General features: G+C 29.3%; 48 protein-coding genes, 1 tRNA gene and 1 rRNA gene. 14 read left to right on the plus strand and 36 right to left on the minus strand.

All coding sequences use genetic code 11. From position 1 onward, the window contains the following. Window positions 1-5: 5 nt before the first annotated feature. The 3 genes from BUA92_RS16030 to BUA92_RS16035 form a co-directional block, all read right to left on the minus strand. A tRNA-Glu gene (locus BUA92_RS16030) sits at window positions 6-80 on the minus strand. Between the two features lie 191 nt (window positions 81-271). Continuing rightward, on the minus strand, window positions 272-418 hold the full coding sequence (locus tag BUA92_RS23370; protein WP_175550917.1) for a hypothetical protein: 147 nt from the start codon (window positions 416-418) through the stop codon (window positions 272-274). A 17-nt stretch (window positions 419-435) separates the two neighbouring features. Further along, window positions 436-798, minus strand: coding sequence for a CoA-binding protein (locus tag BUA92_RS16035; protein ID WP_073021227.1), 363 nt, complete (start codon window positions 796-798; stop codon window positions 436-438). Between the two features lie 174 nt (window positions 799-972). Between BUA92_RS16035 and BUA92_RS16040 the strand changes: the two genes are divergently transcribed. Then, window positions 973-2,214: a BaiN/RdsA family NAD(P)/FAD-dependent oxidoreductase gene (locus BUA92_RS16040; RefSeq protein WP_073021229.1), complete on the plus strand. Its 1,242-nt coding sequence runs from the start codon at window positions 973-975 to the stop codon at window positions 2,212-2,214. Between the two features lie 20 nt (window positions 2,215-2,234). On the opposite strand, the gene BUA92_RS16045 is transcribed toward BUA92_RS16040, so the two are convergent. Next, the gene (locus BUA92_RS16045) at window positions 2,235-2,984 is read right to left on the minus strand and encodes an acyl-[acyl-carrier-protein] thioesterase (RefSeq protein ID WP_073021231.1); all 750 of its coding nucleotides are present in this window, start codon (window positions 2,982-2,984) and stop codon (window positions 2,235-2,237) included. Between the two features lie 73 nt (window positions 2,985-3,057). Then, on the minus strand, window positions 3,058-3,240 hold the full coding sequence (locus tag BUA92_RS16050) for a DUF1858 domain-containing protein (RefSeq protein ID WP_021804033.1): 183 nt from the start codon (window positions 3,238-3,240) through the stop codon (window positions 3,058-3,060). 161 nt (window positions 3,241-3,401) lie between these two features. Between BUA92_RS16050 and BUA92_RS16055 the strand changes: the two genes are divergently transcribed. Next, window positions 3,402-4,457, plus strand: a complete 1,056-nt coding sequence (locus BUA92_RS16055; protein WP_073021233.1) for an AI-2E family transporter — start codon at window positions 3,402-3,404, stop codon at window positions 4,455-4,457. A gap of 52 nt (window positions 4,458-4,509) precedes the next feature. Here the strand turns inward: BUA92_RS16055 and BUA92_RS16060 are convergent, their stop codons facing one another. Continuing rightward, window positions 4,510-5,796 (minus strand): adenylosuccinate synthase, encoded by a 1,287-nt coding sequence (locus BUA92_RS16060; protein WP_073021235.1) that lies wholly within the window; start codon window positions 5,794-5,796, stop codon window positions 4,510-4,512. A gap of 366 nt (window positions 5,797-6,162) precedes the next feature. Here BUA92_RS16060 and BUA92_RS16065 point away from each other — a divergent pair, with 366 nt between their 5' ends. After that, complete coding sequence (locus BUA92_RS16065; protein WP_073021237.1) at window positions 6,163-7,335, plus strand: NAD(P)-dependent malic enzyme; 1,173 nt, start codon at window positions 6,163-6,165, stop codon at window positions 7,333-7,335. A 44-nt stretch (window positions 7,336-7,379) separates the two neighbouring features. Here BUA92_RS16065 and BUA92_RS23375 read toward each other — a convergent pair whose 3' ends face one another. After that, window positions 7,380-7,523, minus strand: a complete 144-nt coding sequence (locus BUA92_RS23375; RefSeq protein WP_175550918.1) for a hypothetical protein — start codon at window positions 7,521-7,523, stop codon at window positions 7,380-7,382. 627 nt (window positions 7,524-8,150) lie between these two features. Between BUA92_RS23375 and BUA92_RS16070 the strand changes: the two genes are divergently transcribed. Further along, the gene (locus BUA92_RS16070) at window positions 8,151-8,561 is read left to right on the plus strand and encodes an Hsp20 family protein (protein WP_073021239.1); all 411 of its coding nucleotides are present in this window, start codon (window positions 8,151-8,153) and stop codon (window positions 8,559-8,561) included. Window positions 8,562-8,566: 5 nt separating this feature from the next. Here the strand turns inward: BUA92_RS16070 and BUA92_RS16075 are convergent, their stop codons facing one another. From BUA92_RS16075 to BUA92_RS16150, 16 genes are all read right to left on the minus strand, one after another. Beyond that, entirely contained in the window at window positions 8,567-10,066 is a 1,500-nt protein-coding gene (locus BUA92_RS16075; protein ID WP_073021242.1) for a response regulator transcription factor, read from the minus strand. Then, a complete protein-coding gene (locus BUA92_RS16080; protein WP_073021244.1) occupies window positions 10,044-11,786 on the minus strand; it encodes a sensor histidine kinase in 1,743 nt (580 codons plus the stop codon). Before BUA92_RS16080 ends, BUA92_RS16075 begins: the two co-directional genes overlap by 23 nt. Window positions 11,787-11,856: 70 nt before the next feature. Then, entirely contained in the window at window positions 11,857-12,576 is a 720-nt protein-coding gene (locus tag BUA92_RS16085) for an MgtC/SapB family protein (RefSeq protein WP_073021245.1), read from the minus strand. A 49-nt stretch (window positions 12,577-12,625) separates the two neighbouring features. Then, entirely contained in the window at window positions 12,626-13,699 is a 1,074-nt protein-coding gene (locus BUA92_RS16090; RefSeq protein ID WP_073021246.1) for an ABC transporter ATP-binding protein, read from the minus strand. 18 nt (window positions 13,700-13,717) lie between these two features. Continuing rightward, the gene (locus tag BUA92_RS16095; RefSeq protein ID WP_207650355.1) at window positions 13,718-15,388 is read right to left on the minus strand and encodes an ABC transporter permease; all 1,671 of its coding nucleotides are present in this window, start codon (window positions 15,386-15,388) and stop codon (window positions 13,718-13,720) included. A gap of 90 nt (window positions 15,389-15,478) precedes the next feature. Beyond that, window positions 15,479-16,513 (minus strand): ABC transporter substrate-binding protein, encoded by a 1,035-nt coding sequence (locus tag BUA92_RS16100; protein ID WP_073021248.1) that lies wholly within the window; start codon window positions 16,511-16,513, stop codon window positions 15,479-15,481. Window positions 16,514-17,015: 502 nt separating this feature from the next. Next, entirely contained in the window at window positions 17,016-18,350 is a 1,335-nt protein-coding gene (locus BUA92_RS16105) for a replicative DNA helicase (protein ID WP_073021249.1), read from the minus strand. 138 nt (window positions 18,351-18,488) lie between these two features. Continuing rightward, window positions 18,489-20,348, minus strand: a complete 1,860-nt coding sequence (gene lonC, locus BUA92_RS16110; protein ID WP_390888100.1) for a Lon family ATP-dependent protease — start codon at window positions 20,346-20,348, stop codon at window positions 18,489-18,491. Between the two features lie 52 nt (window positions 20,349-20,400). Beyond that, on the minus strand, window positions 20,401-20,847 hold the full coding sequence (gene rplI, locus BUA92_RS16115; protein ID WP_021804019.1) for a 50S ribosomal protein L9: 447 nt from the start codon (window positions 20,845-20,847) through the stop codon (window positions 20,401-20,403). 1 nt (window position 20,848) lies between these two features. Beyond that, window positions 20,849-22,807, minus strand: a complete 1,959-nt coding sequence (locus BUA92_RS16120; RefSeq protein WP_073021251.1) for a DHH family phosphoesterase — start codon at window positions 22,805-22,807, stop codon at window positions 20,849-20,851. 98 nt (window positions 22,808-22,905) lie between these two features. Continuing rightward, complete coding sequence (locus tag BUA92_RS16125; protein WP_073021253.1) at window positions 22,906-23,220, minus strand: MazG-like family protein; 315 nt, start codon at window positions 23,218-23,220, stop codon at window positions 22,906-22,908. Window positions 23,221-23,348: 128 nt separating this feature from the next. Next, on the minus strand, window positions 23,349-23,594 hold the full coding sequence (gene rpsR / locus BUA92_RS16130) for a 30S ribosomal protein S18 (RefSeq protein ID WP_021804016.1): 246 nt from the start codon (window positions 23,592-23,594) through the stop codon (window positions 23,349-23,351). A 23-nt stretch (window positions 23,595-23,617) separates the two neighbouring features. Further along, entirely contained in the window at window positions 23,618-24,067 is a 450-nt protein-coding gene (locus tag BUA92_RS16135; protein WP_021804015.1) for a single-stranded DNA-binding protein, read from the minus strand. Between the two features lie 13 nt (window positions 24,068-24,080). Beyond that, the gene (gene rpsF / locus BUA92_RS16140; protein WP_073021255.1) at window positions 24,081-24,368 is read right to left on the minus strand and encodes a 30S ribosomal protein S6; all 288 of its coding nucleotides are present in this window, start codon (window positions 24,366-24,368) and stop codon (window positions 24,081-24,083) included. A gap of 105 nt (window positions 24,369-24,473) precedes the next feature. Next, window positions 24,474-24,680, minus strand: coding sequence for a DUF951 domain-containing protein (locus tag BUA92_RS16145; protein WP_073021257.1), 207 nt, complete (start codon window positions 24,678-24,680; stop codon window positions 24,474-24,476). Window positions 24,681-24,695: 15 nt separating this feature from the next. Continuing rightward, on the minus strand, window positions 24,696-25,592 hold the full coding sequence (locus tag BUA92_RS16150) for a mechanosensitive ion channel family protein (RefSeq protein WP_073021259.1): 897 nt from the start codon (window positions 25,590-25,592) through the stop codon (window positions 24,696-24,698). Window positions 25,593-25,868: 276 nt separating this feature from the next. On the opposite strand from BUA92_RS16150, the gene ytvI reads away from it, so the two are divergent. After that, entirely contained in the window at window positions 25,869-26,927 is a 1,059-nt protein-coding gene (ytvI, locus tag BUA92_RS16155) for a sporulation integral membrane protein YtvI (protein ID WP_073021261.1), read from the plus strand. A 51-nt stretch (window positions 26,928-26,978) separates the two neighbouring features. Then, a complete protein-coding gene (gene yyaC, locus BUA92_RS16160) occupies window positions 26,979-27,563 on the plus strand; it encodes a spore protease YyaC (RefSeq protein ID WP_073021263.1) in 585 nt (194 codons plus the stop codon). 7 nt (window positions 27,564-27,570) lie between these two features. Here yyaC and BUA92_RS16165 read toward each other — a convergent pair whose 3' ends face one another. The 13 genes from BUA92_RS16165 to rpmH form a co-directional block, all read right to left on the minus strand. Continuing rightward, window positions 27,571-27,813: a hypothetical protein gene (locus BUA92_RS16165; RefSeq protein ID WP_073021265.1), complete on the minus strand. Its 243-nt coding sequence runs from the start codon at window positions 27,811-27,813 to the stop codon at window positions 27,571-27,573. Window positions 27,814-27,870: 57 nt separating this feature from the next. Beyond that, complete coding sequence (locus BUA92_RS16170; protein ID WP_073021271.1) at window positions 27,871-28,371, minus strand: DUF4446 family protein; 501 nt, start codon at window positions 28,369-28,371, stop codon at window positions 27,871-27,873. Window positions 28,372-28,408: 37 nt separating this feature from the next. Continuing rightward, window positions 28,409-29,272 carry a ParB/RepB/Spo0J family partition protein gene (locus BUA92_RS16175; RefSeq protein WP_073021274.1) on the minus strand — a complete coding sequence of 288 codons (864 nt, stop codon included), beginning with the start codon at window positions 29,270-29,272 and terminating at the stop codon, window positions 28,409-28,411. A gap of 10 nt (window positions 29,273-29,282) precedes the next feature. Further along, entirely contained in the window at window positions 29,283-30,044 is a 762-nt protein-coding gene (locus BUA92_RS16180) for a ParA family protein (RefSeq protein ID WP_073021276.1), read from the minus strand. A gap of 177 nt (window positions 30,045-30,221) precedes the next feature. Beyond that, window positions 30,222-30,998 carry a nucleoid occlusion protein gene (gene noc / locus BUA92_RS16185; RefSeq protein ID WP_073021279.1) on the minus strand — a complete coding sequence of 259 codons (777 nt, stop codon included), beginning with the start codon at window positions 30,996-30,998 and terminating at the stop codon, window positions 30,222-30,224. Window positions 30,999-31,120: 122 nt separating this feature from the next. Next, a complete protein-coding gene (rsmG, locus tag BUA92_RS16190) occupies window positions 31,121-31,840 on the minus strand; it encodes a 16S rRNA (guanine(527)-N(7))-methyltransferase RsmG (RefSeq protein ID WP_073021281.1) in 720 nt (239 codons plus the stop codon). An 11-nt stretch (window positions 31,841-31,851) separates the two neighbouring features. Next, window positions 31,852-33,735, minus strand: coding sequence for a tRNA uridine-5-carboxymethylaminomethyl(34) synthesis enzyme MnmG (gene mnmG, locus BUA92_RS16195; protein ID WP_073021283.1), 1,884 nt, complete (start codon window positions 33,733-33,735; stop codon window positions 31,852-31,854). Between the two features lie 9 nt (window positions 33,736-33,744). Then, window positions 33,745-35,118, minus strand: a complete 1,374-nt coding sequence (gene mnmE, locus BUA92_RS16200) for a tRNA uridine-5-carboxymethylaminomethyl(34) synthesis GTPase MnmE (RefSeq protein ID WP_073021286.1) — start codon at window positions 35,116-35,118, stop codon at window positions 33,745-33,747. A gap of 122 nt (window positions 35,119-35,240) precedes the next feature. Beyond that, window positions 35,241-35,867, minus strand: a complete 627-nt coding sequence (jag, locus tag BUA92_RS16205; protein WP_073021289.1) for an RNA-binding cell elongation regulator Jag/EloR — start codon at window positions 35,865-35,867, stop codon at window positions 35,241-35,243. Window positions 35,868-35,906: 39 nt separating this feature from the next. Continuing rightward, the gene (gene yidC, locus BUA92_RS16210; RefSeq protein WP_242950183.1) at window positions 35,907-36,602 is read right to left on the minus strand and encodes a membrane protein insertase YidC; all 696 of its coding nucleotides are present in this window, start codon (window positions 36,600-36,602) and stop codon (window positions 35,907-35,909) included. A gap of 20 nt (window positions 36,603-36,622) precedes the next feature. Further along, entirely contained in the window at window positions 36,623-36,835 is a 213-nt protein-coding gene (gene yidD, locus BUA92_RS16215; protein WP_175550921.1) for a membrane protein insertion efficiency factor YidD, read from the minus strand. Continuing rightward, window positions 36,795-37,181 carry a ribonuclease P protein component gene (gene rnpA / locus BUA92_RS16220; RefSeq protein ID WP_073021296.1) on the minus strand — a complete coding sequence of 129 codons (387 nt, stop codon included), beginning with the start codon at window positions 37,179-37,181 and terminating at the stop codon, window positions 36,795-36,797. The genes yidD and rnpA overlap by 41 nt, the downstream gene beginning before the upstream one ends. A 56-nt stretch (window positions 37,182-37,237) precedes the next feature. Further along, entirely contained in the window at window positions 37,238-37,372 is a 135-nt protein-coding gene (gene rpmH, locus BUA92_RS16225) for a 50S ribosomal protein L34 (RefSeq protein WP_021803997.1), read from the minus strand. A gap of 559 nt (window positions 37,373-37,931) precedes the next feature. Here rpmH and dnaA point away from each other — a divergent pair. The 8 genes from dnaA to BUA92_RS16265 form a co-directional block, all read left to right on the plus strand. Next, complete coding sequence (dnaA, locus tag BUA92_RS16230) at window positions 37,932-39,287, plus strand: chromosomal replication initiator protein DnaA (protein ID WP_073021299.1); 1,356 nt, start codon at window positions 37,932-37,934, stop codon at window positions 39,285-39,287. A gap of 258 nt (window positions 39,288-39,545) precedes the next feature. Beyond that, window positions 39,546-40,655, plus strand: coding sequence for a DNA polymerase III subunit beta (gene dnaN / locus BUA92_RS16235; RefSeq protein ID WP_073021301.1), 1,110 nt, complete (start codon window positions 39,546-39,548; stop codon window positions 40,653-40,655). 77 nt (window positions 40,656-40,732) lie between these two features. After that, on the plus strand, window positions 40,733-40,939 hold the full coding sequence (gene yaaA / locus BUA92_RS16240) for a S4 domain-containing protein YaaA (protein WP_073021303.1): 207 nt from the start codon (window positions 40,733-40,735) through the stop codon (window positions 40,937-40,939). Between the two features lie 57 nt (window positions 40,940-40,996). Continuing rightward, entirely contained in the window at window positions 40,997-42,082 is a 1,086-nt protein-coding gene (gene recF, locus BUA92_RS16245; RefSeq protein WP_073021305.1) for a DNA replication/repair protein RecF, read from the plus strand. A gap of 13 nt (window positions 42,083-42,095) precedes the next feature. After that, entirely contained in the window at window positions 42,096-42,356 is a 261-nt protein-coding gene (remB, locus tag BUA92_RS16250; RefSeq protein ID WP_021803992.1) for an extracellular matrix regulator RemB, read from the plus strand. 60 nt (window positions 42,357-42,416) lie between these two features. Further along, on the plus strand, window positions 42,417-44,333 hold the full coding sequence (gene gyrB, locus BUA92_RS16255; RefSeq protein WP_175550919.1) for a DNA topoisomerase (ATP-hydrolyzing) subunit B: 1,917 nt from the start codon (window positions 42,417-42,419) through the stop codon (window positions 44,331-44,333). 21 nt (window positions 44,334-44,354) lie between these two features. Then, entirely contained in the window at window positions 44,355-46,892 is a 2,538-nt protein-coding gene (gene gyrA / locus BUA92_RS16260; RefSeq protein ID WP_073021307.1) for a DNA gyrase subunit A, read from the plus strand. A 675-nt stretch (window positions 46,893-47,567) separates the two neighbouring features. Next, a 16S ribosomal RNA gene (locus tag BUA92_RS16265) occupies window positions 47,568-47,651 on the plus strand; the annotation flags it as partial.

A 47,651-nucleotide genomic window follows, 5' to 3' on the forward strand; every position in this document is an offset into this window, starting at 1 on the left:
AAAAATGGTGACCCCTAGGGGAATCGAACCCCTGTTACCACCGTGAAAGGGTGGTGTCTTGACCGCTTGACCAAGGGGCCATAATTATTTAATCTATTGTCGCCTTATCTTGCGACCCGACAATGAATATGATACCTAAAATTGATAATAGTGTCAACACTTTTTTTATTTTTTTTTAAATACTGCCTTAAATATTGATTTTATCTTAATTATAAACATTATTCTAATAAAACTTTTAAAAAAGCTATCATTTTTTGATAGCCTTTTTATATTATTTACTATGGTCTTTAGAATTCTCGTAATGACCTATCTTTTCTCCATCTATTACTCCAATTTCAGCACCATTTTTAGGATTCATTTTTCTTAATTCTGCGTTAGACTTTTCTCTATCTTTTTTTCTGTTTTTATTATTATCCATTAGACTTTCTCCTTTTCTTATCCAAGAGCTACTAATGCACAGCCTTCGATAGCTATAATACCATTATCTTTGCAGTAGCTTAAAATTTCTCTACTTTCTGCTCCTGGTTGTATTAGTATATATTTTATACCTAAAGCTTTTGCTTCTTCTATAAATTTTATTCCACTTAGAGGGTTTATACATAAATCTATAACATCAATTTTATATGGTACATCTCCCAATGTTTTATAAATATTTTCTCCACCTTTAGGATGGACACCTTCAGTATTATACCCTCTTGAAATTAACTTGCTCAGTATTTTACTAGCATACTTATCTTTATTTAATGTGTCACCTATTACAACCCAATTTTTGTATTTTAATAATTCTGTAGCATTCATAAAAAAATCTCCTTTTTTAATTCTATAATTTTATTATAATAAATTTCATTATTTATTAATATATGATACCATTAATTTTATTTATATAAAATTTATTATAAATATAAGCTCTAGTTATATTATTTCAATAATGATACAATTTATTTATTCCAATATAGTGAAGGAGGTTTCCTAATGATTCATCATAATGTACTCGTAGTTGGTGGTGGTGCATCAGGATTAATGAATGCAATACTTTTAAAAGATTTTGGGCTAGATGTAGCAATTGTTGAAGGTACAGACAGAGTCGGAAAAAAGATTTTAACTACTGGTAATGGTAGGTGTAATATATCAAATAATAATATAGATTATCCCTTTTCAGGTTATTACAGTGATACTGAGAATTTTTTTATTGAAGCTTTAAATAAATTTTCTGTAGAAGATACCTTAAACTTTTTTTCATTTTTAGGATTACCTATTGTTGAATTAGAAAAAGGTAAACTTTATCCACAGTCTCTTCAGGCTTCTTCCGTTGTGGATATTTTTCGTTTAGCTTTAGAGGATAGAAAAATCCCTGTGTATAACTCCTGTAAAATTAAATCTATCCACAAACGCAAAAAATTTATTTTATCCACAGATAATGCTGATTTGAGTGAGTTTTCTTGTGATAAACTTATTTTATCTTGCGGAGGAAAATCTGCTGAAAAAACAGGCTCAGATGGTTCTGGTTATAAACTTGCTAAAGAATTAGGCCATAGCATAATAAAACCGCTTCCTGCTATAGTACAATTAAAGCTTAACTATCCTAGCTTAAAAGCTTTGTCTGGCATTAAGTTTGATGCTCTTGCTTCAATTTTAGTTGATGATATTGTCATAAGAAGTGATTTTGGAGAGGTGCTTTTTACTGATTACGGCATCTCTGGTCCACCGATCCTTCAGCTTTCTCATATTGCATCTAAATCCTTAGAGAATGATAAGAAAGTTAGCGTAGTTGTAGATTTATTTCCTAATAAATCTAAAGAAGATATTGAAAATTTTATATATGGTCATTTTAGTATGTTTTCTCATAGAAAAGTTATAGATTCTCTCATAGGTGTTCTGAATAAAAAATTAATTCCTATATTCCTAAAAGAAGCTAAAATAAATGACTTACATAAACCAGTGTGTGATTTAACTTGGTCAGAAAAATCAAATATTATTTCTCTAATGAAAAAGTGGCAATTTTCTTGCGTTGGGACAAATGGATTTAACAATGCTCAGGTTACGTCAGGTGGAATAAATACTTCTGAAGTTAATAGTTCAACTTTGGAGTCTAAAATTATTGATAATTTATATTTTACTGGTGAAATTTTAGATGTTCATGGAGATTGCGGTGGATTTAATTTACAATGGGCTTGGAGCTCAGCTTATACAGTTGCAACTGCATTAAAAAACTAGCAAAAGATTAAATTCTTTTGCTAGTTTTTTCTCCAAAAAGTATTTATAAGAGTAATATCTCTTCCCTCATCATCTTGAATTAAATGACGAATTTTTATTACTCCATTTTCTTCATTATGAACTGAACATTTAGTTTTTACCATATGTCCATAAGTGATTTCTTTAGAATATATAATACTAATATTATCTAATTCATATTCATCAACTATCTCATCTGGAATAACTTCTAGAGCCCATTCAACATACTTAGTGTTATTTACATGTTTGTTAGAATCTATATCACTACGTCTTACATAAAACTCTCTAAAATATTGATCTTCTTCCAGTTTTTCTGGATCTACTATTGTTGGATTATCCTTTATTTCATCCGCACATCCATAAGCTTCATACAAATCCCTTGGTATTCTAGCAGGTCTTCTTTTAGCTAAATCTATTAGAAAGAAAAGGCTCTTTCCTTCACCTATAATCTTATCGGCTTCATCTAATATTGTATAATCTCTAAAGGCATAAAACTTTTTAAAGCCTATTGGATCTGTTATTATTTTTATTTTTTCCCCATATCTAGGGTATCTTTTCATATTTATATTGTATTTATAAAATACCCATGTTAAGTTTCTTCCAGTTAAGGAATCCACCCCTACACCAAGCTCTTCTGATTGCTGCATACCTATATCACAGAAAAAATCTAATATAGAAGTTATTTTACATTTCAAACTATTATCTAAATTATAATAATTTATTTCATATTGTTTTTCAAAAACTCTCCCCATAACGATCTCCCTTAAACCTATTTCAATAAACAAAAAGGCTTAACAAGTTTAACTTGTTAGCCTTTAATTATGTCTATTTATTTAATGCTTCTAATAAATTTTCAACATTTAATCCATGTACCATAGCCGCTTCTTCTAAAGTTTCTGCTTGAGCTGATGGGCATCCTACACAACCCATTCCAAAACTCATAAGTACATCTACTTTATCTGGATTTTCCCTTACTACTTGACCTATTGTCATGTCTTTAGTTACCATAATATACCACCCTCACTTTTATCATTTTATTTAACATAAAGAAATTATATATCTTTGTTAAAAGAAAGTCAAGTAAAATGGTCGGATTTAACTTGTAACAAACATATTTGCCTAAACTATTGTAAATACTAACTAAAGACAACATTAAAAGGAGCAATACTATGAATAAAAAAAACATACTAATTAATTTATTAATCTATAACTTAGTACTTTTATTAATAATATTATTCTCTAAAACTCCCTTATTAATTATTTTAATAAAGAAACTCTTAATAGCTATATTTCTACCTATAGTCATAGGCGCTTTTTTATATTATTTAATAAGACCACTAAGAAATATATTTTTGAAAAAAGGTTTTAAAATAAGGTTTTCAATTTTTCTATCATTACTTATATCATGTTTAGTATTTGCATTATTAGTATCATCAATATCAAGAAGCCTTGTAAATCAAGTTTATTTACTTATAGATAGAGTAAGTTACTCCATTAAAAACTTTGATTTAACTAAATTTAATGATATTAATGCTTGGTTGGAGAACTACATAGATATTGATAATATAAAATCCTCTTTACTTCAGCAAAGCCAAAATTATATATATAAGATAGGAAGTATATTCAAGATTGTACTTGACTTTGGTTGGAATCTATTTGCTAATGTAATCTTATTTTTATTAATAACCTATCATCTTTTAAAAGATGATAAAAAACTCAAAAAATCTTTAAGTAATCTTCCATTTATAAAAAATCATTCAAGAGCTGAAACAATTATAAATAAGGCTGATGATGCTTTATTTAATTACATAACAGGTCAGGCATCTGTTGCATTTTGCCTTGCAGTATTAGTTTTTATAGGTTACTGGATTTTAAATTTTCCTGGGAAATTAATATTTGCTATATCAACATTTATTTTGGCTTTTATACCATTTTTGGGATTTTTTATTTCCATGATAATTCCCTATATAATTGCTCTTACTCTAGGTATTCCAATGATTATTAAATTAACTATTGTTTTTATGATAGCTCAAACTATAAAGGGCAGATTTGTAGTTCCATTAATTATGTCTAGAGCTATGAAGATTCACCCACTTACAGACATATTTTTAGTTATAGGTGCTGCTACTCTCTTTGGCATATCTGGAGCATTTTTAGTGGTTCCTATTTATGCTATATTAAAAATTATATGGGAAAATAGAGAAATTGATTTAGATAAATCATAAAATAAAATTAGCTGTATAAAGCAATTTTCCTTTGCTTTATACAGCTAATTAATTAGATTTCGCCTACTCTTATAGTTTGATCTCTCTTTGGACCTACTCCAACTATAGAAACCTTAGTTCCTGTAGCTTCTTCTATTCTTTTTAAATATACCTTTGCATTTTCTGGTAATTCTTCATAACTTCTTGCATCAGCTACAGAATCATCCCATCCATCAAATTCTTCGTATATAGGTTCACACTTAGCTAAATCTTCTAAAGATGCTGGGAAATAATCTATTACTTTATCTTCAAATTTATATCCTACACACATTTTTATTTTTTCAAGCCCTGCTAAAGTATCTATCTTTGTTATACAAAGAGAAGTTAATCCAGATACTCTTACAGTTGTTTTTAATATTACAAGATCTAACCATCCGCATCTTCTTGATCTTCCAGTATTAACTCCATACTCATGGCCTTTTTCTCTTATCCATTCTCCTACTTCATTATCTAATTCTGTTGGGAATGGTCCTTTACCAACTCTTGTTGTATATGCTTTTGCAATCCCTACTGCATTAGTTACCATATTAGGTCCAATACCAACACCACTAGCAACTCCACAAGCTGTAGTATTTGATGATGTAACATATGGATATGTACCATAATCTATATCAAGTAACATTCCTTGAGCACCTTCAAATAAAACATTTTTGTCAGCCTTTATCTCATTATAAACTCTAACTGATGTATCTTGTACGTATGGTCTTAGTCTTTCTGCAACACTTAAATATTCTGAAGCTATTTCTTCAAAACTTAATTCTTCTCCACCTAAAACCTTAGTTATATAAGGATTCTTAGCTTCTATATTTTGTTGTAATTTATCTTTAAATAAGGTTTCGCTCATAAGATCGCATATTCTTATTCCGCATCTTTCAAATTTATCTGTATAACATGGTCCTATACCTCTACCAGTTGTACCTATGTCATTTTTTCCTCTTGATTTTTCTTTTAATTTATCTAAAACTTTATGATATGGCATTATAACATGAGCTCTATCACTTATTATAAGTTTCTTTGGAGTAACCTTAACTCCTTCTCTCTCAAGATAATCTATCTCTTCAAATAGAGCTATAGGATCTACAACAACACCATTACCTATTACATTCAACTTATCATCGTGTAATATACCTGATGGAATCAAACGAAGTTTATATTGTCTATCCTCAACTTCTACTGTATGTCCTGCGTTGTTTCCTCCTTGGAATCTAACTACTACATCTGCTTCTTCTGCTAGGTAATCTGTCATTTTACCTTTTCCTTCGTCTCCCCATTGAGCACCTAATACAACAAATGCTGACATATAAATTTCCTCCTTAAATGTGCTAATGTATAATATTAGCTTTATTTCATCTATTTAAAATATGTCTTTAATCATAAAACTCCTAAGTAAAGTAGAGAGTTTTATCTTAGTATTCACTATTGGGAAAAATTTATAAGTATTAAACTTGTCCCCTATACAATACTATCAAAGTAAATTCTTAAGGTCAATAAATTAGCGAATATTTATATTCATATGTTTATAAAAATTCGTGAAACTATAGGCTTTTGCTATATAAATAATAAAGAGTGTATAGCTTCAACCACTATTTATTATAATTATCTTTTGAAATAACGTAAATTTTGTTTATAATATACTTAAATAATAAATATGTCGAAGAGGTGTTTTATGAACATATATGAAGAGTCTTTAAAATTTCATAAAGAAAAAAAAGGTAAACTTGAAATAATCTCAAGAGTAAAAATAGAAAACTCTAAGGACTTAAGTTTAGCTTATACTCCTGGTGTCGCTGAACCATGTAAAGAGATACATAAAGATCCATCTACTGCTTATGAGTATACTAGAAAGTGGAACACTATTGCTGTAATCTCAGACGGCACTGCAGTTTTAGGATTAGGTGATATAGGACCTTTAGCTTCCTTACCTGTTATGGAAGGTAAAAGTATCCTATTCAAAGAATTTGGAAATGTAGATGCTTTTCCATTAGTTTTAGATACAAAAAATGTTGATGAAATAGTAGATACAATTGTACGAATATCCCCTTCATTAGGAGGAATAAATTTAGAAGATATTTCTGCTCCAAGATGTTTTGAAATTGAAAAAAGATTAAAAGAAAGGCTAGACATTCCAGTATTTCATGACGACCAACATGGAACTGCTATAGTTACCTTAGCTGGTTTATTAAATGCTTTAAAAATAGTAAAAAAAGATCTTAAGGATTTAAAAATAGTAATGAATGGAGCTGGTGCAGCTGGAACTGCTATATGTAAATTATTACTTTCTTCTGGTGTTAAAAACATTATTGTTTGTAATAGAGATGGGGCTATACATAGAAATATGACTTTCAAAAACTCATCTGTAGAAGAATTAGCTCAAATAACAAATCCTAATAATGAGTCAGGATCTTTAGAGGATGTTATTAAAAACTCTGATGTATTTATAGGTGTTTCTGCTCCAAATTCAGTTTCTAAAGATATGGTTAAATCTATGGCAAAAGATTCTATCATTTTTGCTATGGCAAACCCTATACCAGAAATTTTCCCAGAAGACGCTAAAGAAGCTGGCGCAAGAGTAATAGGTACTGGTCGTTCTGACTTCCCTAATCAAGTAAATAACGTATTAGCTTTTCCAGGGATATTTAGAGGCGCTCTTGATGTTAGAGCAAAAGATATAAATGAAGAAATGAAAGTTGCCGCTGCTTATGCTATAGCTAATGCTATTTCAGAAGATGAACTGAATGAGGATTATATTATCCCAAAATCTTTCGATAAAACAGTTCAAAATAAAGTTGCAGAAGCAGTAAAAAAAGCTGCTATAGAAAGTGGTATATCACGTATATAACATTCAAAAGGATATCTTAAAGTTAAGATATCCTTTTATAAACTCTATTTTTTCCCTTTAGTATTTATTCTTCCTGCTTGTTTTCCTGCATTTCCATTATTATTAAACCCATTAATAGCATTAGCTGATTGTTCACTTTTATCTTTTAACGATTGATTTTCTGGATTAATACTTCTATTCTTAGCCAAACATATCACTCCTTTAATTTAATTCTCTAATAGTTTTTCCTAAACATATTTGTATATGCAAAAAAATCTAGGTATGCCCAGTACCTAGATTCTTCTAACAAAAGTAATATTAAGAGGAGTTTTACTTTGTTACTAATATGTGTGCTTGTCAGTTCTAAATTCAGTAATAATCACTCCTTGTCCTGATAATGATTATCACTTGCTATAAATATAGTATATCTTATGATTATATTCTTGTCAATTACTTCTTTTATATTATTTTTAAACTTTTATGATAAATTTTATTGAACTTACTTTTTATACTTTTATAAAACAAAAAACCTAGGTATGCCCAGTACCTAGGTTTTTCCTAACAAAAGTAATATTAAGAGGAGTTTTACTTTGTTACTAATATGTGTGTTTGCCAGTTCTAAATTCAAGAATAATTATTTACTTGATAATGATTATCACTATCTTTAAATATAGTATATTTTATATTTCTATATCTGTCAATAGATTTATTAAAAACTTTTATTACTAATATTATGCTCTTGTTTTAAGTTTTATATACTACTCCAATAACATTACAGTATCATGATTTAATTACATTCATAAAATAAAGTTGTAATAGGAAAGGAGGCTTCATTTATGAGAGATCTACTTTCTACAAAGTCTACTTATTCAATGACATCTAGAGAGTTTTTTGATGTATTATGGGAAAAAGTTTACCTTAATGAAGATTTTAAAATCTTAGAAAATGAAAAAAACTTTAAGACTCATGTTTTGGAAACCTCTAAAGAATTTATTGTTTATGCTGATATTCCTGGTGTGGATAAGCAAGATTTAACTATTACTTACGAAAATAACTTTTTAGTTATCGCTATAAAGAGAGCCGAAGCTGATACAACATCAACCGATACTCTTTTTAATGAGAGATATTATGGTGAAACCAGAAGAATGTTCTATGTGCCTGATATAAAAATCGAAACTATTCGTTATACTTTAGAAAAAGGTGAGTTAGCTTTAAGTTTACAAAAGGATTTAAAAAAGAGTGATTAATTTTTTTAATCACTCTTTTTTAAGTATTCCCTTGGAATATAGCCTGTATACTTTTTAAAATTTAAAGAAAAGTTTCTATAATCAGTATATCCTACTTCACTTGCTATTTCATTGATGCTCTTACCAGTCTTCATCAATTCAATTGCCTTTTTCATTCTTAGTTTTGTTATATACTCTGTAAAACTCATCCCTTTATACTTTTTAAAACTTCTACTTAAATAACTTTCATTTAAATACACCTCTTTTGCAACAATTCCTAAAGATATATTTTTATTATAATTTTTTTGTATATATATAAGTGCTTTCTCCATAGATGTATCTTCAAGCTTAGAACTTTTTTCTCTTAACTTCTCTATAACATCTAATAAATAACTTTTTAAAAACTTTATTATATCCTCTAGGTATTTACTGTTATAAATATCCGATTTTTCTTCTATATTTATATCTATCTTATAATTTTCCATTTCTTCTTTAAATGAAATAATTATTTGCATAACCATATTTATTACAGTGGCTTTATTTAAGTTTACATCTTTGAAATATGCTGAGAGTTTATCAACGTATAATATTACTTTATCTTTCTTTTTGGCATTAACTGATAGAACTATGTCCTCTATTATTTGTGAAGCTATTTTTCTATCAAAGCTTTTATTTGCCTGTAGCTTATTTTTAATTATCAATCTTTTATTGAGATTAAATCTATTATCAAGCAGTTCTTTACTTTTATCATATAAGCTTTTTATATTTTCCACCTTATCATATTGAGTTAGAGCTACAGAAATAACAGTTTTATATTTATTTTCTGTTTCATATTTTAAACTTAATATACTATTTTCTAAATCAATGTCTGTCTTTTTAAATATAACTACAATCCTATGCTGATGTGCCTCTATTACATAGCCTTTTTCTTTAAATATATCTTTTAATCTATTTTTTAAATGATCTATAATACTGTAATTAACATTACTCTGCAAACTCTTAGCATAATAATCATAATAGTCATTTTCTATCAATGAAATTTTCACTTCATCTTGATTATCCCAAAAATTATAGATCTCATTAATTTTTCTTTGTCCTCTTATTATCTCAAGCAGCATCTTTTCTCTAGATATTATACTATTACTTTTTTCTTCCTTAATTACTTCTACTGCATTTTTTATTGCATTTATAAGTTCTTCATAATCTATAGGTTTTAAAATAAAATCTAATGCATTCATTTTAATAGCTCTTCTAGCATATTGAAAATCATCATACCCAGTAATTATAATAAATTTACTACTTGGTAAATATTTTTTTATTTCCTGGGACATAGAAATTCCATCTATCCCAGGCATGTTTATATCCGTTATAATTAACTCCGGCTTATATACTTTTGCTACCTCAATGGCTTTTAACGCATTATCTGCTTCCCCACATATTTCACATTCCAGGTTATTCCAAGGTATTGTTTTTTTCATCCCTTCTCTTGCATAATACTCATCATCAACTATTATGGTTTTTATCATTATTAACACCACCATCTTTAGGAATTCTTATTAATGCCTCTGTTAATCCATTTATATTACTATAGGTTACTCCGTAATTCTTTCCATAATAAATTTTTATTCTCTTGTTTACATTACTTATCCCAATTCCTTCTCCATTATGTTTACTTTGTCCAAACCCTATTCCGTCATCAATTATTTTAAATATTAATAAGCCATCTTTAATAAAACCTTTTATTATTAATGTACCTGAATCTATCTTAGGTTCAAGCCCATGTATTATTGCATTCTCTACTAAAGGCTGTAATATTAATTTTAATATTTTTAGATTTAAGATCTCCTCACTTACTTCTATTGATATGCTAAGTTTATCTCTGTATCTATTTTTTTGTATCTTTAAATAATTGTTTATCTGCTCTATCTCTTGCTTAACGTCAACTATTTCTCCAGTATTGCTTATACTATATCTAAAAAACTTACTAAGTGCATTAGTCATATCTTCTACTTCATTATTTAATCCTAATCTAGCCATCCAACTTATAGAATTAAGTGCATTATAGAGGAAATGAGGGTTTATTTGAGCCTTTAAAGCCTTAAATTCTGTTTGCTGAATTAATATTTGTTTTTTATAATCCTCTTCTATTAATCTATTTATCTCTTTTATCATATTATTAAATCTTTTTACTAATAGTCCTGTTTCGTCATTACTATTAAAATCTACATAAACATCTCTATTTCCTAATTCAACTTCCTTCATCTGTAATGATATCTCATGAATTGGCTTAGATATCTTATTCGAAAGTATTCTTGATAAAACATAACCAATTATTGCAACAAATAAAATTATAATCATAAATATCTCAATATTCTTAAAGGCTTCTGTAAAGAAATAATTAGATGGTATAGTTTGAATAACTTTTACATTATTGCTTTTAGAAGTAGTATAGTATGCCTTATATTTTTCATTATTTATATTAATACTTAGATCCCCATTTTCTTTATTCATTTTTTTTAAATACTCTTCATTAAATCTAAATCCTGTTTGATTTTTAAGTAATTTATCAGTTACTATATAACCCTTTTCATCTAATAAATAAATATTACTATTCTCTACAAAAGATATATTATTTAATATATTATCGTAATAACTATCATAGATATCTGCTACAACATACCCTATTATTTCTCCACTATCCTTATTTTTTATAGCCTCTCCTATTACCATTACTATATCCTGAGCATTTTCGCCATCTACTCTTCTATGTATCTGTTTGACTACCTTCCCTTCATTTTTAGCTAATGTATCAAAAAAATTTCCTCTTTCATCACTATATATAGGTTTATAATAATTAGTTGTAGAAAATCTACTCATACCATTTTTATTAACTATATGTATGGGTATTTTCAAAGCCTGTGCAGCTGTTATACCATTTATTATAGTATACATTTTTTGTGTATCTTCAAACCTTTCATTCCTGTCAACGTATTCATCGTTTTTATTTGCTATTTTTCTTACTTCTTCATTTTGTGCTATAAAATTTACTATATTAAAGAAATTATTCATATTATCATCTAATAAATTTGCTGTTAACTTTATATTACTTTCAGTATACTTTTCTATACTTTTAGTTGAATATCTTACTTCAAATATAAAATTATATATAGCAAGTATCAATAATGGAATTACCCCAACAATTAAAAAAGTAGTCTGTAGTTTTTTTCTAAAAGTTTGATTTTTCACAGCGTATACTCTCCTTGCATATATATTATTTCAATACCAATAAACGACAGACTCTTGTCCGTCGTTTATCTTATTCCTCTATTTCACTAGCTTTTATTATATTATCATTTAAAATTATTTCATTTAGAATTCTAGTACCATCCATATATTTAGGCAATTTAATCGTATATAAGCATGTATGGAGCTTTTCATTTTGAAAGTAAGTATCCTCTTCTTCATTTATAGAAAACTCTATATTTTTTATAAGAATATTTTTGTAATTGAAGTATTCCTCCAGAAATTGTAGGAGCTTTTTTTTATCAAGAAAATGTATCTCTATCTTGGTAACTCCTGCTTGAGATATAAATTTATTTTGAAATCTCTTAAGAATTACGAGTATTAAAACTATAGCTACCCCTGAAAATATACTTATTTCATAATACCCCATTCCTATAGCTAAACCTACACACGCAACAACCCAAAGAGTAGCCGCCGTAGTTAACCCTTTTATGGAACCTTTTGTATGGAGTATTGTACCTGCACCTAAAAATCCTACCCCACTTATCACTTGAGCTCCTAATCTACCGTAATCTACTTTTATTACCTGAGCTAGCTCAGGTCTATCAGAAATCATTTTAATAGCCTCATTTGCCATATTAATCTGAATTAATGATATTATAGCCGCACCTACGCACACAAGAATATGTGTCCTAAATCCCGCAGGGCTATTTCTAAAAGCTCTCTCATATCCTATAGCTCCTCCTATTAATATGGCTAAGCTTAATCTTAAAATGATCTCAATAGTTGACATTATCACCTCAACCCCTCTTGATTATTGTCTTTTATTATATTTAATATTTCTAAAGAATATGAACGTTGTCAGATATAAAGTCTAACATTATATCTTGTCCTACCTCAAATACATCCTTACCTTGAGGATTATTATCTTCTACCATTACTACTTTTTCTCCAACTTTAACTCTATAATCTTGGAATGCTCCCATAAATGTAGAATCTACTATATTCCCAGATATTTTACCCTTATGACCAATTTTTATAGCTTCAGGTCTTAAAATAATTTTACATATATCCCCGACTTCTTTGCTACCATTATATTTTAATTCTAATATATTTCCCTCTATATCAAGCTTAATTTTCTCGTCTTTTTTCTCTAATATTTTTCCATTTAAAAAGTTAGCCGCACCTATAAAGTCTGCAACAAACTCTGATGCTGGTTTATAATATATCTCCTTAGGTGTTCCTACTTGTTCAATAACACCCTTATTCATTATTATTATTCTATCTGATAAACTCATAGCTTCTGATTGATCATGAGTTACATATATAGCTGTAATTTTAACTTTTTTCTGTATCTTTCTTATCTCTGTTCTCATATATACCCTTAATTTAGCATCAAGGTTTGATAAAGGTTCATCAAATAGTAGTACTCCTGGCTCCATAACTAAAGCTCTAGCTAAAGCTACCCTTTGCTGTTGTCCACCTGACAGTTGGTTTGGATATCTTAGTTCCATCCCTTCAAGCCCTACTAAATTTATTATATCATTTACTCTGTTTTTTATTTCCTCTTTTGATATCTTTTTTAATTTTAATCCATATGCTACATTATCATATATATTTAAATGAGGAAATAAAGCATAGCTTTGGAATACCATGGCTGTGTCCCTTTTATCTGGAGTTAAATCATTTATAACATCCCCACCTAGATATATTTCTCCATCTGTTGGCACTTCAAACCCAGCTATCATTCTAAGTATAGTGGTTTTTCCACATCCAGAAGGACCTAAAAGAGTAACGAACTCTCCTGCATTTATATCTACAGAGACATTATCTACAGCCTTAAATTCTGATTTTTTTTCATGAGTTATATATATCTTAGTTATATCTTTTATATTTACACCTTTACTTCTTTGCATATCTCTCACCCCTATTAGTTATATAATATTACTTTCTGTTTTACTTACTCCAAACTTACCTAAAACAAAATACATTATAGCTATTGCTGCATATACTATAATTATTAATATTGTTGAAAATGCTGATGCAACTCCAAATCTACCATTATCAACCTGAGATAATATAGATGCTGTAAGCAATTGATATTTAGGAGTTACTAAAAATATAACTGCACTTACAGCTGTCATGCTCCTAACAAATGTATATACTAACCCACTAAAAAATGCAGATTTTATTAATGGTAAAGTAACTGAAGTAAATACTTTAGTTGTACTAGCACCTAAGTCTTGAGCCGCTTCCTCTATTGCAGGATCTATCTGCTGAAGTGCAGTTACTCCTGATCTTACACCTACAGGAATACTTCTAACTATAAATGCTATTACTATTATTAAAGCTGTCCCCGTTAATATAAGGGGCTTAGTATTATATGCACTTATATAACCTAATCCTAAAACAGTTCCTGGTACAGCCATAGCTAGTAAGGATGTAAATTCTATAAAACCTTTTCCCCAGAATTTCTTTCTTACTATAAGGAATGCTATAACCATCCCTAATATACCTGTTATAGGGGTAGCCCATAAAGATAGAATTGTTGTATCTTTAAGCGACTTCATTCCTAAATCAAATACATATTTAAAATGATTTAATGTAAATGAATAATCTATTCCCATTACCTTAAAAAAGCCACCTAATGGTATTAATAAGTAAAATGAAAATACAAATATAGAAACTAATAAACAAAATATATCTATCGGCCATACTATATGATTTTCTTTAATTAAATCCCTCTCTCTTGATGCCTTACCTGTTACTGTAACGTAGGACTTTTTCTCTAGCCAGAATTTTTCAACTACAAACAATAAAATAGATAAACAAAGTAATACCACTGCTATAGCTGCTCCTCCTGCCATATCATAGTTTCCTATTGCCTGCATGTATATTTTTGTTGCTAAGGTTGAAAAATTTCCTCCTATAACCATAGGATTAGAAAAGTCTGCAACAACTTCTATAAAAGTTAATAAAAACGCATTTGCAAGTCCTGGAAGCATAAGTGGTAGCGTAACTGTCCTAAAGGTTTTCCATCTAGAGGCTCCCATATTTCTTGCTGCTTCTTCTAAAGAGGGGTCTATTCTATTTAATAATCCTATAAGTAAAAGATAAGCCACTGGAAAAAATGTCATGGTTTGAACCATAACTACTCCCTTAAATCCGTATATATTAAAATTAGTTATACCAAGGAGTTGCCTTGTCACTAATCCAAATTGTCCAAATAACATTATAGCTGATAAAGCTAATACAAACGGTGGTGATATTACTGGTAATATCGATACTATTTTAAATAATCTTTTAAAGTGTGAACGCATATAAGCATCTGCATAAGCAAATATGAAGCCTATTAATGTTGCTAATATTCCCACTGTAGTTCCTAATAATAATGTGTTTAAAAATGTCTTTCTAAAATCAATATCTCTTAATACCTTTAGATATGCATTCATAGAAAACCCTTGATTTTCTATAAAACTTACTTTTAATACCGAATATAATGGGTATATTATAAATATTGATAACGTAATTATTAAAAATATTATAGTTGTTAAAAGCATTGGATCTCTCCAAATCTTTTTCATATCATTTATTTCATGTTTCATCCGAATTCTTCGCGAACTAAAACCCATTTTTACCACTCCTATTATAAAATTATTTTATAATAGAGGGGCTAAAACCCCTCTATTAATAATTTATTTTATTGCTTGATTCCATTTTTCAACTAAAGCACTTCTATTTTTACCTGCCCAATCTAAATCATAGTCAATTAATTTTGTGTCTTTGATTTCATTTGCTAACTCTGGTGCTACAGCTTTTTCATTTGTTAAGAATTGATAGGAACCTACAGTTTTTCCAAGCTCTTGAACCTCTTTTGTTAATACGTAATCTATAAACATCTTAGCAGCCTCTTGATCTGGACCACCTTTAAGAATTGCTGTTGAACCTATCTCATAGCCGGTACCTTCTACAGGTGCTGTTAATACTAAATCCTTCATTCCTTCTTCTCTATATTTAATTCCATCATGTAAAAATGATATCCCAACCATTACTTCACCTTGTCCAGCCATTCTAGCTGGAGCAGTTCCAGATTTTTCATAAGACTTAATATTAGCATTTAGCTCCTTCATATATTTTAATCCTTCTTCTTCGCCCATTAACTGTATCATTGTTGCTAACATTGTATAAGCAGTTCCTGAAGATCCAGGATTAGCTATAGATACTTGTCCCTTGAATTCTGGTTTTAATAAATCTTTCCATGAAGTTGGTGCCTTAACCCCCTTTTCATCTAATAATTTTTTGTTAGACGCAAACCCTAAATATCCAACATATATTCCTGTCCATGCTCCATCTTTATCCTTATATTTATCTGGTATATCTGATGCATTTTTAGATATATAATTTTCAAGTAAACCTTCTTCACTTGCCTGAACAAAAGCATCTGCGGGTCCCCCATACCATACTGATGCTTTTGGATTATCCTTTTCTGCTCTTATTCTTCCTAAAATTTCTCCAGAAGACATTCTAACAGCTTCAGCCTGAACCCCTGTTTCTTTTTTAAATTCTTCTACAACCTTTACCATGTGATCTTCCATTAATCCGCAGTAAATTGTTAATTTTAAATCCTTCTTGCCATCAGCACTTGAGTCATCCTTCTTACCGCATGCTGTAATAACTCCAGCTAACATTAATGTACTTAGTGTTAAAGCAAATATTCTTCTTTTTTTCATTAATGAACCCCTCCAACTCATTTTTATTACAAGATTATTTTACAGTAAACAATTTCATTTTTGTTTATTAAGGTAATAATTTCATACATATAGGTAAAAATTTATTACATACCTAGCTGTAACCCGCATAAATGCTATATATAGTTATATAGTTATATAGTTATATAGTTATATATATAAATAGATATCTATTTTTCTATTTAAGTACTTTTCTACTTTTCTATTTTTCTATTTTTCTATTTTTCTATTTTTCTATTTAAGTACTTAACTTCTTATTAAACATAAATCAAGCAAAATAACTTTGATGAAGCTGAGGAACGCTTCTACAGTAATAAAGTGCTTAACTTCTTATTAAACATAATTACTAAAAGGATTTTAATGGAACTTGAGAAAAAGCCTCTACAAATCAGAAGTTAAAATAGTTTTAATGGTTTTTATATATCGAAAAAAAAGCTACCACAAAATAATTGTGATAGCTTTTAAGATAGTTCATTATATAACATTAATCCCTATGAACAGTGTCTAAATTACCAAATTTACTGAATTGTCCCAACCATGCAAGCTTTACTGTTCCTACAGGACCATTTCTTTGCTTTGCTATTATACATTCACCTACATTTTTTTCTTCTGTTTCTTTGTTATAGTATTCATCTCTATATAAAAACATAACAACGTCAGCATCCTGCTCTATTGACCCAGATTCTCTTAAGTCAGATAACATAGGTCTATGGTCTGCTCTTTGCTCCGGAGCACGTGATAGCTGTGATAAGGCTATTACAGGGCATTCCATTTCTTTAGCTAATGCTTTTATACTTCTTGATATTTCAGAAACTTCTTGTTGTCTACTTTCACTTCCTGAACCCGACATAAGCTGAAGATAGTCTATCATTATTAGATCTATGCCGTGTTCTATTTTTATTCTTCTACACTTGCTTCTCATTTCCATTACTGTTACGCCGGCTGTATCGTCAATATATATTTTAGCCTTTGATAATGGTCCTGAAGCCCTAGCTATGCTATCCCAATCTTTGTCTTCTAAGTTTCCCGTTCTAAGCGCAAGCATATCTACATTTGCCTCTGAACAAAGTAATTTGTATGCAAGCTGATCTTTAGACATTTCCAGAGAAAATATAACTACACTTTTTCCTTCTCTTAAAGCTGCATGCTCAGCTATATTTAGTGCAAACGTAGTTTTTCCCATTGATGGTCTTGCCGCAATCAGAACCATGTCACCTTTTTGAAAGCCTGATGTTTTTGCATCTAAATCCATAAAGCCTGATCCTACTCCAGTTATATCGCCTTTATTATTAAAAAGCTTCTCTATTTGTTGAAAACTTCTTTCCAAAACATCGCTTAGAGCTTCATAATCAGAAGTGCTTCTTTTCTCAGATATATCAAATATTCTTTTCTCAGCAGTATCTAATACTTTTTCTACATTACCTTGCTCATTATAACTAGACTCAATAATCTCAGTAGACGCCCTTATAAGCCTTCTTAGTAAAGACTTTTCTGAAACAATCTTTATGTATGAACTTAAATTTGCAGTTGTTGGAACTGATCCGCTTATCTCAGTAACATAAGTGGCTCCCCCTGCATTTTCAAGTTGACTAGTAGATTTTAAATACTCTAATAATGTTACTAAGTCTACAGCCATATCTTTTTGAAACATTTTTATTATTGCTTTAAATATTACTTTATGTGAATCTCTATAAAAGTCTTCTTCTTTTAAACCTTCTGCTGCTTGAGCTATAGCTGTTTTATCTATAATCATTGACCCTATTACAGATTGCTCAGCTTCAATGCTTTGTGGCAAACTCTTCATTATGCTGTTTTCCATACTCTTCACCACCCTATATTAATGCCTATATAAAAAGATTATAGTAATTTTACATCCAAAAGTAAATTACCTTTGGATTAATTAACCTATATTTTCACATGCGATAAAAAATAGAGGCTATGCCTCTATTTTTTAGTATTAACCAAATATTATGTTCATAACCTCTTCTACAGAGCTTACTGTTTTAACAGTAATATCTTTTAAGCCATCAGGAATCTCTTTTTCATTATCTTTAGGTATGATAACAAGATTAATTCCTTTTCTTCTTGCTCCGTATATCTTTTCAAATATCCCTCCTACAGGCTTAACTTTACCTCTTAAAGATACTTCTCCTGTAATTGCAACATCTTGTCTTATTGGTTTTTCTTCTAAAGCACTTATTATACACATTGTAATAGCTACTCCAGCTGATGGACCATCTATATTTCCTCCACCAACTACATTTACATGTATATTATAATCTTTAATATCTTTGTTTGTGACTTTTCTTATAACAGATGCAGCATTAAATACAGAGTCCTTAGCCATAGATCCTGCTGTTTCATTGAACCTTATTGAGCCTGTCCCTTTTTCCTTTGCAGGATATACTGTAGCTTCTATTTCTAGAGTTGAACCTAAAAATCCTGAAACTCCAAGTCCATATACATGTCCAACTTCACTATCTGTATTTTTATCTAATCTCTCATAAGGAATAAATCTTCCTATAGCTAATACTTCTTCAACATCTTTTAATGTTATAGTAGATTGTTCTGGAATGTCTTCTTTATTATTATAAAGTGAATATCCATATGCATCTGCTAATATGTTTACTGCTTTTCTTCCTTCAATTGTATATCTACTTATTAATTCTGATACACCATCTTCTAGAATAACATTAAGTTTTTTAGCTGCATTTTTTATAATATCTTCTATGTCACTTACTGCTAATGGTTCAAAATATACTTCTGTACATCTTGATCTTAATGCTGGGTTTATTTCTCCTGGATCTCTTGTTGTAGCACCTATTAATACAAAATCTGCTGGCGCTCCATTTTCAAAAAGATACTTTATATATTTAGGTGTATTTTCATCATCTGGATCATAATATGAAGATGAGAACTCCACTCTTTTATCTTCTAATACTTTTAATAATTTATTTTGAAGAATATCATCTAATTCTCCAATTTCATCAATGAATAATACTCCACCATGAGCTTCAGTTACTAGACCTGGCTTTGGTTCTGGAACTCCTATTTCAGCCAAGTCTCTTTTACTTCCTTGGTAAATAGGATCATGAACAGATCCTAGTAGTGGATTAGTTATTTCTCTTGGATCCCATCTTACGGTTGTTCCATCTACTTCAACGAATTTTGAGTCATCATCAAAAGGTGTAAAATTCATCTTTTTTACGGCTTCAAGGGCTATTCTTGCAGCTGTAGTTTTACCTACCCCTGGAGGTCCATAAAGAATTATATGTTGAGGATATGGAGAAGCCATTTTTGATAATAGAGATTTAATAGCTCTCTCCTGTCCAACTATTTCATCAAAATCTGAAGGTCTTAATAAACTCATTATATTTTTGCTTGTTTTTCTAGCATCAAGGACTTCTAAATCTGCATATTTTTTAAGAGTTTTTGCATTTTCAGGACCTTTCTGTTTGCGTATTATTCCAAGTCTCATTTCATCAATATATTTATCTTGTCTTTCCATTAGTGCCTGTTCTACATCAGACTCTATTCTATTTTGAATATATTTTCTTGCTAGTTCTTCTGATACCCAGCCAAAAACTTCTTCCATAACTTCATGAATATTTTTGGAATCCGGAACTACTTTTATTCCTTTTCCATCTGATGCAATTTTATTTAATGCATAAACCCTTTCATATATAGAGTCAGATTTAACGTATTTTTGAAGCTTATATTTTACGGTTCTTGCTCTTATAGCTCCTTCATCTAATACATTCTTTAATATATCAAATAGTACATTAACTTGTGATTCTAAAGAAAGCTCGTTATTCATCAATTCTTGTAATACATTAGCTTCATTTTTTGTTCTCAATATATTATCCTCCTTATGCTTCAGGAACAATAACAACCTTCATTTTTGTTGTAACTTCTGGATAAAGCTTTAACTCTATTTCATAAGTTCCAGCTATCTTAATTGTATCCATAGATATTTTTTTCTTATCAATTTCAACTTTGTGTTGAACTTTAATAAGTGCTGCAACATCTTTACTAGTTATAGCTCCAAATAGTCTACCTTGTTCCCCTGCTTTAGCTTTTACTGTTATTTCTTTATTCTTTAATTCACCTGCTAATTTCTGAGCAGCTTCAATTTCAGCTAATTTTTTCTTTCTTTCATTTTCTTTTTGAGTATTTAAAATGTGTAAGTTATTGCCTGTAGCTTCTTGTGCTAATTTCCTAGGAAATAGAAAATTTCTAGCGTATCCATCTGACGCCTCAATAACCTCACCTTTCTTTCCAACTTTTTTAACATCTTGAAGTAATATTACTTTCATGTTATTCACCTTCCTTTAAGTAGTTTTTTATAGCTTTTTTCAATTTTTCTTTTGCTTGAGCTATTGTTAAGTCACTTAACTTAGCTCCCGCCATGGTCATATGACCACCACCACCTAAAGCTTCTAAAATAACCTGAACATTTATATCACCAAGTGATCTTGCACTTATATAAATTTCTCCTTCTATTTTAACAAATACAAAGGATGCTTGAATACCAGTAATATTTAGAAGATCATCCGCAGCTTGGGCTGCTAATACAATTTCTGTGGTTTCTGGTGGACAGGTGGCAATAGCCATATTATTTTCAACTTCTGCTGATTTAATAGTTTCTGCCTTTTTTATATAGTTCTCTAAATCATCAGAGAAGAGTTTTTTAATGTGTATTGTGTCAGCTCCCAATCTTCTTAAGAATGAGGCAGCTTCAAAGGTTCTTACACCTGTTTTAAATATAAAGTTTTTAGTATCTATAAATATACCTGCAAGTAAAGCTTCTGCTTCTATAGTTTCTAGTTTAGGTTTATCCAGCATATATTGAACTACTTCTGTTACCAATTCTGATGTTGAAGAGGCATATATTTCTATAAAGTTTAGGAGCGCCCCCTCTATCATATCTGGACTTCTTCTATGGTGATCAATTATAACTAATTTTTGCGCTTTATTTACAGTTTCTATATCTTGAACATAATTACTGTTATGAACGTCAACTATTATAACTAAAGTTTCTTTATCAATTTTCTCTACGGCTTCTTGAGCTGAAATAAATAAGTCATCGTATTTACTATGACCCTTCACTTCCTCCATAAAGAACTCTATATTTCTATTATCATTTCCTAGTATTATCTTACATTCCTTACCTAGTTGCTTTATTGCTGATGATAACCCAAAAGCTGAACCAAAGCAATCCATATCCGGATTTTTATGTCCAATTATATATACTTTAGAACTTTCATAAACTAAGTCTTTTAAAGCTCTTGCTACTACCCTTGCTCTAACTCTAGTTCTTTTTTCTAGTTCTTTAGTATTTCCACCAAAAAATGATATTTTTTCTTTCCATTTTACTACTGCTTGGTCTCCGCCTCTTCCTAAAGCAAGCTCTTTTGCTGTTACTGCATAACTATGATTTTCTGCAGATGAATTTTCACCTATTCCAACCCCTATACTTAATGTAACATCTATTTTATTTCCCATATCTATATCTCTTATTGCATCAAGGATATCAAATTTTTTCTTTATCTGTTCCTCAATTAATTTATTTGATACAGATAATACATATTTATTTGATTCATACTTCCTTATCATTGCTCCTAGGTTGGACGCATAGTTATTTATGGTTCTCTCAACTTCTGCTACTAAAAGAGGCCCATTATCATCCTCCATAGACTTTACAACATCACTTAAATTATCTACTTCTATAAGCATGATACTTTCTTTAGTTGCAGTGCTACTTTTTAGATATGTTACATCATTAAAATATATTATAAATGATTCTTTCTCATCTATAAATTCTATTCTCTGTGCATAAACATCATAAATCTTACCTTTAAGATTTATTCTATGCGGTATATTGGTGTCTTGTTTAATTAGCTTATCTAAAGATACTCCTCTAATGATGTTCAAAATATTATAATGTGGATTTTTATCCGAATTTAATTCTTTATGAAACTTTTTATTATTCCATATTATGTCTCCATTATCTTTTATTATAGCTACTGGATATATGTTGTTTTGTATGTTTTTTTCTATAGAATTAGTTAAATACTTACTAACGTTATCTATTTTCGTAGAAAAACTCTTTTGTAATTGATTACTTTTATATATATTATAGAGGCTATCTACTACTATCAGTAATAAAGTTATAAATAAGTATCCTATTTTCTCTGATATATAAAATACAGACGCCAATGTCAGTAATATGATCAGTATAATTAATTTATCATACTTTTTAATACTTTCCTTCATTAATTGCCTCCTTTATGGCTATTTTTGAGGCTACTCTATTTTTTCTATAAATAATTTGCATTCATTTAAATAAATTTTTAGTACTCTATATTTATAAATTATACTCTATCTTTTAAATGGCTATGCAATTTATTTAGTGAACTTCCATATTTATCTTCATCATCATCTAATATACCAATTCTTATTTTTTCTTTTGTATTTTCATCTATCTGTATATATGAATATCCGAGCTTTTCTCCTAGTAGATATAATATTATCATTGCTGAAGATATACACTCTAAAACTGCATCTTTAGCCACATTACTTCCCTTAGTTAATAATAGATAAAATTCTCCTATTATACACAATAATTGAGCTTTCATTTCTTCGATTAACTTTATGTCACCCATTATATTTAAATTATCTTTCTTCAAGGACCGCTCCCCCCTTTATTGTTCAATACCCTGTATATCTATTTTAGTTTTTTTTTGATACTATTTCAACTATACCTTTTTAAAATTCTCATAATAAAAAATAAAACCCCTTATACAGGGGTTTTTGTTTACTCTGTTGTAAATGGTAATAAAGCTATATTTCTAGCTCTCTTTACAGCATCAGTTAATTGTCTTTGATGTTTTGCGCATGTACCTGAAATTCTTCTTGGTAATATCTTACCTCTTTCAGTAACATACTTTCTTAGCTTATTTATATCTTTATAATCTATAGAGTCAGCTTTATCAACACAAAAAGCACAAACTTTTCTCTTTGGTCTTCTCATCTTGCCGCCTTTTCTTACTTCTCTGCTCATCATTTTCCCTCCTTACCTAAATTTTAGAATGGAATGTCTCCATCATCTACAGGAGTCATATCCTCTTCAAAGCTCATTCCACCACCGAATGTATCTTGTGGCGCATTATATTCAGAACCATTGTTGAAACCATTGCTTCTTCCATTTGAAGAAGAATTAGATTTGCTCAAGAAGCTTACTTCATTAGCAACAACTTCTGTAACATATCTCTTGGTTCCATCTTTAGCATCATAAGATCTAGTTTGTATTCTACCGCTAATAGCCATTAAGCTTCCTTTGCTCATGTAATTAGCCGTAGATTCCGCTTGTTTACCCCATATTGTTACTGAGATAAAGTCCGCTTCTCTTTGTCCAGTTGAAGAATTATACTTATCAACTGCTAGAGTTACAGTGGTTACTGCAGTACCATTTCCTGGAGTAAACTTTAACTCAGGATCTTTAGTAAGTCTGCCTATTAGAACTACTTTATTCATTCAAAACACCACCTTATTTCTCTTCTTTAACTATTATGTGTCTTATGATTCCGTCTGTTATTCTAAATACTCTGTCTAACTCGCTTGGTAATTCTGGGTTAGCACTGAAGTTGAATAATGTGTAGAATCCTTCGTTAACTTTTTTTATTTCATAAGCAAGTTTTCTCTTACCCCAGAAATCTACGTTGTCAACAGTTCCTCCACCATTTTCAATAACACCTTTAAACTTCTCGATTGTAGCTTTAACAGCCTCCTCTTCGAATGATGGGTGTATTACAAATATAGTTTCATATTTTCTCATTCTTTTCACCTCCCTCCGGACTATTGGCTATGCTAAACATAGCAGGGACTTACAATAAACTAGTATATCACTTTTATATATCTATTTCAAGCATTATTATGTAAATTATTTGCTTTTTTCCTCTTTAGTAGAATTTACGATTTTTTTTACCCCTTTTTGAAATTTATTTCTAGGTAGCATTACTAGCCTTCCACATCCAACACATTTTATTTTTATATCTGCTCCTAGTCTTATTATTTCCCATTCAGAGCTTCCACAAGGATGTTGTTTTTTCATTAATACTACATCACCTAAATTAAATTCTTCCATTATTTATTCCCCCACTCTTTACTCGTTATCAATACTTTTAATTGTTATCATTTCAGTTCTAGGATATGGTATTTCTATTGATCCTTCTTCTAATGCTTTTTTGATTTCCTTCTTCAAGGTTCTTTCTATTTCCCATTGTCCCATTGGCTTACTTGTTCCATTTACTCTTATTGTCATTGATGAACTATCTAATGAAACTATTCCTAATACCTTAGGCTCATCTATAACATTTTCATTTTCTTCAACGACTTTCTTACATGCATTATTTATTATATTTGATACTTTATCATAGTTTTCTTTATAAGGTACAACAACATCAACTTCTACCTTCATTGCTCCTCTAGAATGGTTTGTTACTTGCTGTATTGTTCCATTTGGTATTAAATGAATATCTCCACTAAATCCTTTTAGTACTGTTGTCCTAATACCAATTGTTTCAACTGTTCCAGAAAATGAACCTATGGTTACATAATCTCCTACAGCATATTGATCTTCAAATAATATAAAAAATCCATTTATCAAGTCTTTAACTAGATTTTGAGCTCCAAACCCTAAAGCTACCCCTCCAATAGATGCTAAGGTTAATGAAATACCGGTAAATATATTTGCAACAATTGCAGCTACTCCAAAAAAGTAAACTGAATATCTTAATATACTTTTTAAAACCTCCCCAATAGTAGTAGCTTTCTTTTCATCTAATGTAAAACTTGCTCTACTCATTGCCTGTCTTTTCACAAACCTATTTATAATATAATTACCCACTTTAATAGCTATTGCCATTAATATTAATATTATTATAATCTGAATAATTTTACCTATTATATTTTGAATTTTTTCTAGATCAATAGGATATTTTCCTATATATACCTTCTCACTATCAAAATCTATCGAAAAAAAAGAGTTTAATATATACATTTAATCTTCCTCCAGCTATTTACTTGTGCTTATCTTTCATTAGTTTTACACAAAACTTATTTCATGCTTTTTCATATTATATTATACAAAACATCCATTATTTTTTTAAGTTATATTTTAAGATTATTGATTAAAAATTTTTTGTATAGTCTAAAATTTAATATTCTATCTTTTATACTTCACTTATCAATTAGACTTTATGTATTATGAAATATTTGGTATAATGTGTAGAACAAGCTTACTGTTTATAAGTACTTTATTAAAGGGGAGATGATCATGAAAAAATTTGAAGATAAAATTAGCAAATTAGCGCTTTTTTTTATTCTTTATACATTGGGATTTATTATTTTCTTTAAAACCTTGCCATATACAGTTCCATTTGTGCTTGCTGCTTTATTTGCTTTGATTTTGCGTAAACCAACTAAGTACCTAATTAAGAGCTTTAAATTAAAGGATTCGTTAGCTTCAATTATAACAACGCTTTTGTTTTTCTCTATACTTATTATAACAATAACTATACTCATAGGGTCATTATCTTCTCAAATTGTAAATTTAACAAAAAATGTTCAGGAATACTTATCCAAAAACCCTGCTGATATTGCGACTAAATTTACTGAAATTCAGGATTACTTTTATAATCTAGATATAGACCCAGTTATAATTAGCTCTATTCAAGATGCTACATCAGGGTCTATAAGTAAAATTGTAAATATTAGTGTTTCAGTTGGATCATCAGTTGTTACTTTTGTTTTATCAGTTGCTTCTTATATTCCTTACATGCTTATGATAATAATTTTTACACTTTTAACAACATACTTCTTTACAAAAAAATTTGCAACCTCTGACTCAAGAGATTTGATGTCTTCATTACCTTTAGAGAACAATTCTTTTTTTGTTATTTTTGCCAAGGTAAGACATAAACTTATTACTTATGGAATTTCATATATGTTATTAATTTTGATGTCTTTTGTAATCACTCTTATTGGCTTTACTATCTTTAGAGTTAAATATGCACTTATCCTTAGTATGTTATGTGCATTGTTAGATCTGTTACCTGTACTAGGAATGCCTATGATTTATATACCATTAATTATTTATAATCTGTTTATTGGAAATCATTTGGTTGGCGTAGGTTTATTGATTTGGTATGTCATTGTATTTATCACAAGACAAATTATTGAACCTAAGGTTATGTCAACTTCATTAGGATTAAATCCTGTTGCAGTATTAGCTGCCATATTTATTGGATTAAAAGCTAATGGTGTTTCAGGTATGTTCTTTTGTATGTTTATGGTAGTGTTTTATGCTATATTTAAAGAAGAAGGTATTCTTTAAGTATAGAAACCTCCTTAAATGGAAATAATTCCATTTAAAGGAGGTTTTTTTATGTCTAAATTAATTTGCGATGCTACGTCTCCAAAAACTATATTTGAAATAAGAGATTATCTATTTGAAAAGTTAAAACCTATAATAAGTGATAATAGAACTATTGTTTTTATATGCATTGGCACTGATAGATCCACTGGAGATTCTCTTGGTCCTTTAGTCGGTTATAAACTCAAATGTTTAATCAGAAAAAACATTATACTTTATGGAGACTTAGAGAATCCTGTACATGCAAAAAATCTTCACCAAACACTTAATGAAATTAATTCTTTATATGATAATCCATATATCATTGCCATTGATGCTTGTTTAGGTAATCTTCAGAATGTAGGTAAGGTTATATTGGACCAAAAACCGTTGTTTCCTGGCCTAGCTGTTAATAAAGACCTACCAGCTGTAGGAGATTTAAGTATAACTGGTATTGTTAATATTTCTGGAAATTTTGAATTTATGGTTCTTCAAAATACTAGACTTTTCACAGTTATGACTTTAGCTGACACTATATCTAAAGGTATTTATCATTTTGCTATAAAAGCTATTGGTGGTAGAAATAACTCCATCGTTAAAGTTTTAGAAAATTTATAGAATATATTTAATACAAGTCATTTCCATAGTAGTTTGTTAATATATCTTCTATATCTTTTATATTCCTACTTACAGAATCTATTATTATTATATTTGAATTTCTCATTCTATTATTGATATTACTTAAGTTTGTTTCTTTTAGATTGGTTAATATTACATCACTTTTGTAAGGATCCTTTACTAATTTATATCCTTTACTTATAAAATCTTTTCTTAGATACTCTAGTTCATCACTTATGTATATATTCATGTAAAAAACCTCCCTTAAAGCTAGTATTTCTTTAAGGGAGGTTTTTATACTTTTGTATTAAACAGTTCCAATTGCTTTATTTAAAACACTCATCTCTTCTTCTGATAAATCATATCTTGATATTCCTTTATCTATTGGTTTTGCATAAGTAGTGCTTTCATTTCTTCCATATATTCCTGTAAGTATCACACCATCATTGTTTTCATCTAAAAGTGCTACAGAGAAACTCAAATCGCTTCCAACATCTTCAAACGCCTTATATCTTATAACAGAAACCTTTTGAATTGACTTTTTCATTTTTTCTTCAACTTTATTGCATAGATCAAATGCCTCTTGAGATTTTTCATTTGCTTTATCTACTTTGTCTAGATATCCCATTATTAACTCTTCAATATTTTTACTATTTGCTCCACGCATTAATTTTCTATACCTATTTTCAACCTTATTAAGAGATCTAAATAATATCATTATTAGAATGAATAAGAATACTATTACTACTCCCATACCTATAAATATATATGCTCCGTAAGAATTTATAATACTAAGTATATTTTCCATCATTTTCTCCTTTTCATTATGTTTCACGTGAAACTGTCTATTGCATATTAATTATATCTAATATTCTTTGTAAATCTTCTTCAGAATAATACTCTATTTCTATTTTACCTTTATTCTTCTTTTTTTCAATATTGACCTTAGTTCCAAAATAGTTTTCTAATTTTTCTCTAATATCCTTGTAGTAAATAGATAAATCTTTAATCTTTTCCTCTAATTTTTTTTCATTTTTAATATCCGTAATATTTCTAACTATTTTTTCTAGTTCACGTACAGATATTTTATCATCTATAACCTTTTGTGCAAGTTCATATTGAATATCCTTTTCTTTAATTCCTAATAAAGTTCTTCCATGACCTTCACTAATAACACCATCTATTATATAATCTTGAACTCTATCATCTAAATTAAGTAATCTCATAGTATTCGTTATAGATGTTCTGGATTTGGATAGAGTTTCACTCAAAGATTCCTGAGTTAAATTAAAATCCTCAAGTAATTTTTTAAAAGCTTTTCCTTCTTCTATAGGATTTAAATCCTCTCTTTGGATATTTTCTATTAAAGAAAGTTCTAGCAACTCTTTATCTGTGATATCCATTATAATTGCTGGAACCTCTTTTAAACCTGCCAATTTTGCGGCTCTCCATCTTCTTTCTCCTGCAATTATTACATAAAAATCATCTTTCTTTTTTAAAATTAAAGGTTGAATAATGCCATGATTTTTAATTGATTGTGATAACTCCAATATTTTTTCATTATCAAAACTTTTTCTTGGCTGCTCTCTATTAGCTTTAATATCATTTAGTGATATTAAAGTTTGACTGCTTTTTTCCACTGCTATTTCTTCATAATCATTAGGGATTAGAGCATTTAACCCTTTCCCTAGTCCAAATTTTTTACTCATATCCTACCCCTTATTGCCTACTTAAAAATTCTTTTGTCAAATTTGCATATGATTCTGCACCTTTACATTTATCATCATATAACATTATAGGTAGTCCAAAACTTGGAGCCTCAGCTAACCTAATATTTCTAGGAATTGTTGTTTTATATACCTTATCTCCGAAATATTTATCAACTTCCTTAAGCACTTCATTACTCAAATTTGTTCTGCTGTCATACATAGTCATAACAACACCCTCGATATCTATATTCTTATTTAAGGACTTTTTTACTAAACCAATTGTATTTATAAGTTGACCAACGCCTTCCAAAGCATAAAATTCACATTGAATTGGTATAAAAACAGAATTTGAACTGGTTAAAGCATTAATAGTTAGTATCCCTAACGAAGGCGGGCAATCAATAAATACAAAATCGAATTTTCCATCTAACTTCTTAATTTGATTTAATAGAATTTTTTCTCTCTGAGTATTATTTATTATCTCAACTTCTGCTCCAGCTAATTCCATTGTTGCAGGCGCTATGTATAGATTTTCTACCAAACTTGACTGCTGTATAATTTCTTCTAAGGGTACATCTGAAGTTATAACGTCATATATGGATTTTTCTAATATCCTCTTATCTATGCCAACTCCAGAAGTAGTGTTTCCCTGAGGATCCATATCTATTGCTAAAACCTTGTACCCTTCCATTGCTAAATATGAACATAAATTTATATTAGTAGTAGTTTTACCAACTCCGCCTTTTTGATTAAAAACACATATAACTTTCATAGTTCCCCCTCTTTTATCCCTTAATTTTATTATGTACAATAACATTATATATTTTAAATACATATATTAAAAGCATTTATCTAATTTATAATTCAAATTTAATAAAAATGTTTCACGTGAAACACTTTATTCTTTTATAATAAAAAAATCCACCTACTAATAGATGGATTTCTAAATTTATTTCTTTGGTATATTTACGGTAATCTGAATATACTCGCCACAGTCCTTAGATTTGTATTGAGCTGGAATCTTGAACTTATCAAATACTTGTTTTATTGAATTAACATATATCTTAGGAGAAAATATTCCTGTTATTCTTTTTGTACCTTTTGAGCTTAACTCATCCCCAGCTAATTTTAATAGTTCTTTATTTATAAGTTCTTCAGTTTTCTTAACATTTAAACCTTGTTCTATAATTTTCTTTACAACTTTTAATTGCATTTCTTCATTTGGTAAAGATAATAAAGCCCTAGCATGTCTTTCTGTCAAACTATTTTCTAAGCATAACTCTCTAATTTTAGAGTCAAGTTTTAGTAACCTCAGTTTATTTGCAATTGTAGATTGCTTTTTTCCCATTCTATTAGCTAATTCATCTTGAGTAAAATTATGTTCATTTATTAGGTTATAATATGCTTCTGCTTCTTCAATAAAGTTTAAGTCCTCTCTTTGTAGATTTTCCAATAAAGCAATCTCAGCCGATTCTGTATCAGTTATATCAATTATATTACAAGGAACAGTTTGAATATTTGCTAATTTTGCTGCACGCCATCTTCTTTCACCTGCAACTAATTCATAGCTAACTCCTCTTTTTCTAACAGTTAAAGGTTGTATAATTCCATATTGTTTTATAGATTGAGATAATTCTACTAAAGTTTCTTCATCGAAGAATTTCCTAGGTTGATAAGTATTTGGTATAATACTTTCTATATTTACATACAAGACTTCATTTTGCATAGACCTCTACCATCCCTTACTATTGGTTTAACATTATTTCCCATTATTTAACATTTTCTACAAAGACATTAATTTATCCTTCTTTTATATTTAAAAATCGTTAGACAAAATAATCTAAGAATTTACACAATCGGTTTTTTATTTATAGTTCCAGCCTTCCTTGGATAAATATTTGAGGTTGATTTAATCTTTTTCACTAAAACTAAATTGTGTTTTAAATCAGTATCCTCAACTTCAACTTCTACCACATCTATTAATTTTGCACCAAGTACCTTTAATGCATTTCGAGACCCTTCTAACTCACCTTCAATAGATGGACCTTTAAGTGCAATGAAATGTCCATTGTTTTTGACATAAGGAATACATAACTCTGATAACACACTCATGTTCGCAACTGCTCTAGATGTTGCTATATCAAATTTTTCTCTTAATTCACTATTTCTAGCACCATCTTCAGCTCTAGAGTGAATAGTTGTAACGTTATTAAGAGTTAATTTATTAACTACAACATTAAGGAAATTAACTCTTTTGTTTAGTGAATCTAGAAGAGTTATTTCTACATCTTCATTCATTATAGCTAATGGAATACCAGGAAATCCTGCTCCTGTTCCAACATCAATTATAGATTTTGCATTTTTAAATTCATCTACTTTAAAAGCTTTTATACAATCTATAAAATGTTTTTTTATTATGTCTTCATCTTCAATAATGGCTGTTAGATTTATTTGTTTATTCCATTCTTGTATAAGATCTTTATACATTATAAATTTATTGTATTTCTCTTCTGTTAATTCTAAACCTACATCTTTACAAGCTCTACTCATTAAATCAAAGAATTCCATATAACTCTCCTTTAAGAATTTTTTTGTCTACTGTATTGTTCCATATAAATTAATAAAACAGAAATATCAGCTGGAGATACACCAGAAATTCTTGATGCCTGCCCTATATTAATTGGTCTAATCTTCGCTAGCTTTTGAATAGCTTCTTTTCTTAATCCTCTAATATCGTTAAAGTCTAATTCCTGCGGTATTAATCTCTTTTCTATTTTTTTAAACTGTTCAACCTGTTCAAGTTGCTTATCTATATAACCTTCATATTTTGCAATTATATTTACTTGTTCTCCAATATTATAAGGTAAATCTACCCTCTCTTCATCCAATCGGCTTACAGAAAAATAATCTAATTCCGGCCTTTTAATAAGCTCATACATGGAAATAGGTTTCTTTAACTCTGAAGAGTCTAAAGCTAACAATATTTCGTTATTCTCTCTTTTGTTAGTTACTTGAAGCTTCTTCATTCTATCAATTTCTTGTTCTATATTATTTTTTCTATTCAAATATCTTTTATATCGCTCTTCTGTTACTAATCCAACTTTATATCCAAATTCAGTTAATCTTAAATCCGCGTTGTCCTGCCTTAATAATAACCTGTACTCTGAACGAGATGTCATCATTCTATATGGTTCTGAAGTTCCCTTCGTAACAAGATCATCTATTAAAACACCAATATAAGCATCAGATCTAGTTAAAATCAAAGGCTCTTCATTTTTTACGTTTAAAGCTGCATTTATTCCAGCAATTATACCTTGCGCTGCCGCCTCTTCATAACCCGAACTTCCATTAAGTTGACCTGCACCAAATAATCCTTTTATATTTTTGAATTCCAAAGAAGGTTTTAATTGAGTAGGGTCAATGCAATCATATTCTATTGCATAGGCAGTTCTCATTATTTCAACATTCTCCAAACCCTTTATAGTTCTTAACATTTCTATTTGAACATCCTCAGGCAATGATGAGCTCATTCCACCTACATACATTTCTTCAGTATCATTACCCTCAGGCTCTATAAAAATTTGATGTTGCAATTTATCTGGAAATCTCATTACTTTATCTTCAATAGATGGGCAGTATCTAGGACCTATTCCTTCGATTGATCCATTATAAATTGGAGATCTATTTATATTTTTTCTTATAACCTCATGAGTATTTTCATTAGTATAAGCTAACCAACAAGATACCTGCTCTTTATCAATATTATCATGCATAAATGAGAATGAGACTATTTTTTCATCACCTTTTTGCTCGGACATATTGCTGAAATCCACACTACGTTTATTTATTCTTGCAGGAGTACCTGTTTTAAACCTTCTTAACGATATATCTAAATCTAATAATGACTGAGATAAATCATTTGCAGGGAATAATCCATTAGGACCACTACTATACGCAGTTTCCCCAATTATAACTTTTCCTTTAAGATATGTCCCAGTTGCCAATACCACTGATGCAGCTTTAAAGACTGCTCCATTTTTAGTAACTACTCCATTAATCTTTCCATCTTCCACTTCAAGTTCAGTTACTTCAAGTTGACGCAAAAAAAGATTTTCTTGATTCTCAATTATATTTTTCATTCTCTCTTGGTACCTTTTTTTATCAGCTTGAGCTCTTAAAGAGTGTACTGCCGGTCCTTTTGAGGTATTTAACATTCTCGATTGAATAAAAGTATAATCTATATTAACGCCCATTTCTCCACCTAAGGCATCAACTTCTTTTACTAAATGTCCTTTTGCTGTTCCACCAATATTGGGGTTGCAAGGCATAAATGCTACAGAATCTAAATTCATTGTGCACAATAAAGTCTTGCATCCCATTCTCGCAGAAGCAAGAGCAGCTTCACTACCTGCATGACCTGCCCCAACTATTATAACATCAAATATTCCGCCTAAATACTTCATATTTTTTTCCTACTTTCCTACACAGAATTCTGAGAAGATCTTATTCACTAAATCTTCTTCAATCTCTGAACCAGTAATCTCACCAAGAGCCTTTAATCCAGAGGTTACATATATAGATATTAAATCCAAAAACTCATTTTTCCTTACACTCATTAAAGCTAATTCACAATTTTCTTTTGCTCTATATAAAGCTTCTTTATGCCTTGTATTGGATATAATAATACTTTCACTTTGTAATTTTCCACCAAAAAATAACTCTTTAATCTTATCTTTAAAAGCTTCTATGCCTTCATCATTTCTAATAGAGACTTCCAAAATATTTTCTAAATCTATAAGACTATCTCTATTTATCTTATAATCTAAATCCACCTTATTTAAAAGTACTATATGTTTTTTATCTTTAATATAGTTAACTATCTCTCTATCTTGTTCTTCAAAATCCCTACTAATATCCAGCATTAATACCACTAAATCTGCCTCATCTATTTTTTCTTTAGATTTTTCAACACCTATTTTCTCTACAATGTCTTCTGTTTCTCTAATACCAGCAGTATCAACAATTTTAACTGGAATTCCATCTAAATTTATATATTCTTCTATTACATCTCGAGTTGTTCCAGGAATATCAGTTACTATAGCCCTTTTTTCTTGAAGTAAATAGTTAAGCAAAGAAGATTTTCCAACATTAGGTTTTCCTATTATAACCATGTTTAAACCTTCCCTTAATATTTTACCTTCCTCAGCATTTACAATTAATTTATTAATTTTATCTATAGACTCTACCAAATTTTCTTCTACTCTTATTGGAATAGTCTCATCTGGTTCTTCTTCATCTTCCGTAAAATCAACATCATACTCTATTAACGCCAAAGCATTAAGAAGATGCTCTTTTAATTTATTTATTTCCTGGGAAAGTAATCCCTGACTTTGAGCTAAAGCAGATTTCATAGACAAGTCTGTTTTTGCTCTTATTATATCAATAACAGCCTCTGCTTGACTTAAGTCTATTCTTCCATTTAAAAATGCCCGTTTAGTAAACTCACCTGGTTCTGCAAGTCTAGCACCAAATCTTATAACCGAATCTAAAACTTTATTTGTTGAAACAACTCCACCATGACAATTAATTTCAACTATATCTTCTGAAGTAAAACTCTTAGGACCTTTCATAAAGCTTACTATTACTTCATCTATAATATCTCCATCATTTACTATATATCCATATCTCATAGTATAAGATTTCATATCTAAAATACTTTTATTATTTTTAGCCTTGAATATTTTATCAACAATATCCAATGAATTACTTCCAGAAATTCTTATTATAGATATGCCTCCTTCTCCAACTGGAGTAGCAATGGCAGCTATAGTATCAAACTCTTTCATTATTAACTAGGCCTCCTTAAAAAATTTATACCTAATATATCCCTACTACAAAATATTTTACATAATAGATTTATCTTAGTCAAAATTTATTGAATATATAAAAGAAAGCCCAAACAGGCTTTCTAATCTCTTTTAAAATCAATAACTATTTTTCTAAAAGGCTCTTCTCCCTCACTGTAAGTGCATACGGATTTATCATTTTGTAATGCCGCATGTATTATCCTTCTTTCGTAAGGATTCATAGGTTCTAATTTAATAGCCTTTTTAAATTTTCGTACTTTAAATGCAGTTTTTCCAGCTAATCGTTTAAGAGTTTCTTCTCTCTTAGCTCTATAGTTTTCAGTATCAAGTACTACCCTTTTATAAGGATTTTCATGTCCTTTATTAACTACAAGAGAAATAAGATATTGCAAAGAATCTAAGGTTTCCCCCCTATAACCGATAATTAATCCCATATTAGGACCAATTAGATTAATATTTAGAGTATCATCTTCTTCCTTCATTCTTATTTCAGCCTTAATTTCCATAGAATTTAAAACATTTCTCAAAAAACTTTTTGCTTCAACTATATAATCTCTTTTAACTTTAACTTTTATTCTGGCAGGTTTTGCACCAAAAATGTTTAAAAATCCTTTATTTCCTTCGTCTAGGATTTCGATTTCAACTTTATCTTTAGTAACATTCAGTTCCTTTAAGGCAGAATCTACTGCCTCATCTACAGTTCTTCCATTAACTTCTATTAACTTCATATTAAATTCACCTACCCTGCAGTTATATAAAATAAATATCTATGAAATTTGAGCTTGCTTTGCTTTTCTTTTCTTAGGTAAAGTAACTATAACATATGTTTGGATTATTTGTATTACGCTACCCATTATCCAATATAAAACTAGTAATGATCTAAAATTAATCGCTGATACCCCTATCATAACAGACATAGCTATATTCATAGAACCCATATTTGGAGTTCCTGGTGCCTGAGCTGCAGATGCAGAATTTGCTTTTGTAGAATACACCGTTGATAAGTATGTTAAAGCAGCTGCTAAAACTGGTAATATAAAAGACGGATCTTTTTTAGATAAATCTGCTATCCATAAAAATGACTGTCCTTCTACTGCAGTAATTTTCATAAATGCACCATATAAAGCAAATAATATAGGCATCTGAATTATCATTGGAAGACATCCACCCGTCATACTAACATTATTTTCTTTATACAACTTTACTGTTTCTTGTTGTAATTTTTCAGGATTATTTTTATACTTAGTTTGTATCTTTTTTAATTCAGGTTGAATCTCTTGCATCTTAGCTGTTGACTTCATAGACTTTATATTTAGTGGTAATATCAATAATCTTATTATTAATGTAAGAAGCAATACTGATAAAACATAAGATACACCTATATCTGTTATTCCTATATTTGAAATAAAACCTTGTAACTTTTCTACAACCGTATATAAAAATTCAGCTATACCATTAAACAAAATAAATACCTCCTAGTAATTTACTTAACTGGATCATAACCACCCTTGTGGAAAGGATGACATCTTAAAATTCTTTTTATAGCCATAAAACTTCCTTTTATAGCTCCATATTTTTCAATTGCATCAATTGCATATTGAGAGCAAGTTGGTATGTATATACAATTGGACCTCATCATAGGAGAAATGAACCTTTTATAAAACTTTATCAGAATTATTAAAATCCTTTTCATTATATATCATCCCTGACCTTTTAAATAAATTAAGCATAGCTTTTTCTATATCCCAATAGCTTTTATCTTTAATAGCATTTCTAGCAATAAAAACTAAATCGTGTCCTTCTTTCAAGTTATTACAATTCAATCTATAACACTCACTAATTAACCTTTTAACTCTACTCCTAACTACACTCTTTCCAACTTTTTTGCTTACTGATATCCCAATCCTATTAAATTTATCATTATTGTCTCTATTTCTTCTATTATAAAATATATATAAAACTAAAGTATCATTAGAAAAAGACTTTCCTCTTCTATATACATTTCTAAACTCAAGATTTTTTCTTAGTTTTTGTATACTCATTTATCAAGTCTCCCTTTTATTTCTGCATTTGCAGAAAAAGGCCACAAAAGCGGCCCTTATGCTGTTAATCTTTTTCTTCCTTTTAGTCTTCTTCTCTTAAGCACGTTTCTTCCAGATAAAGTGCTCATTCTCTTTCTAAATCCATGTTCTCTTTTTCTTTGTTTCTTTTTAGGTTGGTATGTCATGAACATGTAGCTACACCCCCTTCAAATTATATTTTATATAGTAAAACTATATTATTGCTCATTTTGAGTTTTACCTTTTAATTATATATTTCCTTAATAGTCATGTCAAGAAAACTTAATATGTTAATAAAATACTTAACAAAGATAAAAATTGTGGATAAATTATTGAACCCCTTTGTTTATTTATGTTATTATTAATAATATGTTGTGAATAAATTAATTTCACACCAAACTTATCCACAGCTGTGGATATTTATGTGTATAACTTGTTCAACTTTTGGCAGTTCTCATCATCACCTTATATATTTTTATCTTATTTCAAGATATTATTCATTGTTTATAGTGTTGATTTTATTTTTTCCACAATTGTTGATAACATAACTTTTTATATACACTTTAAAACATATCAACAAATTTATTAACATGTGAATATTTTTTTATACATAGTCAATCATTATAGGATGTGTACATATTTTCTGTTAGTAAGTTGTTTATATTTATAGATTTTTTTATATATACATACTTTTTTTGAAATTTTTATAATTAGGTAACTGGAGGATATACGATGGATACCCAACTAAATCAACTATGGGAAAAAACATTAAACATAATAAAAAGTGAAATGTCTGAAGTTAGTTTTAATACTTGGATAAAAAGTTGCGAACCTTTATCTATATCTTCTGATAGCATAAAACTAGGCGTTCCTAACGAATTTACTAAGGACATATTGGAACAACGATACAAGGATTTGGTAGCTAATGCAATAAAACTTATTTCATCTAAGAAATATAATATAGAGTTTTTAATTGAATCCGATACTAGTGAATTACATTCAGAAGATACTACGTTGAGACATAATAAAAAAAACAGTGCTGTTGTAGTAAATGATTTAATGCTAGCAACCTTAAATCCTAAATATACTTTTGACTCATTCGTTATAGGTAATTCCAACAGATTTGCCCATGCTGCATCACTTGCTGTTGCTGAATCACCTGCTAAAGCTTATAATCCTTTATTTATATATGGGGGAGTTGGTCTAGGAAAAACTCACTTAATGCATGCTATAGGGCACTATATTCTTCAAAATAACTCAAAATCTAAAGTTGTTTATGTATCATCTGAAAAATTTACTAATGAACTTATTAATGCAATTAAAGATGATAAAAATGAAGAATTTCGAAATAAATATAGAAATATAGATGTGCTTCTTATTGATGATATTCAATTTATAGCTGGTAAAGAGCGAACTCAAGAGGAATTTTTCCATACATTTAATGCTCTTCATGAAGCCAGTAAACAAATAATTCTATCATCTGATAGACCACCTAAAGAAATTCCTACTTTAGAAGACAGATTAAGAAGTAGATTCGAATGGGGGCTTATCGCTGATATTCAAGCACCTGATTTTGAAACTAGAATGGCGATATTAAAGAAGAAAGCAGATGTAGAAAATTTAAATGTTGCTAACGAAGTAATGGTATATATAGCTACAAAAATAAAATCTAACATTAGAGAGTTAGAAGGCGCCCTTATTAGAATAGTTGCGTATTCATCTCTTACCGGTAGAGATATTACAGTAGATCTAGCTACAGAGGCCTTAAAAGATATCATATCAAATAAACAAAGTAAAAATATAACCATTGAAACAATACAAGATGTTGTTTCATCATATTATAACTTAAGAGTAGAGGACTTAAAATCTCAAAGAAGAACTAGAAATATAGCGTACCCAAGACAAATAGCTATGTATTTAAGTAGAAAACTTACAGATTTATCTTTGCCTAAAATAGGAGAAGAATTTGGTGGAAGAGATCACACTACCGTTATTCACGCATATGAGAAAATATCAGGCGGTTTAAAAAATGATGAATCCACACAAAATACAATAAATGATTTAACAAAGAAGCTTACTCAAAAATAATTAACATTGTACATAACTAAAGTTAATATTCTGTTGATAAAATTTTAATTAACATTTTGCTTTTAATAATGTGGATAGTTTATAGTAAATACGCTCAACTTATCCACAGTATTTTTTTGTTAACTTTTTTGTATTTATAAGGCCTAGAGGTACTTATGAACAAATCCACAGCCCCTACTACTATTGTTACTATATTTTATTATTAATTTTATCTATATTTAGAGCGATTTTGCTGTGAATAATTAGGGAGGTTTTAAATTGAAATTCATATGTGAAAAAACAAAATTACAAGAAGCTATATCAATAGCGCAAAAAGCTATAACTGGAAAATCTACTATGCCTATTCTAGAAGGTATTTATATAAAGGCAGATTCAGAAGGATTAACATTAATTGGATCTGACATAGACATATCAATAGAAACAAAAATAAATGCAGAAGTACTACAAAAAGGAACAATAGTTGTAGATGCTAAATTATTTGGAGAAATTATAAGAAAACTACCAAATGACAAAATTGTAATAGAACAACTACAAATTGGCGAAGATAATACTATACAAATAACTTGTAAAAAATCTGTCTTTAATTTACTTTATATGAACAGCGATGAATTTCCATCTTTACCAAACATAAACGAAACTAAAATATTTTCAATTCCTCAAAACTTATTAAAAAATATGATTAAAGGTACATCTTTTGCAATAGCTCAAGATGAAGCAAGACCTATACTTCAAGGAATTCTTTTTGAAGTAAACAATTCATATTTAAATTTAGTTGCATTAGATGGTTATAGATTAGCTATAAGAAAAGAAATCATAGATTCAGAAAATACAATAAGTTCTGTTATTCCAGGAAAAACATTAAATGAAGTTGCAAAAATATTAGAAGATACAGATAAAGACGTAGATATAACATTTACTACTAATCACATATTATTTAATTTAGGTGAAACTAAAGTTATATCAAGATTATTAGAGGGAGAATTTATAAAATACAGCTCTTTACTTCCTCAAGAATATAAAGGACTGGTAACTGCAAATAAACAAGAACTTCAAAATGGGATAGAAAGAGCTTCTCTTATGGCAAAAGAAGGAAACACTAATCTTATAAAATTTGAATTAAAAGAAGACACTTTAATCATAACATCCAATTCTCAATTGGGAAAAGTAAGAGAAGAGGTTTCGGTGAATTTGCAAGGAGATGAAATGCAAATTGCATTTAACTCTAGATATTTATTAGATGTGCTAAAAGTTATGGATGAAGAGGAAGTTATTTTGGAGTTAACATCTAGTGTAAGTCCTTGTGTTATTAGAAATAAAAATATAGAAGATAGTAAATATCTAGTTTTACCTGTAAGATTAGCTAGATAATTTAAGGGAGGAGCAAATTTGCAGATGCATAAATATACTAAAATTAATAATTATGCATCTGTAATGAGGAGTTATGTATGAATGAAATTAGTATAAATACAGAATTTATAAAGTTAGATTCATTTTTAAAATGGGTAGGAGCAGTTTCATTAGGATCTGAGGCTAAAATGATAATTCAAGATGGTGAAGTTTTAGTTAATGGAGAAGTATGTACCCAAAGAGGAAGAAAATTAAGAAGTGGAGATATAATTTCTATAGAGAATGAAAGTTTTAAAATTGTTTAAAATTTTCATGTAAAGCCACAAAAGATATTATGTGTTATAATTAAGTTGGGTGTTTTTATGTATATAAAAAAATTAATGTTATTAAATTATAGGAATTATAGGAAGCTGGATATAGAACTTGGTCCAGCTGTAAATGTGTTTATAGGAAATAATGCTCAAGGAAAAACTAATATACTAGAATCAATTTATTATTGTGGTTTTGCAAGATCTCATAGAAATTCAAAAGATAGGGAACTTGTTAATTGGAATGAAAATAATGCTTATGTTAGTGTGAGTGTAAGTAAGGATAGACTAGATAAAAAAATAGATATTAATATTTTGAAAGATGGAAAAAAATCTATTCGGGTTAATTCTATAAAAATAACTAAAATAGGGGAACTAATTGGAGTTTTCAATGTAGTTATGTTTTCTCCAGAAGACTTAAAAATAGTTAAAGAATCTCCAGGGATAAGACGAAGATTTATAGATATGGAGTTGTGCCAACTAAGTAATAGGTATTATTATAATCTGGTTCAATATAATAAGGTTTTAAATGAAAGAAATTTAGTTTTAAAAAATAGAAAAATAGATGAATTCATTCTAGATGTTTATGATGAACAATTATCAAATTTTGCAGAACAAATAATAAAAGATCGTATTAATTATATAAATAACTTGAATAATCATGGGAAAGCAATTCATAAAGACATTACTTCTGGAAAAGAAGATATTGAATTTAAATATGTCTCTAGTGTAAAAGATTTAGGAAATATAAAAATATCCATGAAAGAAGGGCTTTTAAAAAACAGACCAAAGGATATCGAAAGAAGAGTTACTAGTATTGGACCACATAGAGATGATTTTATAATACTTATAAATAATATTGATGCTAAGAGTTATGGATCGCAGGGACAACAAAGAACGGCAGTTTTAACCATAAAATTCGCTTCGTTGAACATCATAAAAGATATCACGAAAGAATATCCTGTACTTCTTTTAGATGATGTATTATCAGAATTAGATTTTACTAGAAAAGCATATATTTTAAATTCTATTCACGGAATACAAACCTTAATAACCTGTACAGGAATAGAAGATATATCTAAATATATAAAAGAAAGTGCAAAAGTTTTTAATGTTAAGGATGGTAGTGTTAAAGTTTAAAGGAGGAATATTTGTGTTTTTACACTTGGGAGAAAATGTTGTAGTTCCTATAAAAGATGTTATAGGAATATTTGATTTACAAAATACTATGTATAGTTCAGATACTAGTCAGTTTTTAAGGCTAGCTGAGGAGGATGGATTCGTACAAAGAATATCAAAAGAAAAACCAAAATCTTTTGTTATTGCTGAAGTTAATAAAAAAAGTAAAATATATCTTTCGCCGATATCCTCATCTACTTTAACAAAAAGAACAGACATAGATTACAATACATAAGTTGTTCCAATGTTTAACTTAATATAGATAAAAAATAAAATTATAGTTTAGGAGGAGTTAATGTTGGAGGAAAATAAGCAAAAATATGACGACAGCCAGATTCAGGTTCTTGAAGGACTTGAGGCAGTAAGAAAAAGACCAGGAATGTATATAGGAAGCACTAGTTCTAGAGGTCTTCATCATTTGGTTTATGAAATAGTTGATAATAGTATAGATGAGGCCTTAGCAGGTTATTGTAAAAATATAGATGTTTATATACATGAAGATAATTCAATAACTGTAATAGATGATGGTAGAGGAATGCCGGTAGGGATAAATGATAAGCTAGGAAAAGCTACTGTTGAAGTTATAATGACAGTCCTACATGCTGGAGGAAAATTCGGCGGTGGAGGATATAAAGTATCCGGTGGATTACATGGGGTAGGAGCATCAGTTGTTAATGCTCTCTCAGAAGCTTGCGAAGTTATAGTAACAAGAGATGGATATATATGGAAACAAAGCTATTCTAAAGGTAATGTGTTAACACCATTAATTAAACTAGAAGAATCAGAACCAGAAGCTCATGGTACTAAAACTCATTTTAAGCCTGATGAAGAAATTTTTGAAGAAACAGTTTTTGATTTTGAGATTTTATCGAAAAGGTTAAGAGAGTTAGCTTTTTTAAATAAAGGAATAAACATAAGACTTGTAGATGAAAGAGATGAAAATGAGGAATTATATTACTACGAAGGTGGAATTAAATCTTTTGTTAGTTATTTAAATAGAAACAAAGAAGTTCTTCATAAGGAGCCTATATATGTTGAAGGATTAAAAGATGGTGTAGCTGTTGAAGTAGCACTTCAATACCATGATGGTTATAATGAAAACATATTTTCTTTTGCAAATAACATAGATACTATAGAGGGGGGAACCCATCTAGTAGGATTTAAAACTGCATTAACAAGAGCTGTTAACGACTATGGAAAAAAATTCGGGCATTTAAAGGATGCTGACAAAAATTTATCTGGAGATGATATTAGAGAAGGGCTAACTGCGGTTGTATCAGTAAAAATATCAGATCCACAATTTGAAGGTCAAACAAAAACTAAGTTGGGAAATTCAGAGGTTAGAGGAATAGTAGACGGAGTAGTAGGAGAAACGGTTTCTTTATTCTTAGAAGAAAATCCTAATATAGGTAAAATAATAATAGATAAAGCTTTAGTTGCAGCTAGAGCTAGAGAAGCTGCTAGGAAAGCTAGAGAATTAACAAGAAAATCAGTATTGGAAAGAAGTTCTTTACCAGGGAAACTTGCAGATTGTTCATCTAAAGATCCTCTAGAATGTGAAATTTATATAGTTGAGGGTGATTCTGCGGGGGGATCGGCTAAACAAGGTAGAAATAGACGATTCCAAGCTATATTACCACTTAGAGGAAAAATATTAAACGTTGAGAAACAAAGATTAGATAGAATTCTTAATGCTGATTCGATTAGAAGTATGATTACTGCATTTGGTGCTGGAATAGGAACCGATTTTGATGTAGAAAAAATAAGGTATAACAGAATAATAATAATGACAGATGCAGATGTAGATGGAGCTCATATAAGAACACTATTATTGACGTTTTTCTATAGATATATGAGAGAGCTTATAGACGGAGGGCATGTATATATAGCGCAACCACCACTATATAAAGTTACTAGAAATAAAAAAGAGTGGTATGCATATACTGATGCCGAATTAGAAGTAGTCTTAAAAGAAATAGGCGGAAAAGATAATAATACCAACATACAAAGATATAAGGGACTTGGAGAAATGAATGCAAGTCAACTTTGGGAAACTACAATGGATCCTGATAAAAGAACATTATTAAAAGCTACCGTTGATGATGCAATGGCAGCAGATGAAATATTCACTATTTTAATGGGAGACAAAGTAGAACCTAGAAGAGAGTTCATAACTAATAATGCAAAAAAAGTAGTTAATCTAGATATATAGTTAAAAATTGAGGTGAAACCTATGAGTTTAAATGAGGGAAAAGTAGTACCCGTTGACATAAGAAATGAAATGAAAAAGTGTTATATTGATTATGCTATGAGTGTAATTGTAGGCCGTGCACTTCCTGATGTTAGAGATGGATTAAAACCAGTGCATAGAAGAATTTTATTTTCTATGCATGAATTGGGGATAAGACCAGATAAGGGATACAGAAAATGCGCAAGAATAGTTGGAGAAGTTTTAGGTAAATATCATCCACATGGAGATTCATCTGTATACGATGCTTTAGTTAGAATGGCACAAGATTTCTCTATGAGGTATATGTTAGTTGATGGACATGGAAATTTTGGTTCTGTAGACGGTGACTCAGCAGCAGCAATGAGATATACAGAAGCAAAAATGAACAAAATTTCATCAGAAATATTAAGAGACATTAATAAAAATACCGTAGACTTTATAGATAATTTCGATGGAGAAGAGCAAGAGCCAGTAGTATTACCATCAAGATTTCCTAATCTTTTAGTTAATGGGTCATCTGGTATTGCAGTTGGAATGGCAACTAATATACCTCCACATAATTTAGGTGAGATTATAGATGGAACAATAATGCTAATAGATAATTCAGAGGTTACTGTTCTTGATTTAATGTCTAAAATTAAAGGACCAGATTTTCCAACAGCGGCAACTATAATGGGGAAAAATGGAATAAGAGAAGCTTATGAAACTGGAAAAGGTAAAGTTATAGTTAGAGCAAAAGCTGATATAGAAGAGGAAAATGGAAGACATAGAATAGTTGTTACCGAAATACCGTACCAAGTAAATAAAGCTAAATTAATAGAAAATATAGCAGATTTAGTTAAAGACAAAAAAATAAATGGAATATATGATTTAAGAGATGAGTCAGATAGAGATGGTATGAGAATAGTAATTGAACTAAAAAGAGATGCAAATCCTAGTGTAGTTCTTAATTTATTATATAAACATACTAAAATGCAGGATACTTTTGGAGTAATAATGTTGGCATTAGTTGATAATGAACCAAAGGTACTTAATTTAAAAGAAATACTAGTTCATTATATAAACTTCCAAAAGCAAGTAATAACTAGAAGAACAGAATTTGAACTAAGTAAAGCTGAAGAAAGAGCTCATATCTTAGAAGGATTAAAGATAGCATTAGATAATATTGATGAAGTTATAAGCATTATAAGAGGATCTAAAAACTCAGAAATAGCTAGAAACACTCTTATTGAAAGATTTGCATTAAGTGAAAAACAATCTCAAGCTATACTAGATATGAGACTTGCAAGATTAACAGGACTAGAAAGAGATAAAATAGAAGATGAATATAACGAGCTTATGGTACTAATAAATAGATTAAAAGATATATTAGGATCAGAAGTCAAACTTCTAGAAGTTATAAAAGAAGAACTTTTAGAAATAAAGAGTAGATATGGCGATGAAAGAAGAACTCAAATAGAGAAACAAGAAAATGAAATTGATCTTGAAGACTTAATACAAGAAGAGGATATAGTTATTACATTAACTCATAGTGGATATGTAAAAAGAATTGCAGCTGATACTTATTCTGCTCAAAAAAGAGGGGGAAAAGGCATACAGGCAATGACTACTAAAGAGGATGATTTTGTTGATCATGTTGTAGTAACATCAACTCACTCAGATGTATTATTCTTTACTAATAGAGGTAGAGTATATAAAGTTAGAGCATATGAGATACCTGATGCAGGAAGATCAGCAAAAGGAACTAATCTTGTTAATATAATTCCAATAGAACAAGATGAAAGAGTTGAAACTGTACTTTCTATAAAGGATCCGAATTTAGAGGGATACTTATTTATGGCTACAAAAAATGGAATAGTCAAAAAGACACCTTTAAGTGAATTTAAGAATCTAAGAAAGAATGGATTAATAGCTCTTAATTTGAGAGATGAAGATGAACTTCTTAAAGTTAAGTTAACATTTGGAGATGCTAAGATAATTATTGTTACTCAAGACGGATATGCTATAAAATTCAGTGAAAAAGATGTAAGACCAATGGGTAGAACAGCATCTGGGGTAAAGGCAATATCCTTAAGAAAGAATGACATTGCAGTTTGTATGGATATAGCAACAGATGATGAAGAATTATTAGTTATAAGTGAAAATGGTTTTGGTAAAAGAACACCTTTAACAGAGTATAAAACTCAAAATAGAGGTGGAGTAGGACTTATAACTTATAAAGTTGCAGAGAAGACTGGTAAATTAGTAGGAGCGTCTGTATGCAAAAAAGATGATGAAATGATGCTTATAAACACATCAGGAGTAGCTATAAGAATTAATGTAGCTGATATATCAATAACTAGTAGATCTGCAATGGGAGTAACTCTTATGAGAACATTAGGAGAGGAAAAAGTTGTTGCAGTTGCAAAAATATCTTCAGCAGATAGCAGTGAAAAGAATGAAATTCTACAGGAAGTAGTAGTAGAAAGTATAGATACAGTGAAAACTGAGGATGATACTTCTATAGAGAAACTATTAGAAAGATCAGAAGAAGAAAAATAAACAAAAAATAATAAAAAGTCATTACAAATTATAAAATTGTAGTGGCTTTTTATTATTATAAATTAGCAAATCAAATAGGAAAATATATAATACATTCAAATATTATAAATAAAAATAAAACATATTTATTTATAAAAAGTACAAAAAATAAGTTAAATAAAGGAGTATATAAATAATAAATATAGAAGAAAATATAGTGTATTTAAATTTAAATAGCAATTTAGTATAGAAACATGTCCTAGTGTATCAATAATAAGAAAATAAAGAAATTAAAAGGAATTATTAGATAAATAAGATTAATTTAATATAACTAGGAATATTGAGAAATATTATGTAGCGTATAGGTGTTAAGATAAAACACGTCGCAAGAATAACAAAACATTTCAGATAAGAAATTAATCAACAAAAACTGATTAAAAAGAAATGAAAAAACTTGTTGACAGAGAAAAGTGTATATGATAAGATAACACTTGTCGCTGAGAGAGATTAGCGAAAAAGAAAAAATGGTCTTTGAAAATTAAACAGAGGAAACTTAAGAAGTTTTGAATAAAACTTACACAACGAAAGTTGTGAGTAAGTAATTGTAACAAGTGTAAAACTTGAAGCAACTACTTAAAGTCAACGTAATTCTTAGAGTAAGATTAAACTAAAATTTGTGCACATTAGTGTGACACTTAAATTGAGAGTTTGATCCTGGCTCAGGACGAACGCTGGCGGCGTGCTTAACACATGCAAGTCGAGCGAGGAAATTGCTTCGGT

Origin of the sequence: Clostridium intestinale DSM 6191, assembly GCF_900130055.1 — a bacterium.
Classification (GTDB): domain Bacteria; phylum Bacillota; class Clostridia; order Clostridiales; family Clostridiaceae; genus Clostridium_T; species Clostridium_T intestinale.

Bases quoted from the DNA above. Each gene is read 5' to 3' on its own strand.
- BUA92_RS23370 (WP_175550917.1), bottom strand. From the start codon at position 418: ATGGATAATAATAAAAACAGAAAAAAAGATAGAGAAAAGTCTAACGCA.
- BUA92_RS16035 (WP_073021227.1), bottom strand. From the start codon at position 798: ATGAATGCTACAGAATTATTAAAATACAAAAATTGGGTTGTAATAGGT.
- BUA92_RS16040 (WP_073021229.1), top strand. From the start codon at position 973: ATGATTCATCATAATGTACTCGTAGTTGGTGGTGGTGCATCAGGATTA.
- BUA92_RS16045 (WP_073021231.1), bottom strand. From the start codon at position 2,984: ATGGGGAGAGTTTTTGAAAAACAATATGAAATAAATTATTATAATTTA.
- BUA92_RS16050 (WP_021804033.1), bottom strand. From the start codon at position 3,240: ATGGTAACTAAAGACATGACAATAGGTCAAGTAGTAAGGGAAAATCCA.
- BUA92_RS16055 (WP_073021233.1), top strand. From the start codon at position 3,402: ATGAATAAAAAAAACATACTAATTAATTTATTAATCTATAACTTAGTA.
- BUA92_RS16060 (WP_073021235.1), bottom strand. From the start codon at position 5,796: ATGTCAGCATTTGTTGTATTAGGTGCTCAATGGGGAGACGAAGGAAAA.
- BUA92_RS16065 (WP_073021237.1), top strand. From the start codon at position 6,163: ATGAACATATATGAAGAGTCTTTAAAATTTCATAAAGAAAAAAAAGGT.
- BUA92_RS16070 (WP_073021239.1), top strand. From the start codon at position 8,151: ATGAGAGATCTACTTTCTACAAAGTCTACTTATTCAATGACATCTAGA.
- BUA92_RS16075 (WP_073021242.1), bottom strand. From the start codon at position 10,066: ATGATAAAAACCATAATAGTTGATGATGAGTATTATGCAAGAGAAGGG.
- BUA92_RS16085 (WP_073021245.1), bottom strand. From the start codon at position 12,576: ATGTCAACTATTGAGATCATTTTAAGATTAAGCTTAGCCATATTAATA.
- BUA92_RS16090 (WP_073021246.1), bottom strand. From the start codon at position 13,699: ATGCAAAGAAGTAAAGGTGTAAATATAAAAGATATAACTAAGATATAT.
- BUA92_RS16095 (WP_207650355.1), bottom strand. From the start codon at position 15,388: ATGAAACATGAAATAAATGATATGAAAAAGATTTGGAGAGATCCAATG.
- BUA92_RS16100 (WP_073021248.1), bottom strand. From the start codon at position 16,513: ATGAAAAAAAGAAGAATATTTGCTTTAACACTAAGTACATTAATGTTA.
- BUA92_RS16105 (WP_073021249.1), bottom strand. From the start codon at position 18,350: ATGGAAAACAGCATAATGAAGAGTTTGCCACAAAGCATTGAAGCTGAG.
- lonC (WP_390888100.1), bottom strand. From the start codon at position 20,348: ATGAATAACGAGCTTTCTTTAGAATCACAAGTTAATGTACTATTTGAT.
- rplI (WP_021804019.1), bottom strand. From the start codon at position 20,847: ATGAAAGTAATATTACTTCAAGATGTTAAAAAAGTTGGAAAGAAAGGT.
- BUA92_RS16120 (WP_073021251.1), bottom strand. From the start codon at position 22,807: ATGAAGGAAAGTATTAAAAAGTATGATAAATTAATTATACTGATCATA.
- rpsR (WP_021804016.1), bottom strand. From the start codon at position 23,594: ATGAGCAGAGAAGTAAGAAAAGGCGGCAAGATGAGAAGACCAAAGAGA.
- BUA92_RS16135 (WP_021804015.1), bottom strand. From the start codon at position 24,067: ATGAATAAAGTAGTTCTAATAGGCAGACTTACTAAAGATCCTGAGTTA.
- rpsF (WP_073021255.1), bottom strand. From the start codon at position 24,368: ATGAGAAAATATGAAACTATATTTGTAATACACCCATCATTCGAAGAG.
- BUA92_RS16150 (WP_073021259.1), bottom strand. From the start codon at position 25,592: ATGTATATATTAAACTCTTTTTTTTCGATAGATTTTGATAGTGAGAAG.
- ytvI (WP_073021261.1), top strand. From the start codon at position 25,869: ATGAAAAAATTTGAAGATAAAATTAGCAAATTAGCGCTTTTTTTTATT.
- yyaC (WP_073021263.1), top strand. From the start codon at position 26,979: ATGTCTAAATTAATTTGCGATGCTACGTCTCCAAAAACTATATTTGAA.
- BUA92_RS16165 (WP_073021265.1), bottom strand. From the start codon at position 27,813: ATGAATATATACATAAGTGATGAACTAGAGTATCTAAGAAAAGATTTT.
- BUA92_RS16170 (WP_073021271.1), bottom strand. From the start codon at position 28,371: ATGGAAAATATACTTAGTATTATAAATTCTTACGGAGCATATATATTT.
- BUA92_RS16175 (WP_073021274.1), bottom strand. From the start codon at position 29,272: ATGAGTAAAAAATTTGGACTAGGGAAAGGGTTAAATGCTCTAATCCCT.
- BUA92_RS16180 (WP_073021276.1), bottom strand. From the start codon at position 30,044: ATGAAAGTTATATGTGTTTTTAATCAAAAAGGCGGAGTTGGTAAAACT.
- noc (WP_073021279.1), bottom strand. From the start codon at position 30,998: ATGCAAAATGAAGTCTTGTATGTAAATATAGAAAGTATTATACCAAAT.
- rsmG (WP_073021281.1), bottom strand. From the start codon at position 31,840: ATGGAATTCTTTGATTTAATGAGTAGAGCTTGTAAAGATGTAGGTTTA.
- mnmG (WP_073021283.1), bottom strand. From the start codon at position 33,735: ATGAAGTATTTAGGCGGAATATTTGATGTTATAATAGTTGGGGCAGGT.
- mnmE (WP_073021286.1), bottom strand. From the start codon at position 35,118: ATGAAAGAGTTTGATACTATAGCTGCCATTGCTACTCCAGTTGGAGAA.
- jag (WP_073021289.1), bottom strand. From the start codon at position 35,867: ATGAAGTTAATAGAAGTTAATGGAAGAACTGTAGATGAGGCAGTAGAT.
- rnpA (WP_073021296.1), bottom strand. From the start codon at position 37,181: ATGAGTATACAAAAACTAAGAAAAAATCTTGAGTTTAGAAATGTATAT.
- rpmH (WP_021803997.1), bottom strand. From the start codon at position 37,372: ATGTTCATGACATACCAACCTAAAAAGAAACAAAGAAAAAGAGAACAT.
- dnaA (WP_073021299.1), top strand. From the start codon at position 37,932: ATGGATACCCAACTAAATCAACTATGGGAAAAAACATTAAACATAATA.
- yaaA (WP_073021303.1), top strand. From the start codon at position 40,733: ATGAATGAAATTAGTATAAATACAGAATTTATAAAGTTAGATTCATTT.
- recF (WP_073021305.1), top strand. From the start codon at position 40,997: ATGTATATAAAAAAATTAATGTTATTAAATTATAGGAATTATAGGAAG.
- gyrB (WP_175550919.1), top strand. From the start codon at position 42,417: ATGTTGGAGGAAAATAAGCAAAAATATGACGACAGCCAGATTCAGGTT.
- gyrA (WP_073021307.1), top strand. From the start codon at position 44,355: ATGAGTTTAAATGAGGGAAAAGTAGTACCCGTTGACATAAGAAATGAA.